The sequence below is a fragment of the Frondihabitans sucicola genome (genome assembly GCF_030296615.1).
Classification (GTDB): Bacteria; Actinomycetota; Actinomycetes; order Actinomycetales; family Microbacteriaceae; genus Frondihabitans; species Frondihabitans sucicola.
Map to the genome: position 1 here is coordinate 1,635,779 of NZ_AP027732.1, position 57,671 is coordinate 1,693,449.

Sequence of the window (57,671 nt, forward strand, 5' to 3'; positions counted from 1 at the left end):
CGCTCCGCAGGCTCGCACCGGCAAGGTCGGCGTCTCGGGCCGCACCTTCAGCATCGTCTCGGCGATCGTCCTGGTCGTGTTCGCGATCGTCTGGCTCATCCCGAGCCTGTTCGCCCTCAAGACGTCTCTCACCGACAACGGGGTCGCCGCGCTCGGAGCGACGAACATCCTCAAGAGCTGGAACCCGACGCTGCACTCCTTCGCGTCCTACTTCCAGGCCGGCGACATCTGGAACTGGTACCTCGCCAGCGCGATCACCTCGGTGGTCACCGCCGTGCTCACGGTGCTGTTCGGGTCGATGGCCGCGTTCGCCCTGTCGCGGCTGCGCTTCCGCGGGCAGAACATCGTCCTCCTGCTGATCCTGCTCGGCATCATGATCCCCACCCAGGTGCTGATCGTGCCGATCTTCCAGGAGCTCGGCGCCGTCAACCTCCTGAACACCTACTGGTCGGTGATCTTCCCGCAGGTGCCCGCCGTGATCGCGGTCTTCATCTTCAAGCAGTTCTTCGACGGCATCCCCAAGGAGCTCGAAGAAGCCGCCAGGATCGACGGAGCCGGCCTCTGGAAGGTGTACTGGTCGGTCGTCATGCCCCTGTCGCGCCCCGTCATCGCGGCCGTCACGATCCTGACCTTCGTCGGGGTCTGGAACAACCTGCTGCTGCCGCTGTTCGTCCTCTCGAACCCGAACCTCATGACGGTGCCGGTCGGCCTCGCCACCGTTCAGGGTTCGTTCGGTCTGCGGTACGCCGACATCCAGGCGGGCGCGCTCCTGGCCGCGCTGCCGCTGATCATCCTCTACCTGGCGTTCCAGCGTCAGATCGTCGAGGGCGTCACCGGCTCGGGCCTCAAAGGCTAGGGCGCAGGATCCCGCGGGCGCGCGCTCGGGCTCCGGCCCGGGTGCGTGCCCGCGTTTCTGCTCCTGCCCTCTCCCGTCCCCTCCTCCCGTCCTCCGTCCCCTCCCGCCCTCCTGCCCCCTCCCGTCCCTCCCGCCCCCTTCCCCTCCCGTCCCTCCCGCCCCCTCCCGAAATCGAAGGGGATTTTCGGCGGACCCCCTCCCGATCCGCATGAACGCATCGCGTTCGGGAGAATCCCCTTCGATTTTCGGAGGCCGGCGGGCGGGCGGGCGGCCGGGTGGGTCGGCAGGAGCGAAGGGACAGGCAAGCAGGCGAACGATGCCTCAGACGAGCGGCTTCTTCATCTGGACCGCCGTCGTCTCGTAGCCGAGCGACTCGTAGAGTCGGCGCGCGACCGTGTTGAAGCCGAAGACGTTGAGTCCGAGGAAGCCGCGCCCAGGCGCGCCGACTCCTCTTCGGCCAGAAGCATGGCGGCGCGTCCGTAGCCGTTGCCTCGCTCCGCTTCGGCGATCTCGACGTCGAAGACCCACCACGCGTTCGAGGGCTCGTCCACGACGCCGATCCACAGCTCGCCGACATCGCGACCGTCGTCGGTGTGCACCGTGTAGACGTGCTGGCCGGCCGCCGGTCTGCCCTCCGTGAAGTACGTGGTGAACGACTTCTCGGCGTTGGCCTCGGCCTGCTCGAGCGTTTCACCGGCATCGTGACGGGACCGGATGTACTCGGTGCGGCTCCGCGAGAGCCACTCGATGAGACGGGAGCCCTCCATGGGGCTGAGCGAGACGGACATGTCCTCAGCGTGCTGGGCCGCTGTGCCGGGCGCAAGTCTCGTCGACGGCCCGGAAGCGGCTACCTGCAACCCGCAACGCGCAACGCGCAACCCGCAACCCGCGGTCAGCGGCTCGCGGTCGGCGTCAGAGTCGCCGAAGCCGAAGCCGAAGCCGAAGCCGAAGCCGAAGCCGAAGCCGAAGCCGAAGGCGAGGCCGAGCCCGACGGCGACGGCGACGGCCGGTTCCGGTCGAGCTGGTGCCCGGCCACGAGGGCCGCGACGACGCCCGCGGTCACGAAGACGGCGACGATCAGCACGATGGCGGCGAGCGCCAGGCCGCGACGGAGCGTCACGCGGGCAGGATCGCGCGCGAGCAGCGAGTCACGTACGGCATTCCCACCGTGGCGCGACCGGCCGTGTCGGGGTGGGTGCGCAGGAGGTCGCGGACCTCGCCGAGCATCGCCTCCCGATCGGACGGCGACAGCGTGATGACGTAGCTGCGCGACGCCACCATCGCCTCGACGGTCTCGGGAGTCATCTCGAAGGTCCAGCGGAAGTCGCGTCGCTCGATCGGGCCGAAGGGGTCGCCGACCTGGGGCGACTCCGACGCCATGTCGCTCTCCGTGGCGGCGCTCGCGGCGGACATGATGCTCTCGAGCGCGTCCAGCCAGGGTGCGGCGCCCTCGCGGATGTTCCAGAGCAGCCCGAGGACGCCGCCCGGTTTCAGGACCCGGGCGACTTCGGGCACGGCGCGCTCCGGGTCGACCCAGTGCCACGCCTGTGCGGCCAGGACGGCGTCGGCGGTGGCGCCGTCGATCGGCAGGCGCTCCGCCGACCCGGGCAGGACCTGCACCCCGGGCACGTTCCGGATGAGCTGCTCGCGCATGCCTGCCGACGGCTCGATCGCGGTCACGTCGGGAACCCGTTCGACGAGCAGGCGGGTGAGCTTGCCGGTTCCGGCCCCGAGGTCGACGACGTTCTGGGCGCCGGCCGGGAGGAGCCAGTCGACGGCCTCGGCCGGGTACCCCGGGCGGCCGCGTTCGTAGACGTCGGCCGCTGATCCGAACGACGTGGCCTGGGCTTCGTGGTGCTGACCGGGTTCGAAGGCGTCGGTGGAACTCATGCTGCCAGCCTGCCACGGATGCCGCCTCATTCGGCTCCTGCCAGGAGCTCCGGCAGGGTGGCGACGGCGGCCTGCGCCAACTCGGCGACGGTCGTGGGGCGCGGACCGGGCAGCACCGTGACGAGCCTCGTGTCGAAGCTCGCCTCGGCGCTGCCGGGCGTGAGGGAGCGCAGGATCGCGTCGAGGTCGAGCCCGGCCCGGCTCAGGGCCGCGAGCTCCCGGCCGTTCAGCCCGACCGGAAGCGGCCCGTTGCCGAGGTCGGTGCCGTAGAGCACCGAGCCGCCGGCCGCGTGGAAGCGCGTGAGGTTGTCGACGGCGGTGTCGAAGGCCACGCCGCCGCTCCCGTAGCCGTGGATGTCGAGGGTCGAGATCCACGTCATCCTGCGCGCGATGTCCTGCACGAGGTCGTCGTCGAGCCGCTCCGAGAACGGCGTGTGGGCCAGCGCGTCGACACCCGCCCGAGCCGCTCGTCTCGTCTGCCCGAGCCCTTGCGCGTGCGCGACGACCGGGAGGCCGAGGCGGTGCGCCTCGTCGACCACGGCGACGAGGAGGTCGTCGTCCCAGACCGGCCCCGCGTCGGAGTTGAGGGTGATCTTGGCCACCGTGGCGCCGTGATCCTGCAGGCCTTCGAGGGTCGTGCGGGCCGCGTCGCGATCGGCGATCTCGAGAGCCGCGGCTGCCGGCGCCCAGCCCGAGCGGCTCGGGTAGCCCCGGGGTGCGCAGAGCAGGCCACCGGACGTCGAGACCTCCGGCCAGCCCGAGTCCGCCGCCGTGCCTCGGGTGGGCCAGGAGGTGGAGAGCGCAGGATCCCAGCCGAGGTCGACCACGCGTCCGATCCCGCCGACGACGAGAGCTCCCGGGTCGACGAGGCCGAGGTGCACGTGGCTGTCGGTGAACGGCGCGAACACGGTGGCGGCGAGCTGACCGTCGGTCTCGGTGCCGTCGGCCGGGCCGCCGTACGACAGCCGACCCGCCTCGATGCGCAGGATGCTCGGGCCGCGCCAGCCGCCGAACCAGGCGTCGTCGCAGGTGAGGAGCATCCCGCCATCCTGCCAGCCGGTACCCTCGGCGCATGCAGATTCGTACCGCGACCGATGCCGATTGGGCCGGCATCTGGCCGTTCTACCGCGGAATCGCAGAGGCCGGCGAAACGTATGCGCTGCCGCCACGACGAACCGCGGACGAGGCTTGCGGAGACTGGTTCACGCCCGGTCACGCCGTCGTGGTCGCGGTCGACGACGGGGGCGCGATCCTGGGTTCCGCCCACTTCGGGCCGAACCGCCCGGGTCGCGGCTCTCACGTGTCGACGGCGAGCTTCATGGTCGCCCCGGAGGCTTCGGGGCAGGGTGTGGGCCGTGCGCTGGGGGAGTACGTCGTCGCCGCCGCCGCAGACGCCGGGTTCCACAGCATGCAGTTCAACGCGGTCGTCGAGACGAACGTTCGGGCCGTGGCGCTCTGGCAGTCGCTGGGGTTCGAGATCATCGGCACCGTTCCCGAGGCGTTCGAGCACCCGGCGCAGGGCCTCGTCGGACTCCACGTCATGTACCGCCGCCTCTGATCGACCGTGCGCCGGTGCGAGAGGAGGGCTCGCGAGAGCCCCGCCGGACGGTCCGCGTGGTGTCGGCCCGCCCGACGCCGCCGGGGCGCTAGCCTGAGCGGACAATGCGCGCAACTGTGCGAGACGTCGCCGCCCGAGCCGGGGTGAGCCCGAAGACCGTCTCGAACGTGATCAACGGCGTCGTCTTCGTGCGCCCGGAGACCCGGGAGCGGGTCGAGGCCGCGGTCGCCGAGCTGCAGTACGTGCCCAATCTGTCGGCTCGCGGCCTCCGGAACGGCCGCACCGGCGCCATCGCCCTCGCCTTCCCGGACGTCGCGATGGAGTACAGCGCCGAGATGCTCGACCAGTTCGTCGAGGTTGCCCACGAGAAGGGCTGGAACATCCAGCTCGAGCAGACGGGCAAAAGGCCGGAGCGCGAGCGGGAGCTGCTCTCCCGCGGGCGCGAGCACCTCGTCGACGGCCTGGTACTCAACCCGGTGCGCCTGGAGTCGAGCGCCATCGTCGGCGCCGACGAGCTCCCGCCCGTGGTCGTCATCGGCGAGGTCGAGCAGGATCTCGTCGACCACGTCTCACTCGACAGCGTCGCGGCCGCTCGCGACATGACCCAGCACCTCATCGCGCTCGGGCACCGCCGAATCGCGGTGGTCGGCGCGCACGCGCCGGAGTTCGACACCGCGACCGCTCGCGCCAGGACCATCGGCTATCGGCAGGCGCTCGCCGAGGCCGGGATCCCGCACGACCCGCGCCTCGAGCTCGTCGTCGACGACTGGGTCGCCGGCGCCGGGGGCCGTGTCGTGCTCGAGGCGCTCGACTCGGGCCTCGAGATGGATGCGATCTTCGCTTTCACCGACTCGATGGCCGAAGGGGTGCTGAGCGCCCTGTCGTCGCGCGGGATCCTGGTGCCGAACGATCTCTCCGTGACCGGGTTCGACGACGTCGCCTCGGGCCGCTACGCGTCGCCCCCTCTCACCACCGTGTCGTTCGACAAGCGGGAGTTCGCCGAGGTCACGCTGACGCTGCTCTCGGAGCGCATCGCCGACCGCGGTCTGCCGCCCCGCGGCGTCCACATCGCGCACGAGATCGTCTCGCGTTCGAGCACGCGCGCCCGCTGAACCCGGGGCGCCGGCCCGGCACCACGGGTCGACCACCGGCGGGAGTGACGACACCTCAGGACCACGACCGCGCTCCCGTGGTGCGATTCATCGTGCACGGGCGCCGACCTAGCGTTGAGACATCGGCCCGATCGGGTCGCGGCTCCCGCCAGCGGGGGTCTTCACGAAAGGAACCGCACCATGGAGTTCACCCACGTCCTCCCCGCCATCGCCGGCCTCGTCGTCCTCGCGGGCCTCGTCGTCCTCTGGATCGCGGCCGTCGTCAGCATCCTGCGCAGCTCGCTCGCCTCGCCGGTCGTCAAGGGCCTCTGGATCCTCGCCGTTCTGGCCTTCACCTTCGTCGGCCCGGTCGTCTGGTTCATCGTGTCGGCTCACGAGCGCCGTCACCCCCGCGCGTCTCTGACGACCCCCGTCTCCTGACCGGTCAGGCTTGAAATCGGATCCCATTACAACGATATAATGGAGACATCCGACTTCGATCACTGGAGATCCATGTCCCGCGCAACCATCACCCTCGACCGCGACTTCACCATCGGGGAGGTGCCCAGGCGATTGTTCGGCTCGTTCGTCGAGCACATGGGTCGCTGCGTCTACACCGGCATCTACGAGCCCGGTCATCCCGAGTCCGATGAGCGGGGGTTCCGGCAAGACGTGCTGAAGCTCGTCAAAGAGCTGGGCGCGACCGTCATCCGCTACCCCGGCGGCAACTTCGTCTCCGGCTACAACTGGGAAGACGGCGTCGGCCCCGTGTCGGAGCGGCCGCGGCGACTGGACGGCGCCTGGCACACGGTCGAGACGAACGCCTTCGGCCTCCACGAGTTCGTGGAGTGGTCGAAGGAGGCCGGGACCGAGATCATGGAGGCCATCAACCTCGGCACGCGCGGCGTCAACGAGGCCCGCGAGCTCGTCGAGTACGCCAACCACCCCGGCGGGACCGCTCTCTCCGACCGCCGCATCGCCAACGGCGCGAAGGACCCCTTCGACATCAAGCTCTGGTGCCTCGGCAACGAGCTCGACGGGCCCTGGCAGATCGGCCACAAGACCGCCGACGAGTACGGTCGCCTCGCGCAGGAGGCCGGCAAGGCCATGCGCTTCGTCGACCCGACCATCGAGCTCGTCGCGGTGGGGTCGTCGAACTCCGGCATGCCGACCTTCGGCTCGTGGGAGCACACCGTCCTCTCGCACGCCTACGACGAGGTCGACTACATGTCGATGCACGCCTACTACCAGGAGCACGACGGCGACGCCGAGTCGTTCCTCGCCAGCGCGGTCGACATGGACTACTTCATCGAGTCGGTCACGGCGACCGCCGACGCCGTGCGGGCGAAGCGGAAGGCCAAGAAGTACATCAACCTCTCGTTCGACGAGTGGAACGTCTGGTACCAGCGCGGCCTGACCACCGACGACCAGCCGTCGGCCGTCAGCCAGTCGTGGCGCGAGCACCCGCGCCTCATCGAGGACGCCTACAACGTCACCGACGCCGTCGTGGTGGGCACGCTCCTCAACTCGCTGCTCCGCCACGGCGACCGCGTGTCGATCGCGAACCAGGCGCAGCTCGTCAACGTCATCGCGCCGATCCGGTCCGAAGAGAACGGTCCGGCCTGGAAGCAGACCATCTTCTGGCCGTTCGCCCGCATGGCCGCCCTCGCGAAGGGGCAGATCCTGCGCGCAGCCGTCACGTCCGACCGGATCGAGACGGCCCAGTTCGGCGACGCCGACCTCGTCGACGTCAGCGCCACCTACGACGAGGCGTCCGGTCGGGTCGCCCTGTTCCTGGCCAACCGCGGGCTCGAGGAGCCCGCTGAGGTCGATGTCGCTCTCCGCGGGTTCGCGGGCGCGCGCGTCGTCCGGGCCGAACTGCTCGAGGTCCCCGAGGGCGGCTCCCGCTACACGGCCAACACGCTCGACGCGCAGGACGCCGTGGGCCTGGTTCCCCTCGAGGGCGTCACGGTCGACGGATCGTCCGCGAAGCTGTCGCTGCCCGCGCTCTCGTGGGCGGTCGTCGAGCTCGAGGTCACGCGCGGCTGAGCCCGAGGGGGCTCGCCCGCACGGTCACGACGCGGCGGCGAGCACCTTCTGGATCCGCTGCAGCGAGACCGACTCGGCGGGGCGGAGATCCTGCGCGAACAGCGAGAGGCGGAACTCCTCGAGCATCCAGCGGGCCCGGGTGAGCGAAGGATCAGCCCCGGCAGCAGGCGGGAAAGCGCCACCCGCATCGACGTACCTTGCCGTGGCCTGCTGCACCTCGACCATCCACGCGCGATCGCGAGCGGGATTCTCGAGCAGTTTCGTGATCCGGCGCTGGATCCCGACGAGGTAGACCGGAACCCGCTGCAGGCGCGCCAGCCCGGTGGCCGAGACGAAGCCGGGAAACAGCAGGCGATCGCGCTGCTCGCGGGCGTCGGTCAGAGCCGGCAGCAGCGCCAGGTTGGTGGCCTGCTTGAGGGCCTTGTCGGCGTCTCGCGCGGCGGTCAGGGTGCGAGCGACGAGCGAGACGGTCTGGAACATCGAGTCCATCACGGCGGCCGACACGCGATCGCGCACGGTCTCGAACTCCTTCTTGGTGAACAGCAGGCCGTCGGGCTTCACGCGGAAGAGCACGTCGTCGACGACGGCGACGAGGCAGTCGGCGAACAGCGCCGCCGTGTTCTGGTACGGGCTGGTCGCCAGGATCAGCTTCTCCTGGCTGGTCAGATGCTGCTGCACGTAGGCGATCGGCGAGGGCGTCTGCAGCATGAGCAGGCGCCGGACTCCGCGCGGAGTCGCGAGCGCCTGGTCGGCGGCGGTGGCCATGAGCTGGATCGACACCGAGGTGCCCTCGTCGACGAGCGCGGGGTAGGCGCGGATCGTCGTCTCGCCGTGACGCGTGTCGACCGTCTGCGGGAGATCGTCGAAGTCCCATTTCGTGATGCCCTCGCGCTGGATCGTCGGCCCGGCGACGGTCGCCGGCGCTTCCGTCGCGCGCGCCACGCTGCGGCGGGTATCGAGAGCGAGCGACTTCTGCAGTGCGCCGAGGTCTTTGTCGATGCCGACGACGACGCTCTTCTCGTCGACGACGGCGAAGGTCATGCGGAGGTGCGCCGGGATCCGCGACAGGTCGAAGTCGGCGGACGACACCGGCGTGTAGGTGAGGCGCTTGATGACCTCGGCCACGGTCGCCGTGAAGGGGACGGTGAAATCGTGCGGCTCGTCCGGGAGCTCTGCCGTGATCTTCGCGGCCCAGTCGGCTGCGGGCACGACGTTCTTGCGGATCTGCTTCGGCAGCGACTTGATGAGCGCGGTGACGAGTTCGTCGCGGAAGGCGGGCACCTGCCAGTCGAAGCCCCCGGGCTGCAAGCGGGCGAGCAGTGGAAGCGGCACGAGCACGGTGACCCCGTCGTCGTGCGACCCTGGTTCGAACCGGTAGCGCAGGGCGAGGTGCTGGTCGCCCTGCCGCCAGGCCGTCGGATACTTCTCGTCGTCGACCTCGGGCTCTTCCTCGCCGAGGAGGTCTTCGGCCTTCATCGTGAGAAGGTCGGGCGTGGCGGCGCGCGTCTTGCGCCACCAGCCCTCGAAGGAGCGCATGCTGCTCACCTCGGCGGGGACCCGGCGGTGGTAGAACTCGAACACCGCGTCGCCGTCGACCAGGATGTCGCGGCGGCGCGTGCGCTCCTCCAGCTCGGTCAGCTCGTCGATCAGCGCGTTGTTGAGCTGCTGGAACGTCTGGTGCGACTCCCAGTCGCCCTCGACGAGCGCGTGCCGAATGAAGAGCTCGCGCGCATAGACCGGGTCGATCCGGCTGAACTGGACGCGCTGCCGCGGGATGATCGGGACGCCGTAGAGCGTGACCCGCTCGAAGGCGACGACCGCCCCCTGCTTCTTCTCCCAGTGCGGCTCGGAGTGGCTGCGCTTGACGAGGTCACCGGCGATCGGGGCGGCCCACGCAGGATCGATCGCGCCGTTGACGCGGGCGAACAGGCGGCTGGTCTCGACGAGCTCGGCGCTCATGATCGCGTTCGGCTGCTTCTTCGCCAGGGCGGAGCCCGGGAAGATGACGAACCGGGACTGGCGTGCGCCGACGTAGTCCTTCTTCTGCAGGTCTTTCAGCCCGATCTGACTGAGCAGGCCCGCAAGGAGCGACTTGTGGACGCCGTCGGGGTTGGCGCTCGGCTCGCCGATGTGAAGGCCCAGAGGCTTCACGGCGCGGACGAGCTGCCGGTAGACGTCTTGCCACTCGCGGATGCGCAGGTAGTTCAGGAACTCGGCCTTGCAGAGGCGACGGAACGCGCTCGAGCCGAGCTCTCTCTTCTCTCGAGGTAGTTCCAGAGGTTGAGGAACGTCAGGAAGTCGCCGGACGGGTCGGTGAAGCGCGCGTGCTGCTGGTCGGCCTGCGGGCGGCGCTCGAGCGGCCGCTCCCGAGGGTCTTGGATGCTCAGGCCTGCGACGATGGCCATGACCTCGCGGGTGGTGGCGTGCTGTTTGGACTCGAGCACCATTCGCGCGAGGCGGGGGTCGATCGGAAGCCGGGTGATCTGCCTGCCGACTCGGGTGATCCTGCCCTCGCCGTCGACCGCGGTGAGTTCTCTCAGCAGGTCGAGGCCGTCTTTGATGCCGCGGGAGTCGGGCGGTTGCAGAAACGGGAACTTCGCGATGTCGCCCAGGCCGAGCGAGATCATCTGCAGGATCACGGCGGCGAGGTTCGTGCGCAGGATCTCGGGTTCGGTGAACTCCGGGCGCTTCTCGAAGTCTTGTTCGGAATAGAGCCGGATCGCGATGCCGTCGCTGGTGCGGCCGGAGCGACCCGAGCGCTGGTTGGCGCTCGCCTGCGAGATGGCCTCGATCGGCAGGCGCTGGACCTTCGCGCGCGTGGAGTAGCGGCTGATGCGCGCCGTGCCCGCGTCGATCACGTACCGGATGCCCGGGACCGTGAGGCTGGTCTCGGCGACGTTCGTGGCGAGGACGATCCTGCGCCTGGTCCCGGCCGTGCGGGATGTCTCGAAGACGCGGTGCTGGTCGGCGGCGCTCAGGCGGCCGTAGAGGGGAGCACCTCGGTGAAGGGGAGGTTGCGGCCCCGGATCGACTCTTCGGCGTCGCGGATCTCGTTCTCGCCGGAGAGGAAGACGAGGACGTCGCCGTTGCTCTCGCGGGCGAGTTCGTCGAGGCCGTCGTTGATGCCCTGGAGGTAGTCGCGATCGTCGGCGCGTTCTGGGCGGGGGCCGGGTCGTCGTCGTCGGGGTCGTCCGATCCTGCGCTGTCGTCATCGGCCACGAGGGGGCGGTAGCGGATCTCGACCGGGTACGTGCGGCCAGACACCTCGATGATCGGGGCCCCGTCGAAGTGCTTGGAGAACGACTCCGGGTCGATCGTGGCGCTCGTGATGATGAGCTTGAGGTCGGGGCGGCGGGGAGCAGCTGCTTGAAGTAACCGATGAGGAAGTCGATGGTGAGGCTGCGCTCGTGGGCCTCGTCGATGATGATCGTGTCGTACTTGAGCAGATCGCGGTCGAAGTGGATCTCGTTGAGCAGGATCCCGTCGGTCATCAATTTGATGCGGGTGTCGGCCCCGACGTGGTCGGTGAAGCGGACCTGGTAGCCGACGAGGCCGCCGACCTCTTCGTGCAGCTCGTCGGCGATGCGCTCGGCGACGGTGCGGGCGGCGATGCGGCGCGGCTGGGTGTGGCCGATCATCGTGGCGCCGAGCTCGAGGCAGATCTTCGGCAGCTGGGTCGTCTTGCCCGACCCGGTCGCGCCCGCGACGATGACCACCTGGTTGTCACGGATCGCGGTCGCGATGTCGTCGCGCCGCTGGCTGACCGGCAGCTCCGGCGGGAAGGTGATCGTGGGATTCATGAGCGTTCCAGTCTAAGACGCGCTCATTGTGCACAGGGCGGCTTCCGGCTCGCGTTCTCCACGGGCGCACGCCGAGTCCGGCGCCGGGACGCCGAGAGGCGGCACTCTGGTCGCAGGAGGATGACGGATCGCCGCTTCACCCGGCCGACCGGGGCGAGGGGCGGGCAGGATCAGGCGTGCGCCGGAGCGAAGCGCGTCACGAGTTCACGCTTGAGCACCTTGCCGCTCGGGCCGAGGGGAAGAGCGTCGACGATGTGCACCACGCGGGGGTACTTGTAGGCGGCGATCTCGTCGCTGACGAACGCGATCAGTTCTTCGGGGGTCGCGGTGGAGTCGGGGCGTAGCACGACCGCCGCCTCGATCTCCTGTCCGTGCGTCTCGTGCGGCACGCCGAACACGGCCGCCATGGTGACGTCCGGGTGAGCGGCGAGCACCTCCTCGACCTGGCGCGGATACACGTTGTAGCCGTTGCGGATGATCATGTCCTTGGTGCGGTCGACGATCGTGAGGTAGCCGTCGTCGGACTTCGTCGCGAGGTCCCCGGTGCGGAACCAGCCGTCCACGATCGCGCGAGCGGTGTCCTCCGGCCGGTTGAGATAGCCGTTCATGATGTTGTGCCCACGGATGACGAGCTCGCCGATCGATCCGTTGGGCATCAGGACGATCGCGTCCTCGACGCTCGAGTCGGCGATCTCGACGTCGACACCCCAGATCGGCGTGCCGATGGTGCCCGGTCGAGGCGTCCGGCCGACGTGGTTGAACGTCGCGACCGGTGACGTCTCGGTGAGGCCGTAGCCCTCGTGGATCTCGGCGCCGTAGACATCGCGGAATCGGTCGATGATCGCCACCGGCAGAGCGGCGCCGCCCGAGATCGCGTACTTGAGGGTCGGCCTGCTGGCGCTGCGGGTGGCCGCGTCGAGGAGCGCCATGTACATCGTGGGCACACCCATGAAGATGTCGCAGCCCTGCTCCACCATCACCTGCAGCGCCGCGTCGCCGCTGAACTTCGGGACCATGACGACCGTGGCGCCGGCGCGGAACGCGACGTTCATCGTGCAGGTCTGGCCGAACGTGTGGAACAGCGGGAGGGCGCCGAGCACCTTGTCGCCGGCCTTCATCTCGAACGTGCTCAGCAGGAGGACGTTCACCTGCTCGAGGAGAGCGAAGTGAGAGCCCTCCGCGCCCTTCGGCTGACCGGTCGTGCCGCTCGTGTAGAGGATCGTGGCCGTGTCGAAGGGGTCGCGGGGCACGTAGGTGTCGAGCGGCTCGGCCGCTTCGGCGAGCGCCTCGAGCCGGTCGTACCCGGTCACCAGGTCGGACGGCGCGAGAACCGTGACGACGTCGACTCCGGCGAGACCGGCTCCCGGTGCGCCCTCGGCCAGGAGGGGCGCCGCGCAGACCAGCATGGTCGAACCGCTGTCGCGGAGGACGTACTCGATCTCGTGCTGCTTCAGGAGCGCGTGGATCGGAACAGCGACGGCTCCGAGCGCGAGCACCGCGTAGTACACCCGGGGAAGTCGGCCACGTTCGGTACCAGCATCGCGACGCGGCTGCCCTCCGTCACCCCCTTGGCTCGAAGGGCTCCGGCGTATTCGCGGGTCTGCCGCCAGAGCTCCGAGTAGGTCGTCGAGACCGGACCGACCGTGACGGCGATCTCGTCGGGGAAGCGGTCGGCGGACTCCTTGAGGATCGAGGCGACCGAGGCGGTGGCGGTGTGACTCATCGGACTCTTCTTTCGTCTTCGTTGACGGCAGTGGTGCGAGTGGTGCGACTGGTCATCGCATCATACGATTGCATCCTTTGAGTCGCGAGGCTCCGGGTCAGGTTTCACCCGCAGGATCGCACGCGCCGCCAGCGGGTACGCCGCGGACGCCGTCGAAGAGCGCCGCCTACGGTGTCGAGTCGACCCAGCGGTCGCGGGCCCTCGCGCCCGCGGCGGTGAGGCGATCGACCTGCGGGGCGAGCCACGGCCAGGCGATCCCCACCCCGACGCAGAGGGCGACGACGTCGAACAGGCGGCCCTGCCAGGCGGTGGCGTTCGCGAACGTCTGGAGCGCGTCAACCGGCAGGAGTCCCCACGCGAGCGAGATCAGTTCTGTTGCGACGGCCAGGACGGCCAAGACGGTGATGCCGCGTCGGGCGCTCGTGGAGGCGCCGCGCGAGGACACGGCGAAGACGGCTGCCGTCACCAGCGCCAGCAACTGGGCGAGGAGACGCAGCCGAGGACGATGCCGAACGCTCGGACGCCGGCGGACGAGAAGTCGACGGAGCCACGCGGGAAGAACCACGCAGCGACGACGCCGACGACGGCCAGGGCACCCGACACGAACAGGGCCCACCTGGCCAGCCGGCTCGGTCCGAGCAGCCCCGCGCCGGCGCCGGGAAGGCCGAAGGCGATGACCGCGAAGCCCACGAACAGCGCGACCGCCACGATCAGCCCGGCGGCCTCGCCGTACCACCACCCGAACGGACGGAGAAGGATCAGGTGAGCGACGACCACACCGGCACCGCCGACGAGCGCAACTCGTGAATCGAGCCGAGGAGACTCCGCAGTCTGGACCATGACGACATCCTGCCACTGGTCCGAGATATCAGCCAGGAGGGTGCTACGGCGCCGTGATGAAGCCCTCTTTCTTCATCCAGTCGAACGCGACGTCGGCCGGCTCCTCGCCCTTGACGTCGACCCGCAGGTTGAGCGCACGCAGCTGCGTGTCGGTGAGCTTCGGGGAGATCTTGTCGAAGACGCCCTTCAGCTGCGGGTATTTCGCAAGGGTCGCGGTCTGGAAGACGGGGGCGACGTTGTACGCCGGGAAGAACGCCTTGTCGTCTTTCAGCACGGTGAGGCCCAGCGCGTTGATCCTGCCGTCCGTCGTGTAGACCTCGCCGAAGTTGCAGGTTCCTCGGTCGGTGGCCGTGTAGACGGTGCCGGTGTCGAGCACGTTGACGTTCTTCGACGGGACGCCGTTCGGGTCGCCGAGCTTGAGGCCGTAGTGCGCGAGCATGGGCTTGAAGCCGTCGCTGCGCGAGTTGAACTCGGCCTCCACGCAGAAGGTGCGCTCGGAGACGGGCAGCGACTTGATCTGCGAGAGCGACGTGATGTTGCCGAGCTTCTTGCCCTGCTCCTCGCGCACCGCCAGAGCGTAGGTGTTGTTGAGCGGAGCCGGCTGCAGCCAGGTGAGGCCGTTCTTCAGATCGGCGTCGTGGACGGCGGCGTACTGCTTCGCCTTGTCCGGGATGCCCTTCTTGCCGCCGAGGTAGGTCAGCCAGGCGGTGCCGGTGTATTCGTAGGTGAAGTCGGCACCGTCGTCGAGCATCAGCTGTCGGACGGCCACGCTGCCGGGCACGTTCGTCATGTCGGTGACCTTGAAGCCGGCGGCCTGTGCTGCGAGCACGGCGATCTTGCCGAGGATCAGCTGCTCCGTGAAGTTCTTGGTCGTGACAGTCAGCTCGGCGTCGTCGGGCAGGCCCTTGATCGGCTTGATCGAGCCGGGGCCCGCGGCGGGCACGAAGGCGGTCGCCGGCTGCAGGCCGCAGCCGGTCAGGAGCAGGGCAGCGGCCGCGCCGGCGGCGACGAGCGTCGTGCGGACGACGCGACGCTTGCGGGTGGGGAAGTTCAGGTGCGGGCTCATCGGAGTCCCTTCGGTCGCAGGGTGTGTTCGACGACGCGCCCGAGCCAGTCGATCAGGAGAGCCAGCAGGGCGATCAGCAGGGCTCCGGAGACGAGCACCTTCGGGAGGAACAGGTTCACGCCCGTGGTGATCAGGAGTCCGAGGCCGCCGGCCCCGATGAAGGTCGCCAGCGCGGCCGAGCCGACGAGCAGGACCAGCGCGGTGCGGATCCCCGAGAGCATCACCGGCACGGCGAGCGGAAGCTCGACCTTGAGCAGGACGGCCATCGAGCTCATGCCCATGCCCCGCCCGGCCTCGACGAGACGCGCGTCCACGCTCTGCACGCCGATCATGGTGTTCCGCAGCACGGGCAGGACGGCGTAGGCGACGAGGGCGACCACGGCCGCCCAGAAGGAGAATCCCAGCCAGAAGGCGAGCAGGACCACGAGACCGATGGCGGGAGCAGCCTGTCCGATGTTGCTGATGGCCAGAATGACTCCGCTCGCGCGCTTGAACGGCTTGCGGGTGAGCAGGACCCCGAGGGGGATGGCGATCAGGAGGACGATCACGGCCGAGACGAAGGTCAGGGCGAGGTGCTGCTGCGTGTAGGTCAGGAGGTCGGCGGGGTTCAGCGTCGAGCGCTCGGTGGGCGTCAGGTTCGCGGTGTTCAGCCAGACCACGAAGCCGGCGAAGACGACGGCGATGGCGAGGGGCTGGATGAGGAGCCCGCGCCAGGTCGTCGTCGGTGCCTTCTTGTCGACCTTCGCAGCGAGCTGCTCCTGAACGACGGCCGTCACAGGGAATTCCCGCTGGCGGCCGACTCGAGCTCGGGGTCGTTCTGCGCCTGAACGACCTCGAGGGTCGCCGTGTTGGTGCCCACCGGTCGATCCTGCGCCTCGAGCGCTTGGCGCCGGGAGCGCGTGATGGCCTCCATGACCACCTCCACCGTGATGACGCCGACGAAGCTGTCGCGTGCTCCGGTGACGAGCGCCGCTCCGGCGCTCGAGACGAGCATCGTGTCGAGCGCGTCGTTGAGCGTGGCCCCCTGGCCGACGACGGGAAGAGCCGGGTCGACGGCGGTCGAGACGGTCTCGAGGCGCGTGAGCTGGCGGCGGGACGGCCAGCTGATCGGGCGATTCCGCTCGTCGACGATCACGGCGTGTTCGTGGCCGGCTTCGTCCACCCGCGCGAGCACCGCTGATCCTGCTTCCCCGGCTTGGCCACGACGGCCTCCTGGAGGTCGACGTCGCGAACGCGGGTCAGGGTGAGCTGCTTGAGCCCGGCCCCGGCGCCGATGAAGTTCTCGACGAACTCGTTGGCGGGTTCGGCGAGGATCCGCTCCGGGGTGTCGTACTGCACGATGTGCGCGCCTTCGGTGAAGACGACGATCCAGTCGCCGAGTTTCACGGCCTCGTCGAAGTCGTGGGTGACGATCACGATGGTCTTGTGCAGTTCGTGCTGGATGTTGATGAGCTCGTCTTGAAGGCGCTGCCGCGTGATCGGGTCGACGGCACCGAACGGCTCGTCCATGAGGAGGACGGGCGGGTCGGCGGCGAGGGCCCTGGCGACGCCGACGCGCTGCTGCTGGCCGCCGGAGAGCTCTTTCGGGTAGCGGTCGCGGTAGGTCGCGGGGTCGAGCGACACCAGCTCGAGGAGCTCGTCGACGCGAGCCGTGATGCGGCTCTTCGACCAGCCGAGCATCTTGGGGACGATCGCGATGTTCTGAGCGACGGTCATGTGCGGGAACAGGCCCCCGGCCTGCACGACGTAGCCGATGCGCTTGCGGAGGTCGTCGCCGTCGATCGTGGTCACGTCGTCGTCGCCGAGCTGGATCGTTCCCTCGCTCGGCTCGATGAGGCGGTTGATCATCTTCAGCGTCGTCGTCTTGCCGCAGCCCGAGGGGCCGACGAGCATGACGATCTTGCCGGCCGGGATCTCGAGGGTGATCCCGTCGACGGCCGGCACCTTCTGGCCGGGGTAGCGCTTGGTGACCTTGTCGAGGACGATGCCCCGGCTGGTCGTGGTCGTGGGGGCTGCTTCGTTATGCGACACGGATACCTCGCGAGATGGTCAGGCGGCCGAGGCCGAGGAGAAGGAGATCGAGGATGAAGGCGAGGACGACGACGCCCACCACTCCGACGACGACGGATTGCAGGGAGTTGGCTCCGCCGAGACGGCTGAGGCCGGCGAACACGAACCCACCGAGGCCGGGGCCGAGGCCGTACGCCGTGACGGCGGCGACGCCCATGACCATCTGCGCCGAGATGCGGATGCCGGTCAGGATGATGGGCCACGCGAGCGGCAACTCGACGGTGGCGAACGTGCGGAAGCGGCTCATGCCGACCCCGCGAGCCGACTCGACGACGGTCGGATCGACTTCGGCGAGCCCGACGACGGCGTTGCGCAGGATCGGGAGCGTCGCGAAGAAGGTCACGACGACGACGGACGGGACCACACCGAAGCCGAGCGGCGCGATGAGCAACCCGATCAGCGCGAAGGAGGGGATGGTGAGGCCGACGGCCGAGACGCCGTTGGCCAGGCCGCTGAGCGGTTTGCTGCGATAGACGAGAGCGGCGATCACCAGGGCCAGGACCACGGCCAGGACGAGGCACTGGATCACCAACGAGAAGTGCTGCCAGGACGAGAACCAGATCTGGTCCCATCGGTCGATCACGAATTTCCACAGCATCAGTCGTCGGTTCCGTTCACATCGGTTTCGTCACGAGGTCCTTGGTGTGCCCCTGAAAAGGGCAATAAGTCGCCAACCCTAGCGACTTTATGAAGAAACCGAGAATTCTTGTACCCCGCCGGCGGCGCCGAGACGCTCTCGGCGGCTCGTGTCCTCGCCGAGTATTTTCGTCGCGACCGACGCTCACGGATGGTCGTCGTAGCGGGGGCAATCCGCGATCTTAAAGACTCACGCGTGTCAAGCCGCGGCGTAGGTTCGAGGAGTGCCGAATCAGCTCGAAGACGCCATCAGCCCGTACCTCCGCAGCCACGCGAGCAACCCCGTCGACTGGCGGCAGTGGGGCGCCGAGCCGTTCGCGGAGGCCGCCAGGCGAGGCGTGCCCGTGATGGTGTCGATCGGCTATTCGACGTGCCACTGGTGCCACGTCATGGCGCGCGAGAGCTTCAGTGATCCTGCTGTCGCCGCGCAGCTGAACGCTGGCTTCGTGGCGGTCAAGGTCGACCGCGAGGAGCACCCCGACGTCGACGCCAGCTATCTCGCCGCAGCGTCGGCCTTCACCGGCGACCTCGGCTGGCCGCTGACCGTGTTCGTCACGCCCGAGGGGCGGGCGTTCTACGCCGGCACCTATTTCCCTCCGGTCGCCGTGCAGGGCCGACCCTCGTTCCGGCAGGTGCTCGACGCCGTCACCGACGCGTGGACGAACCGGCGCGGCGAGGTCGAGCAGAACGCGCGAGAGATCGCCGCGGCGCTTTCGAGCCTGACGCCCGGAAACGCAGGCTCCCTCCCTCGGCGGAGTCGCTGACGAACGTCGTCGCGCAGCTCGCGTCGTTCGAGGACGACGAGTTCGGCGGCTTCGGCCGCGCCCCGAAGTTCCCGATCGCGCCCGTGCAGCTGTTGCTCGTCGACCTGGCGGCCGGGGGCGACGGCGCAGCGCGCGACCTCGTGCGCCGAACCCTCGGGGCGATGGCGGCCTCGCCGCTCCGCGATGGGGTCGAGGGCGGCTTCTTCCGGTACGCGGTGCGCCGCGACTGGCACGAACCCCACTACGAGCGGATGCTCTACGACAACGCCCTCCTGTTGCGCGCTTACTCGCGGCTGTCGGCCATGACCGAAGGCCAGGAGAGTGCCGCGGCAGCGGACGTCGCGGCCGGGATCGCCGACTTCCTCCTCGCGACCCTGCAGCGCCCCGACGGAGGCTTCGGCTCCGCCCAGGACAGCGAGAGCGACCTCGGCGAGGGCGGCTACTACGCTCTCGGCGCCGAGGACAGGCGGCGAGCGACACCACCGAAAGTCGACGAGAAGGTGCTCACGGGCTGGAACGGCCTGGCGATCGGCGCGCTCGCCGAAGCGGGCGCCCGGCACGGGCGGCCTGACTGGACGGCGGCCGCGCTGCGAGCCGCCGACCATGTGCTCGCGCGACACACGACGCCCGACGGCGCCCTGCTGAGGGCGTCCACGGAGCGTGGTGTGTCGACCGCGGTGGCGACGCTCGAGGACTACGGGATGTTCGCCGACGGGATCCTGCGCCTCGCCCTCGCGACGGGCGAGGCGCGCTACGCCGAAGAGGCTCGCCGCATCGTCGACGCCTGCGTCACCGACGACGAGCGCGTCTTCGCTGCGCCGGGCGGCGGCGACCCGGTGCTCGCGTCGCAGGGGCTCGGACTCGCGAGCGACCCGTCCGAGGGCGCCTACCCGTCCGGGCTCAGCGCCGTCGCCACGGCTGCGTTCACGCTGTCGCAGGTCGTCGCTGCGCCGCGCTATCGGCTGGCGGCCGAGCGTGCCGTCGCTCAGGTCGCCGAGCGGGCGATCGAGAGCCCGACCGCGTTCGGGGCGATGCTGTCGCTGGCGGCCTCGCTGCGGGATCCTGCGACCCAACTGGTGGTCGTCTCGGGCGGTGCAGGATCCTCCGAGCTCGCGTCGTTCGCCCACGCCTGGTTCCGCCCCGGGCTCGTCACCGTCGTCGTGACCCGTCAGCAGGCGGAGGAGTGGTCGGCCGAAGGGTTCGACCTCTTCGACGACCGGGTGGCGCAGGGCGGCGCCGAGACCGCCTACCTCTGCCGGGATTTCGTCTGCCGCCTGCCCGTGACGAGCCTCGAAGCGCTCGTCGATGCCGTGTGAGCACGGGGATGCGTACGAGGGCCGCAGTCGACGACCCCCAGGTGGGGGATGTGACATTTTTCGAGGCGACTGGTTAGGGTAGAGGTGTTCGAGCCTCCGGGGGATGACTGCGCGGGGGCGCAGCTAAAAGGAAAATAAAGGGGATCACCATGTCGCGCGTTCTTTCAACCGAGCAAGCCAAGACGGCCATTCGTCAGATCCAGTCCATCATCAACGGTGGCCTCACCGATCAGATCTCGCAGCTGGACGCGCAGGGGCGTGTCCTGTCCGACGCCAACGTCTGGGACGGCCCGCTGGCCGCCACCTTCCGTGGCTCGACCTGGCCCGAGACGAAGGCGGCCCTCGACAAGGCCAAGACCGAGCTCGACGAGCTTCGCACGCAGCTCGACAAGATCTCGAGCGACATCTTCACCGCCGGCGGCGGCGCGTAAGCACACGGCCGGTTCGCCCGGGGAGTCAGATCTCACATCCTGGCTCCTCGGGCGATCGGGCGTTGCACCACACGAATTCATCGTCGGGGGGAACAGGGAGTCGTGACAGATCTACACGGGGCGCAACCGCTCACATTCGACAACGGAACAGCAGACGCACTCATCAGCGAGCTGACGTCGTCCGCGAACGCGGTGGAGGGCCAGCGCGGGACGAGATCGTCCTCTGTGACGACCGCGAGTGACGACTTCACGGGGCACTTCGCCCTACTCTTCACGCAGAACGCGAGCACCGCGCGCGCTGATGCGAGCGAAATCGTCGTTCGGCTCCGGGAGGTCGCCGGGTGGGTGCGCACCCTCAAGACCGCCGCGGCGGAGGAGAACGCACGTCGCAAAAGGGCGCGCGACTGGAAAGAAGAGCACGACCACCGCAACCTCCTCGAGCAGGTCGGCGACTTCTTCACCGGGGGCGACCAGCCCCCGAGCGAGCCGCAGAAAAGTCCCCCGTCTTCCACCCCGCGACGATCGCCGCCGGTACACGCCAGACGCCGTCGTCCGGCTCCGGCGGCAGCGGCGGCACGTCGTCCGCCAAGCCCGAGAACCTCCGTAGCTTCGCGACCGGATCTGCCTCGCTCGACTCCGATCTCTCCGGTCGTCCCGGGGCCCTTCGCGGCAAGCTCTCCGACTTCGCGTCGCGCTGCCAGTGGGGCACCATCGAAGCGTCCGGCCTCGTCACCGGTTTCGATCGTTGGCTCGCAGCCAACGCGCAAGACGTCCAGTGGGCGAAGACCATCGCCAACGCCTTCGCCGCCGCTGGTGGCGAGGGCTCCGTCTCGACGATCTCCGACTCGGCCCTCGCCGCTGCCCTCCAGGCTGCCGGAGTCAACGCCGAGCGCACCGACCTCACGATCGACCCTCCGCGGGCCTACGGCGCGCAGCCGACCAGCGGCTACTCGATGGATCCGGTCAACACCTCGACCGGCAACTTCCTCGAGCCCGAGACCGATCTCGCCTTCGCCGGAGCCTCGGCTTCGCTCCGACTCGACCGCATGTACAACTCCCTCGACCAGCGCGTCGGCGTGTTCGGCCTGGGCTGGGCGTCGACGCTCGAGACACGACTCGAGATCGACGACGAGGGTGCCTCTCTTCCGGGCAGACGGTCGGTTGATCCGGTTCCCGCGTCTCGGTGGGGGCTGGGAAAGAGCCATCGGCGAGAACTTCTGGTTGGCGACCGCAGCGGATCCTGCGTCTCCCGGCCCCGGCGAGGCCGATGCCCTGCTCGTCGTGCGCGACAACGAAGGATCCTGGTGGTCCTTCTCACCGTCGGGTGCCTGGGTCGCGTCCGGAGCAGGGGTCGGCACCACCGTCACGGTCGAGCGCGACAGTGACGATCTGATCAGCAGGATCACTCACGCTCGCGGGCGATTCGTCGACATCGACTACGCGAGCGGTCGCGTGGCTGTCCTCCGCGGCTCCGACGGTCGTCGCGTCGAATTCTCGTACGACGAGTCCGGTCGCCTGACCGGTGCCACCTCCGAGGTCGGTACGCGGACCTACGGCTGGAACGCGGCAGGTCTGATCGAGACCGTGACCAGCGCCGCCGGCGTGGTCGAAGCCGCCAACGTCTACGACGACCTCCGCCGCGTGACGAAGCAGGTCAGCCCGCACGGCCGGACCGTGCGATTCGCCTACCTCCCGGGCCGAGTGACGGTCGTCTCCGACGAAGACGGCTCGCGTTCGAACACCTGGATCACTGACGCCAAGGGGCGGCTGGTCGGGGTCGTCGACGCCGACGACCAGCGCCAGTCGATGAGCTACGACCCCCACGGCAACCTCGTCTCCGCGACCGAGCGCGACGGCGCCACCACCGTTCACGCCTACGACGCCCGCGGCCGTCGCGTCCGCACGGTCACACCCTCCGGCGGCGACCTCACCTACGGCTACGACGACCTCGACCGTGTGGTCACGGTGGTCGCCGAGTCGGGCTCGGTGGTGACGTACGAGTACACCGGCGACGACCGCGACCCGTCGCTGGTCGTCGATCCCGAGGGTGGCCGCAGCGAGCTCCGCTGGCGAGACGGACTCCTCGAGGAGGTCGTCGATCCGACCGGTGTGGTCGTGCGACTCGCCTACGACGAGTACGGCGAGCTCACGTCGACGACCAACGCCGCCTCTGATACGGCTCGAATCGAGCGCGACCAGGCGGGCCGTCCGGTCGCTGCCATCAGTCCCTCGGGTGCACGCACGAGCTACCGCTACGACGCCGCGGGCCTTCTCGTCTCCCGGCAGGACGCCGATGGCGCCGTCTGGCGATTCGAGAACGGCGCTTCGGGCCGTGTCACAGCGGTGACCGATCCGCTCGGTGCTCGCACGACGTTCGAGTACGCATCGAACGGCGAGCTGACGAAGACGATCGACCCTCTCGGCCGCGTCGAGACGCGAACCTTCGACGACGAGGGAAACGTGTCGGCTGTGACGCTCCCGGGCGGCGCCGAGTGGAGATTCGCGCACGACGCTCTCTCGCGCCTGCGCGTCGTCACCGACCCGACGGGCGCCGAGTGGCGCCGCGAGTACGACGTGACCGGCGAGGTCACGGCGCTGATCGATCCGACGGGGGTCCGGCAAGAGTCATCGGCCGACATCGTCTCCGGCGTCGCTACCCTGCGTGACGCGTTCGACACGACGACCGTCCGCTACGACGAGTTCGGGCGCCCGACGTCTGTGGCCTCACCCGATGGCAGCTCCGAGCTGACGACCTACGATCTCTGCGGTCGCCCTGTCGAACTCCTCGACGGCGAGGGTGGTCTCACCCGGCTCGAGCGCGACGCGGCAGGACGAGTCGTCGCGATCACGACCCCGACCGGTTCTCGAACGACCTTCGAGTACGACGCCTGCGGTCGACCCAGTGCGGCTGTCGATCCGGTCGGCGCACGGACTGTCCTCGTCTACGACCAGGACTCCCGGGTGATCTGTCGCACCGACGCCTCCGGCGACGTCCAACACATCGGCTACGACGTAATGGGGCGGATCCTCACGCGAACGATCCCCGGCGAAGGAACAGCACGGTTCCACTACGACTCGGTCGGGCGACTCACGGCCAGCCAAGACTCCCGTTACGGACGCCGTCGCTTCCGCTACGACGCGGCAGGACAGCTCGTCGAGGCGGTCAACGGTCTCGGCGGCAGCACGCGCTACGAGTATGACCTGCGCGGTCGCCTGGTGTCGATCACCGATGCGCTGGGTGGGGTCACTCGTCGCTCGTACGACGAAGCCGACCGCGTGACGTCGGTGACGGATCCGCTCGAGCGCACGACCAGAGCCGCGTACGACGATGCCGGCCGGATCCTGCTCCAGCGCGATCCCGAGGGGCACTCGACCGAGTGGACCTATGACGCGGCCGGTCAGCAGTCGACGGTCAGCGTCGACAGGCGGCTCCAGTCGGTCATCGCCCGCGACGCGCGCTCCCGCATCCTGGCCGTCACCGACCACACCCGCGGCGAGGGCCGTGCGGTCGAGCACGAGCTGCGATTCGACCGTCGCGGGCTCCTGGTTCGCCGCAGCCGTGGCGGCCAGGCGGTCGCCTGGGAGTACGACGCCGACGGCGCCCGGATCGCCCGCATCGATCCCGAAGGAACCCGCACCGACTACCGGCGCGACGCGGCCGGGCGTGCCGTTGCAGTCGAGCAGTCTGGTCTCGGCACCGCTTCGTTCGTCTACGACGCTGCCGGGCGTCTCACTCAGGCCTCCACCGGCGACCTCGTCCACTCCTGGTCGTACGTCGACGGCGCGCTCGTCGCCCACACGACCACCACGCCCGAGGGTGCCGACTCGACACGCATCGACCGCGACGACGAGGGCAGGATCACTGCCGTCACGAGTCCCGGGGCCGGGTCGCCTACCGCCACGACGACGCCGGGCAGCTCGTCCACCTCGAAGCGACCGACGGCTCGGTCTCTTCTTGGAGCTACGACGTTGCGGGCCGCCTCGTCGCCGAGACGTCGCTCGGCCGCGAGAAGCAGCACCGCTACGACGCGGCCGGACAACTTCTGAGCACGGTCGACGCGTCGTCCGGCGATCGGGTGGAGTACGTCCACGACGCCCTGGGGCGCCGGATCCGGCGCACCGAGCCCGACGGGTCGACGACCGACTACGCCTGGAGTGACCTCGGCTACCTGCGCGGGGTCGTCTCGCGCGACGCCTCGTTCGGGCTGGTCGGGGACGTCGACGTGTGGGTCGACGTTCTCGGCGAACTCGCCGATGCCGGCGGTGCTGCGATCTGGTGGGACACCGCCGACCCGGTCCCGTCACTCGTGAGCCTCGCCGGCACGTCCCTCCTCGACCTGCCGGGCGGTATCGCCGCCATCGATGGCGACTGGACGAGTTCCGGCTGGCGGAGCGCCAGAGCCACCGACGCGACCGACCCCTGGGCTGCTCTCGAGGCGGCGTCGTCAATCCTGCCGGGTCTGTCGCTGCCGCAGGGTGTCTCTCTCGGTGCCGGCGGCGCGCTCGGAGTGGCGGGGCTCGAGTGGCTGGGCGCACGTGTCTACGATCCTTCGGCTCGGGGGTTTCTGTCGACCGATCCGATCGAGGCCATCGTCGGTGCGGCTTGGTCGGGCAACCCCTACTCGTACGCGGGCAACGACCCGCTGCACGCGGTCGACCCACTGGGCCTGCGTCCGGCGACCGACGCCGATCTCAAGGCGTATCGCGATGCCCACCAGGGAGCCTTCGCGGCCGTCGGACACTGGTGGGATGACAACTGGCAGTACGTCGTCGCGGGTGTGGCCATCGCCGGCGGTATCGCGCTCATGTGCACGGGCGTCGGCGGGCCGGCTGGCATTGCGCTGATGGTGGCGTCCGGTGCCCTTCTCAGCGGAGGCGTCTCGGTCGCCTCGCAAAAGGCGACCACCGGCAAGGTCGACTGGAAGAAGGCCGGCGTCGACGCTGCCATAGGTGGCGCCGCCGGAGGGGTCGGTGGCGCTGCCGCCGCTGGCCTTTCCAAACTGGCACCGATCGTGACTCGCGCCGCTGCACCAGCTGTCCAGCGCGTCGTTGCGCCGATCCTGAGTTCGGCAGGACGAGCGGCCATCTCGTCAGGTGTCTCGGGAGCAACTTCCAACACGCTGTCTTACGGACTCCAGGATCCCAACCGCACGACCGGTGGCTACGTTCAAGCCGCAGCCTCGGGCTTCGGTGTCGGCACGTTCTTCAGTGGCGCATCGAGCAAACTAGGGTCGACCGTCGTGTCGAAGCTCGACATCACGCCTAGAATACCGGCCGGTTGGGGGCAGCATTTGCAGGCGCCCAACGTGACACGATGGAACACGGTTATCGGAGGAACCGTGAATCACGGCGTTGGTGGAATGCAAGCTGTGGTGAACGAGGCAATCAAACCGGACGGGGATATGAGTCGCGAAAACCTATCTTCGACATTCGTCAGCGGATTCATCGGTGGGGCCGAAGGGCCGAGCACCGGCCTCCGCGCGGCGCATTAACCACGAGAGATGCATTCTGACGGGAGAGATTTGTGGCGCTGGGTGAAGTTGACTCGAGTAACACGACGGCGAAGGCGAAGGCGCGACGCAAGAATCGAGTCATAGCTGTCGTCGTATTGATCCTGGTGGTCGTCGTTCCGATCGGGCTATTCGTCGTCGGGCCGACAGCGCTCGGCGCTTATGACGACGCTCATTCCACCTCGGTGACCTGCGTCGTCACCGATGCGAAGGCGGGTGTTGCTTCAACCCGATCGACCAAAGGCATCGGGACCTCTCAACCACAAGTCGTGATTCAGACGAGAGAGTGCGGCAAGCTCCTCCTTCAGCACGGCGTCACAGCCGAAAACCGCAGCCACCTGGCCGCGAGCTTCATCCGCGGCGATCGCTACAAGTTCACCGTCGGAGCAGGTTCATTTCATCTGAGGTGGCTCACCGGTCTCCTGCACGTCTCGCCGGTCGTCGACCGTTATCACAAGGCGACTTGAAAAGGTCATGGCCGATGGAAGCCGGCCCAACCGCACCTGGGTAGGGCAGCGTCAACAGTATGTGAGCCTCGTCGTCGCAACGAGATGAGGCGCAACGAGGCGAATCGAAGACCGTTCGGGCAGTGGGCCTTATCCGTCTTTCGGATGTGACATACTGGCTGCGGGGAATGGGGGCGGACGGCCGACAGGCGGTTCTTCTGGGGAGACATCGTCTTGGGCAGAGGGCCGCCGGTCGGCCATCGCACGTCGCTCCTCCGGCTGGTCTCGTGAGCTGCAAGGCGGGCGACGCTGAAGGCTGCGGTGACAAGGACGCCCGGCTTCATTGCGCCCTTGCGGCCGCCCGGAAAGGCGCCCACTCGGCTCGGAGCGTCGACCCTCTCCAGGGGTTCACGATGGCCGCGGCGAGATCGACGGGGGCACGACGGGAGCGACCGAACATGACCAGAAGTCGAAGAACATAGTTCGTTCGTGCCCCTCCAAGTGGGGCACCACGACCTTGCCCGGCGTCCGGGAGAGCGTCTTCCGACCGGTAACATTGCTCGGGTCGATCTTGAGGGGGATGGTCATGGGGGCCAACGTCAGAACAATCGCTGCGTCGATTGCCGTGGTGGCAGCTGTCGCTCTGGTGGCGACCGGGTGCACGTCCGCGCAGCCGCAGGTGGCGCACCCGTCGCGGATCCTGCAGACCGTCGACACGACGCTCGCGGCCGACGGCGCGATCACCGGCGTGGCCGACACGACGATCTCCGTCGCGGCTTCCGACGCCTCGTCGTCGAAGACGACCCACCACGACCCGGCGAAGGTCGCTCGTGACCTCCCCATCCGCGTCACGACGCAGTACAGCACGGCGAAGAAGACCGGTACCGACCTCTCCGACCTCAAGGGCTACACAGGGCGACTGGAGATCGACCTCACGGCGGAGAACCTCACCGTGCACCCGCAGAAGCTGACCTACGACGTCGCCGGGTCGTCGCGCACGACCCCCGCGCTCGTCGGCTCCCCCTTCAGCATCGCGGCGTCGACCGTTCTGAAGGGCACGTCGCCCAGCGCGATCGTCACCGAGTCGTCCGATTCGACGCAGGACACCGACGGGGTCGTCAGCTCCGACGGCAAGGGCAACGCCGTCGTCCAGTGGGCCACCCTCCTCGCCCCGCCCACCTCGGGCGCGAGCCAGACGCTGCACCTCGTCGCCGACGTCAAGAACTTCGATGTCCCGTCGTTCGACCTCGCGGCGCAGCCGGGCATCTCGACCGATCTCTCGTCGACCGGGGTCCTGGCGTCGGCCTTCGACTCGGGCAAAGACTCCGAGCTCGCCCTCCAGCGCCGCACCATCGACCTCATCACGAACGTGAACGGGGTCCTCGCCCGGGCCGGCGGCACCATCACCGAGGTCCGCACCAACCTCGAGAGCACCTCGAAGACCTTGGGTGCCAGCACGGCGCAGCGTCTGCGCGACAGCAGCACGTCGCTGGCGGGCACGATGCAGAGCCTGAGCGGCGAGCTCGGGTCCCTCAAAGGCGACCTCGACACCACCGCCAAGGCGACGCAGTCCACCGTCATCGGGCAGCTCCAGACGACCGTCTCGAGCCTCGACTCGCTCCTCGGAGACACCTCGGCGACAGCGCCGACGGCGACGCTCGACGGCCAGGGCTGCGAAGCGGTCGCCGCCGACCAGGGGCAGGCGTCGAGCGTGTACGGCAGCCTCCTGCGGGTCTCCTCGCAGCTCGACGGCTACGCCGATGCCAGCGAGGCCTGCAAGCAGCAGGTGAGTCAGCAGCTCGAGACGGCCGTCGGTCCGAGCGATCCGACCGCGGCGACATGCACGCCGGACGCACCGTCCCTGACCTGCGCCCTGTTCGACTCGTCCACGGCGGTGACGGGTGCGCTCATCGGGTTGGTCGGCGAAGGCGACGCGCTGGTGAGCCAGCTGCAGCCCGAACTCGCGCAGAACGCCATCGACAGCTACGGCGTCCTCTCCGGCGATCTCGACTCGATCACCACTCAACTCGCCGCACTCCGTGCCAGCAACGGATCGACCGACGACTTCGACACGGCGCTCGATAATCTCCGAGGCGCCGTCGCCAGTGCTTCGGACGCGATCCCCGCCATCCGCGATCAGATCTCGGCGGTGCACTCGCGTGCCCAGGCGGCGCGGGGCCTCATCGGCAACCAGGGCGATGCCTTCGGCTCCCTCCAAGCGCAGAACTCGGCCCTCGCCAACGAGCTCTGCACACTGTCCGGGCCGCTCGGCAGGCTCACTCAGGAGCAGGTCGATCACCTGCGCTCCTACCTGACCGTGACGCCGTGCCTCGGCTCGGACGAGTCGCAGCTCACAGCACCGCTCGGGTTCTCGACCCCCATGGATTCCCGACTCGCCGACCAGGCCACTCAGTGGGACGGTGTCGTGTCGACGACCGACCTCGGCAACTCGTCCACCGGCCTCGGTGCGGCCCTCTCGACCCTCGCGACCCGCGTCTCGGCCATCGACGGAGAGATCGACGACGTCGCGTCCGTGGTGGAGTCGGGCACCGGCAGCGTCGGAAGCGCCGTCGATCAGCTGCAGGCCAAGACGTCGGCCGCGAGAGACGCCGGCGGCAGACTGTCGTCCTCTCTCACGCAGGTGAAACACGAACAGGACACCCTGGCGGCCAACGTCAAGAAGGCGTTCGCCGACGCGAGCAGCACGACCTCCAGGCAGACGGCCGCTCTCATCGCCGGCCAGGTCCGCGACGTCTCGGCCCAGGCGAAGACCAGCCGAACCGCCGTCGTGAAGGCGTTCGACACCTCGATCTCGGGTCTGCGCTCGACAGCCGACGGCGTGACCGACGACTCCAAGGCGACCATCGACGGCCAGCGCGGCAAGCTGAAGAAAGAGACCACGGGGCTGGCCTCATCGGTCGACGAGCAGACGGCCTCGAGCCTCAGCCGCATCGCGGCGAGCACCGACGCGTCCACCCGCGACGTGAAGGGGCTTCGACGTTGCTCACCGGCGACCTCAACCGCGTCATGCTCGACCTCGGCGACCGCAAGGTGAACGGCTCCGGAATCCTCGGCGCCATGACCACGAGCGCCGCCAAGGCCGATTCGGCCGACTACCAGCTGGCCCTGGCCTCCCAGAACGCCGCCGGGTACGCAAACGTCCGCGCCGACGACGTGGCCGGGATCCTGCTTCGTCAGGCGCAGTTCCGAGCCTCGCTCGACGCCGCGACCTCGCTGCCCGCGTTCCGATTCGACGTTCCCACGGGGGCGTCATCGACGACCCTCTACACGTTCCGGGTCGGGGGCGCCAAATGAGTCACTCCACCGACAGCACCCCCTCGGCCGAGAACGACGAGACCGGGCCGGATCTTGCATCTCGCCACGGCCACCCGCGCCGTCGGCGCGTCCTGCTCACCGCGGGTGCCGTGGTCGTCGTCGCCGCCCTCGTCGTCGCCGGCGTGGTCGTCGCCCGCTCGAGCGGCGGGAACGCGGCCGAGGCCGTCCCCGCCACCGTGCCCGTCTCGATCTCGGCTCCGCACGTCCCTGGCGACACGAAGCTCGGCGTCGTGCTGACCCTCGGCACCGGCGAGGGCTCCGAGTGGAGCGGCGCCGCGCAGGGAGCGCTCGTCGCCCAGCGACGACTCGCCCTGGGTGGCACGGACGTCGCCCTCATCACGCAGAACGACGGCGGCACGAGCGCCGGCGCGAAGAAGGCCGTCGATGCCCTCGTCGCTCGAGGCGTCGCCGGCATCGTCGTCGCCTCGTCGGGCGCTCACGTGCAGGCGGCCGTCGATGCGGCGGCCACGGCCGGCGTCCCCGTCGTCCTCCCCTACGAGCAGTCGCCGAGCGACGATGCCTGGTCGCTCGCGCCCGTCTCGTCCGACATCGGCGCCGGCCTGGCGCGCGCCCTCGACGGAGCAAAGGCTCCGCTGCTGGTCGACCTCGGCGGGACCGCACCGACGGGCATCAGCTTCACCCGGATCGTGAAAGACGACGGCACGCAGGACGACGACGGCCTGGCCGCCGAGGTCGCCGGCCTCACGGGCGTCACCTCTGGTTCGTCGGAGACCGCCGCGCCCGCGGCCACCCGCGCCGACGCGATCCTGGTCAGCGGTCCCGCTGCTCGCGAGGCCTCGTTCCTGGCGTCTCTGCAGTCCACCGACGTCTCGGTCCCCGTCGTCCTCACCCCTGACGCGACGAGTCCCGCCTTCGGCACGGCTCTCGTCGCGGCAGGCGGCAGCACGTCGGGCTCGTTCACGACCGCCGGGGTCGAGGCCGACGACGCCGTCGCTCTGCAGCCCGACGCCTCCGGCCGGGCCATGTCCGCCTTCCTCACGGGCGTGCGCGTCCTCTCGGGGTCGTCGAGCGCGAAGAACCTCACCGGCGACCAGGCCTTCTCGGCCGTCGCCGCCTCTGCCGACTCCCGCAGTCACGACGCCGTCGTCGCACTGGCCCGGGCCGTGTCATCGGCCCGCAGCGCAGACCCGGCGGCAGTGGCCACGGCTCTGGGCGGCCTCCGGCTCGGCGTCGCCGACGGCATCGCGGGCCCTGCCCTCGATCTGGCGAAGCACCAGGCGCTCACCGGTCCGACAACGGTGCTCTACGCCTCGGGCCAGCCACTCGGACTTCGCGGAGACGCGACGACCGACGATCAGCCCCTGATCTGGTTCGCCGAGGGAGCCGAGAAGTCATCGAAGTGATGGCGACGAAGTAGCAGGAGGGCCACACCGATGCGCGTCTTGATCGAGTTGGACGAACGGCGCGAGACCGTCGAGATCGACGGGTTCGCCCCGACGGCTGCCCTCGGCGCGCTCGTTCATGCCGCCACGGGCATCCATCTCGAACCGGCGGTCGACCTCTTCGTCGACGAGCGGGCGGCCACGGCCGAGACGCCCCTGCGCGACGTCGTCCTGCTCGAAGGGACGCGCATCGCACGCGCTCCTCAGACGCGTGCGCACCGAGTGCAGGGGTGGAGCGTCACTCTCGCGGGCGGCACCTCCGCTTCCGCGCTGGCACCGCTGCCGTCGACACGGCGCCTCGTGGTCGGCAGGGCCCCGCAGGCCGATCTCGTGCTGCAGAGCGAGAGCGCCTCCTGGGAGCACTGCTCGTTCGAGCGGGAAGGCGACGGCGTGCGGATCCGCGATGCCGGATCCACGAATGGCACCGTGGTCGACGGCGTGCGGCTCGACGCGGACGGCCTTCTCGTGACCGACACCACAAGCGTCGTCGTCGGGGGAGCGGTCCTGCTCCTCCGGCCGCGGCTCGCCGAGAGCACGGTCCCGGCCCCGGGAACCCTGCCGAACCTGACGCCGGCCGCGACGGCGCCGTTCAACCGGCCGCCGCGCCCGGGCCGGTCCAGCGAGGCGGGCACGGTCGTGCCGCCCGAGCGGAAAGACGTCCCGCCCGCGTCGAAGTTCAGCTTCATCACGGTGCTCGCGCCGCTCGCCATCGCCGGCGCCATGGTGCTCCTGCTCGGTGACGCGCGCTTCGCCCTCTTCGCCCTCCTCAGCCCTGTCACGGCCATCGGCATGTGGTTCGAGCAGCGCCAGCGTCGGGCGCGGAACCTCCGGGAGGAAGAGAAGCGGTTCTCCGAGGCCGTCCAGACGTTCCGGACGGAGATCGCGCAGGAGGCGAGGGCCGAAACGGACCGCCGCCGAGACCTCGTGCCCGATCCTGCGACCGTCCTCCGTCGCGCGTCGCTGCCGACGACACTGCTCTGGCAACGCCGGTCCGACGACGACGATTTTCTCGCCCTGCATGCCGGGACGGGTGACTCTCCGTGGCGGCCCGAGGTCGACGAGCGCGCTTCCAGTCGACACGACGACGAGGTCAAGGCGGCCCTGGCCGACAGTCGCCTGTCGGCCGCACCCGTCGTGGCCGATCTGTCGGACGCCGGCGTGGTCGGTATCGTCGGCGACCGGGCCGGTGCCTTGGCTCTGGCGCGCAGCCTGCTCGCTCAGGCCGCCGTCCACTGCGGGCCGGCCGATCTCACCGTGGGCGTCTTCTGCGACCAGGGGCGCGGCGATGACTGGTCCTGGGCTTCCTGGCTGCCGCACACGCGCGTCGCCGGCAGCAGCACCGGCGAGAGGTGGATGTCTGCTCAGCGCGACGGCAGCGCGGCGGTCCTCCGGGGCATGCGCGAGTCGCTCGACGATCTGCCGACGCCGCACCTGCTCGTCCTGATCGACTCCGAAGTCCTGACCGAGGGGCGCGACGCACCCGCTCGCAGCCTTCTCGGTCAGGGCCGCTCGACACCGGAGACGTCACGGCGCGTCGGCGAACGCCCGCGCCGGGTCAGCGGCATCGTGATCGCGACGTCGGAGCAACAGCTCCCCGCCGCCTGCACGACCATCGTGTCGGTGGGGGTCGACGCCGCCGCGACGGTCTCCCGTCCGGAGGATCGCGTCACGGTCGAGGACGTCGTCCTGGCCGGCATCGACTCGGCCGCGGCCGAGCGCTGCGCCCTGGATCTCGCTCACCTCGACGACCCGGAGCTCACGGTGCCCGGAGCCTCGCTCCCGTCGCTCGTGCGCCTGCCCGATCTCTTGCGCGAGGGGGCGACATCACCCCCGAGACGGTCCTCGAGGCGTGGGCGGCGCCCACCGGGATCTCGACGCCCATCGGCTCGTCCGAGGCGGGCGTGCTCGACATCGACCTGGTCCGCGACGGACCTCACGGCCTCGTCGGAGGGACCACCGGGTCGGGCAAGAGCGAGTTCCTGCGGTCGTTCGTGGCAGGGCTCGCCGCGCGGACCGACCCGACTCGCCTGAACTTCGTCCTCATCGACTTCAAGGGCGGTGCGGCCTTCGCAGCCTGCGAGAGGCTGCCGCACACGATCGGCACGATCAGCAACCTCGACGAGCAGCTCGCCGACCGCGCGCTCCGGGCACTCGAAGCCGAGCTGCAGCGGCGGCAGCGCGTCTTCGCGAGCGCGGGCGCCGACATCGACAATCTCGACGCCTACCTCGCGACCCGGCCGTCCGAGCCGATGCCTCGCCTCCTGCTCGTCGTCGACGAGTTCGCGATGCTGGCGAAAGACTTCCCGGACGTCCTCACGTCCCTGGTGAGCATCGCCGCCGTGGGCCGGACCCTCGGCGTCCACATGATTCTCGCGACACAACGGCCCGCGGGCGTCGTGAGCGACGACATCCTGGCCAACACCAACATGCGCGTGGCCCTGCGGGTGCAGAGCCGGGACGACTCCACGAACGTCATCGGGGTTCCGTCCGCCGCGGGCATCGGCCGACAGCAGACCGGGCGGGCGTTCGTGAAGCTCGGCCAGGACGACATCACGCCGGTCCAGACAGCGCTCTCGACGGGGCGCGCGCAGGATTCCTCGCACTCCGTCGCCGTCGCGGTCCGGCCGACGAGTGTGTTCGGCGTTCCCGAGGCTCCGATCGTGGCGGCGCCGAGCGCGCTGGATGCGAGCGACCTCGACGTGCTGATCGAGGCCATCGGAGCAGCCAACTCCGCCGCCGGGTACGCGAAGCCGCGACCGGTGTGGCCGGAAGCACTCGGCGCGCGCGTGGCCCTCGCGGGGCTGTCGGACGACTCCGAACGGGTCGCCACGGTCGGCGGTGTGTCGGGTGACGTCGTCACGGTGGCGCTGGCCGACGAACCCGACCTGCAGCGCCAGAGTCCTGCCGGCTGGGACCTCCGGGAGGGCAACCTCCTGGCCATGGGAATCGTCGGCAGCGGCACGAGCACGACCCTGGCCTCCCTCGCGCTGGCTCTCGCGCACGATTCCGCCCCCGACGACCTCGACCTCCTCGTGCTCGATCTCGGCTCGGGCGATCTGGCCCCTCTCGAGCGGCTGCCGCACACCACGGCCTATGTCGGCACCGGGGTCGGGGCCCGTGAGCAGCAGGCGCGCTTCCTCCGCCACCTCCGGGGTGAGCTCGAACGACGACGGGTCGCCCCCGGTGCCTGGCCGCGGGCCGTCGTGCTCATCGACGGGCTGGCCGCGCTCCGCGACGAGTTCGAGGATTACGAGGGGCAGCAGCTCCTGGACGGCCTCTACCGGGCGTACGCCGACGGGCCCGCGCTGGGGATGCACTTCGCGGTCTCCACGACGCGTGCGAAGGCCGTGCCGTCGGCGATGGACGAGGTGACGACGCAGAAGTGGCTGTTCCGCCTCGCGGATCCCTACGACTACGCCTCGCTCGGAGTCCGAGCGAAAGACATCCCGGCCGCCGTGCCCGGGCGCTGTGTCGACTCGCGCACCAAGCTGCAGCTCCACGTGGCCACGCCCTCCTCGAGTCTGCTGCGCGCCGTCGAGCAGATCCAGGCCGACCGCCCGGCCGGCACCCCCAAGACGGCGGCCGTCGGGCGGCTGCCCGAGGAGGTCCGCGTGAGTGAGCTCGGTGCGGCCTCGTCCTTCGAGATCGACCCTTGGCGCATCGCGGTGGGCATCGCCGAAGACGATCTCTCGCCGGCGTCGCTCGAGGTCTACGACGGGGAGCACGTGCTCGTCGCCGGCCCCGCCCGATCCGGCAAGTCCACGCTCCTGCTGGCATTCGCCGAGGCGGCCCGGACGGCGACGGGCACTCGACCCGCCGTCTGGGCGATCTGCGACCGGCGCTCGCCCCTCGCGACGGCACACCTCGACCGCGTCGCAGTCGGAGCGGACGAGGTGCCCGCCCTCCTCGCGGGTCTCCGGATCGAGCGGGGCCCCGTGATCCTGCTCGTCGACGACGCGGAGCGGTTCGACGACGCAGACCAGGCGATCTCGTCACTGCTGACGTCGGAGCGCCCGGGGCTCTGCGTCATCGCGGCGGGGCGCGCGGCCGACCTGCGATCGCAGTACGGGCACTGGACGAAGACGGTGCGGAAGGCCCGCTGCGGCGTGCTGTTGCAGCCGGACGTCGACTACGACGGAGAACTCCTCGGGGTGACGCTGCCGAGGCGCGCACCGGTCGCCATGACGCGAGGGCGCGGGTACTCGGCGTCGGGTGGCCGCGTGCGACTCGTGCAGTCGGCGCTTCCCGGAGCCTGAGCGGCGGTTCACCGCTCAGTCGCGCGTCGTGATGCCGAACTGCTCGCTCTCGAGGTTGGCGAAGTTGCCGACGACGGCTCGCACCGTGCAGGTGGGCGCCACCGAGAGGGCCGTCACGACGAGGCCGTCGGACGACACGGCCAGAGCACCGGAGCAGCCGTCGGAGAAGCGCACGCCCTTCTCGCCGCCGGCGACGTCGACGAGCATCTGCGACGGCGACCCGGTGCTGGGGCTGCGGTAGAGGGGATCCAGGTCGTCCGGCCCGCTCGGCCACACCGGTACCAGGGTCACCGGAAGGGTGGTCTGGCTCACGGCGCGCGCCGGAGTCTCGACCTGCACGCCCTGAAGGCGTTGGACGGGATAGGCGGTGCCGCTCACGCCATCGTCGCCGACGGCCTTGCCGGTGGCGGCGGCCTCGCGCTGGAGCCAGGCGTCGAGGGCGGACTGGGTGCCGGACGCCAGCGAGGAAGACTTCACCGGCACCCGGCCCGTGACCGTGATCTGACCACCGGCGGGAACGGTGGCGCCGGAGAGGTTCCAGCCGCACTGCACGTCGAGGCCGGTGACGGACGGCTGGTTCGGCTGTGCCGTTACCGAGTCGTCGGACCAGGCGACGGCCGGACAACCGGAGCCGGATCCGATCCCGGGGACGACCTCGAGCAGAGACCCCGAGAGGGCGGATGCCTGCGCCGAATAGGTGAGGGTGAGCGTGACCTCGCCCACGTCGCGGTCGTAGCGGGCCTGGCGGGTCACCGAGAGACCGGTCGGGAGCGGGCGATCCTGCTGGAACGCCGTCGCGCTGGCCGCGCTCGCCTGCGGGGTCGGGGAGTGGCGAAGGGCCGATGGCAGCCAGAGCACGGCGCCCACGACGACGACGGCCACCAGCACGATGCCGAGGGCTCCGAAGGCGAGCGCCCGGTTCGTCAGCCAGTCGGGTCGCGGGAAACGGCCGTGGGCCGGCTGCTCCGGTGCCGCTGTCTCGGGCGTGTCTCGCGGGCGGACGAGCGGCCGGATGACCGTCGCGGATCCTGCCTGACCCAGTTCTGGTTCGGGTTCGCGCCCGGCCTCGCCGACGACGGAACCGCCCGCGGTGCCGGCGGACGGCGCTGCAGCGTCGCTCACCGTGTCGGCCGTCGCAGAGCTCGAAGCGGCCGACGAGCCGCGAACGACCGTCGCGGGGCGTTCGACCTCGGCGAAGTCGACCGGCGCGTCGCCCGGCGCGAGGGGAGGGAGAGCAGGAAGCGACTCGCTCAGGCGGCGCAGAAGCGCGGCCGCTTCGGCGGCCGACGGGCGTGCAGCAGGATCTTTCGCGAGCAGAGTCTCGAGCGCCGACCAGAGCTTCGCGGGCACGTCGAGCACCGGCGGCAGAGACGTCACGTGCCGGTACGCGACCGTGAAGTCGGTGCCCGGGCCGGCGAACGGGGTGCGTCCGGAGAGCAGTTCGTACAGCAGGACACCGGCCCCGTAGACGTCTGCCGGAGCACCGGAGCGGCCGTTGCTGATGGACTCCGGCGCCATGTACTGCGGTGTGCCAAGGAGCCCGGTCGTCTTGCGGTCGCGCTCGGCCAGCACCGAGGCGATCCCGAAGTCGGTCACGCGCACCGCGCCGGTGCGCCCCGGCCGCCAGACGCCGTCGAGGAGGACGTTGTCGGGTTTGACGTCGCGGTGCACGACGCCACGCGCGTGCGCGGCCGCGAGAGCGTCGAGCGTCTCAGCGGTGAGGAGCAGGGCGTCGCGCGCGGCCAGCGTCCCGTTCGCGGCGAGGAGGTCGCGGCCGGATCCGCCCGTGACGAGGTCCATGACGATGGCGAGCTGGGAGCCCTCGACGATGAGGTCGCGCACGCGGACGATGCTCGGGTGCTGGAGCGCCACGAGCACGGAGCGCTCGCGGACGAAGCGCTCGACGATGGCCGGATCTTCGGCGTGCTCGGGCCGCAGCAGCTTCGCGGCCAGATCTTCGCCCGTCGCGGCCACCTCGACGCGCCACACCTCGCCGACCGCACCCGACCCGATCCGTTCGACGAGCCGGTAGGAAGCGCCGAGTGCTTCCCCACTCGATCGCGACTGTGCCACGTTCTCCCCGTCCTTGCACCCCAGCCTGCGACGGCAGGCCCCACCTCACCATCGTACGGGGGCGATCACTTCCAGCTGGGGACCCAGTAATGGAGGTTGATGAATGACCAGTTCTCCTGCGTTGCCGTCCACATCGGGTAGAAGAAGACCGAGAGCACGACCGAGAAGATGACGATGATGCCGACGACGCGGATGCCGCTCAGGCGTCTCGTCTCGTCGTCGGTGCGTCTCCCGAGCACGTGACCGAGGGCGGCCGCGAGACCGATCAGCAGGTAGGGCTCGAAGGCGATCGTGTAGAACTGGAACACCGTGCGATCGAGGTACATCAGCCACGGCAGGTAGCCCGCGGCGACCCCGATCAGGATGGCGCCCGACTGCCATTCGCGGAACCGGGCCAGCCGGTACAGCAGATACACGCAGGCGATGACTGCCGCGTACCAGATCAGCGGGTTCGCGATACCGGTGATCGCCTGCCCGCACCGGTCGGTGGTGCAGCCCTCCTGCCCCGCCGACAGGCCGAGGTAGTACATGCTCGTCGGACGCTGCATGACCAGCCACAGCAGCGGGTTGGCCTGATACGGGTGAGGCGTCGACAGCCCGACGTTGAAGGCGTAGATCCCCGCCTGGTAGTGCCAGAAGTTCTGCACGACGTCCGGTACCCACGAGAGGGCTCCCGTCCAGTGGAGGCCGGGCGCCGAGGTGACCCACTCGCGGTAGTAGCCGCCCTTCGTGACGAACCAGCCCGTCCAGGTCGCGACGTAGGTCGCCAGGGCGATCGGCACCATGAGCAGGAACGTCACCGGACCCTGTTTGAAGATCGTTCCGGTGCCCCAGAACTCCACGCCCACGCGCCGGCGCGCAGCCATGTCGACCAGGACCGTGTAGACGGCGAAGATCGCCAGGAAATAGAGGCCGTTCCACTTCACTCCCGTGGCGGCGCCGAGCAGGAGCCCCGCCACGATCAGCCAGGGGCGATTCCAGACGGCCGGCCCCCAGGCGAGGTCGCGCCCGCGATTGTCCATCTTCACGACCCAGGCGTCGAGTCTCTTCTGCGTCCAGGTGCGGTCGAGCAGGATCGCGCCGAACGCCAGCAGGGCGAAGAACATCACGAAGTTGTCGAGGAGAGACACCCGCGACATCACGATGGCTTGACCGTCGACGGCCATGAAGAACCCGGCGAGCACGCCGAGGAAAGTCGACTTGAGCAGACTCCTGGCAATCAGGGTGACCAGCAGGACCGCGAGGATCCCGGCGATCGCGGTGCTGAGCCGCCAGCCGGCCGGATTGCTCGGGCCGAGCGCCCACATGCCGAGCGAGATGAGCCACTTGCCCAGCGGTGGGTGGGCGATGAACTCCGGGGCGCTCGTGAAGAGGTTCGTCTGGCCGGCCGCGAACTTGCCGTCGACGTCGTTCGGCCAGGTGCCCTCGTAGCCGAGGTTGTGCAGCGTCCACGCGTCTTTGACGTAGTAGGTCTCGTCGAAGACCAGCGAGTCGGGGTGCCCGAGATGCCAGAGGCGCAGGATCGCGGCCACCAGCGTGACGAACGCCGGGCCGCCCCACGTCCACACCCGCTGCCTCGCCGGAGTCGACAGCAGCCGGCCCCACCAGGCGTCCACGCGGGTGAGCTTCGCCTCTGCGGAGGGCGCCGCGTGCTGGGGCTGCTGCCCCGCCGGCCGCTCGATGCTCGGTACGTCTTCGACCAACTGGTCGAAGTCGTCACCGGGCCGCAGGGTCATTCGGCCATCGTAGAGGGCGAAGGCAGGGACAATGGGCAGCGTGATCGTTCTCGCTGCCACGCCCATCGGCAACCTCGGCGACGCCTCCGCGCGCCTGATCGAAGCCCTGACGAACACCGAGGTGATCGCCGCCGAAGACACCAGAACCGCGATCCACCTGATGCGCGCCCTCGGCATCGAGAACCGCCCTCGGCTCATCGCCCTGCACGAGCACAACGAACGCGACAAAGCGGCTGAGGTCGTCGAGCTCGGCCGCTCCGCCGACGTCCTGGTGCTCACCGACGCCGGCATGCCGGCGATCAGCGACCCCGGGTTCCCGCTCGTCGAAGCGGCGGCGGCGGCCGGTGTCACCGTCACAGCCCTGCCCGGGCCCTCGGCGGTGCTCATGGCTCTCGCCGTCTCGGGGCTGCCGACCGACCGCTTCACCTTCGAGGGCTTTCTGCCGCGGAAGCAGGGCGACCGACAAAAGATCCTGCGCTCCTCGACGCGGAGCGTCGCACCATGGTCTTCTTCGAGTCGCCCCACCGGCTGGCCGAGTCGCTCACCGACGTCGCCCATGCGCTCGGGCAGGATCGCCGCGTGGTCGTCTGCCGCGAACTCACCAAGCTCCACGAGGAGGTCCGCCGAGGCACCGCCGCCTCGCTCGCCGAGTGGGCTGTCGAGGGTGCGCGCGGCGAGATCTGCCTCGTGATCGAGGGCGCTCCCGAGCGCGAGGTCGACCTCGCGCAGGGCGTGGCCCTGGTGCTCGCCGCTGTCGAGGCCGGCGACCGCCTGAAGGACGCCGCCGCCGAGGTGTCGTCGGCCACCGGACTGTCGAAGCGCGACCTGTACCAGGGCGCGCTCGCTGCGCGGTAGCGCGGCTCTGCTTCGTGTCGGCGGGTTCCTGCGGCAGTCGGCGCGTGCGCGCGCACCCGCCCACTGCCGCAGGAACCCGCCAACCCACCCCGCGAACTACGCACGAGGAGCTGCGGCGTTCGCAAGACGGCGCAGCAGCGGGTCCCCCGCCCAGGCGTCGTCCCAGGTCCAGCGGATGAGGCGATGTCCGTCGTTCCGGAGGGCGTCTTCGCGCTTCTTCTCTGCCCAGAGGGCATCGGCGTCGGGGGTGCCGTCCGCGCGACCGTACTTGAGGCGTCCGTCGAACTCCCCGATGAGGTCGCTGGACGGCCAGTAGAAGTCGACGATGGCCGTTCGCCCGCCGGGGAGGGCGAAACGCCGCTGCAGCTCGGGTCTCGCAAATCCGCCGTCGATGATCGTCGCGCGGCTGAACGATTCGCCGGCATTGTCCGCGCGACCATCGCCGAGGTCCAGAGCTCTGGCCGCTCTGGCGCGAGCGCGAAGGGAGCTTCGAGCGGCGAGGTGACGCTGCAGCCTCCCCTTCTCGGTTCGAGAGTCGTGAAGAGCGTGGTCGATCATCGGCAGCGAACGACCCAGCGGTTCGGTTGCCGACACGTCGACGAGCGTGCGCTCCAGGTCGGTGACGTTGAGTCCGGCGACCTGCGTCGTCTCGCACGAGTCGCTCGACCTGTGCGCCACGATGTCTCGTTCGGATCGTCTGCCCGAGGCTCCGACCGTGAGCACATCGAGCCGACGAGGCAGCGGCCCCACGAGCGGCAAGCCCAGGAGGATCGCCGCCGTGACGTGACTGAAGACGAGCGGCGTCGGACGATTCAGGGCTGCAGCCCGCGCGAATTCGACGAAACGTTGTCGAGCGCTGATCTCTCGCCAGCGGTCCGCCGGAACGTAGACGCCGTGTCGGACTCGATGAAGAGTTCCGCGCTCGACGAGCCGCGACTGCTGCCGCCGGTCGACGCCGGAAGCGTCCAGATCGGAGCTGGTGCGTGCGAGAAGGGGAATGAAATCCGAAGAAGAGCCCATGGCAGGATCGTCCCGCTCACGCGCGATCGTCCGCGCCGTCTCGACGCGACCTGTGGATGTTCGACTCGGGGTGCCGGCCCGTGGAGAACACTCGGTCCTGCGGGTAGGCGGCGGCGGGCCACCGCCGACCCGCCCGCGCCGACGGGAGCCCGCCCGCGCCGTCACGCGCGTCACACGGGGTCCCGCTCGCTTTAGGATGGACGACATGCCCGCCGGCGATTCCTTTTACATCACCACGCCCATCTTCTACGTCAACGATGTGCCTCACATCGGCCACGCCTACACCGAGGTCGCTGCCGACGTGCTCGCGCGCTGGCATCGGCAGCGCGGCGACGACACGTGGCTGCTCACCGGCACCGACGAGCACGGCCAGAAGATCCTCCGCACCGCGACCAGCCACGACGTGTCGCCGAAGGAGTGGGCCGACAAGCTCGTCGAAGAGTCCTGGAAGCCGTTGCTCGAGACCGTCAACATCAGCAACGACGATTTCATCCGCACCACCGACGCCAGGCACGAGACGGGCGTCCAGCGGTTCCTGCAGAAGCTGTACGACGACGGCTTCATCTACCAGGGCGAGTTCGAGGGCTATTACTGCGTCGGCTGTGAGGAGTACAAGCAGCAGTCCGACCTGGTCGAGGGCACCGGGCCGTACGAGGGCGAGTTCGTCTGCGCCATCCACTCGAAGCCGGTCGAGCTCCTGAAAGAGAGCAACTACTTCTTCCGCATGAGCGACTTCGAGAAGCCGCTGCTCGACCTCTACGAGTCGCAGGTCGACTTCATCCAGCCCGAGAGCGTGCGCAACGAGATCGTGTCGTTCGTGAAGCAGGGGCTGCGCGACCTGTCCATCTCGCGGGCGTCGTTCGACTGGGGCATCAAGGTGCCGTGGGACGACGCGCACGTCGTCTACGTCTGGTTCGACGCGCTCCTCAACTACGCGACCGCAGTCGGCTACGGCGAGCCCGACGAGCTCGACGAGTTCGAGCGGCGCTGGCCGGCCGTTCACATCGTCGGCAAGGACATCGCGCGGTTCCACGCCGTCATCTGGCCGGCCATGCTCATGGCTGCCGGGCTGCCTGTGCCGAAGCACGTGTTCGGCCACGGCTGGTTGCTCGTCGGCGGCGAGAAGATGTCGAAGTCGAAGCTCACCGGCATCGCGCCGCAGCAGATCACCGACACCTTCGGCGTGGACGCCTTCCGGTACTACTTCATGCGCGCCATCACCTTCGGCCAAGACGGCAACTTCTCGTGGGAAGACATCTCGGCGAGATACCAGGCCGAGCTCGCCAACGGGTTCGGCAACCTGGCGTCGCGAATCATCGCCATGATCACGCGCTACTTCGACGGGGTCGTGCCCGTGGCGGGCGACCTGAACGACGACGACCTGGCCATCCGCGAGACCGAGCTGCGCGTCACCGCCGAGGCCGACGCGGCCATCGAGCGATTCGCCATCCACGAGTCGGTCTCGAGCATCTGGCAGCTGGTCGACGCCCTCAACGGCTACATCACCGAGCAGCAGCCGTGGGTCCTCGCGAAAGACGAGGCGCAGCGCGCTCGCCTGGGGACCGTGCTGAGCACCGCCCTCCGCGGTCTCGGCACGCTGACGGTCCTGCTCAGCCCGTTCATCCCCGACGCCGCGCACAAGCTGTGGGAGTCGATCGGCCAGGGCGAGCTGACCAGCCAGAACATCGACCGCGCGGCGGAGTGGTCGTCGGCGCCGAATGTCGTTCCCCTGCCGTCGACGCTGTTCCCCCGCATCGAGCAGCCTGAGCCCGCGACAGCGTGACCGACACGACCGGCGACGGTGCCGGGGCCGCTGACGCCGCTGACGCGGGCCCCGCACACCTGCGCACACGCAGCGCCGAGTCCGGCGGGCAGAAGCGCGACCTGAGCTACCCGCCGCTGCCGCAGGCGCTGACGGTCCCGGTGTTCGACAACCACACGCACCTCGAGATCCAGGACGGCGAGGGGCTCGACTACCGCGAGCACCTCGACCGTGCGTCCAGTGTCGGCATCCGCGGCGTCGTGCAGGTCGGCAACGACCTCGAGACGTCCCGCTGGTCGGCCGAGATCGCCGCGCGTGAGCCGCGTGTCCTGGCGGCCGTGGCCCTCCATCCCAACGAGGCTCCGCGCTACGCCGCCGAGGGACGGCTGGCCGAGGCACTCACCGAGATCGACGAGCTGGCCGGGCGCCCCCGCGTCCGTGCCGTCGGCGAGACGGGTCTCGACTGGAGCCGCCTCTCGCAGCACCCCGAGACGGCCGACGAGGTCCGCGCCGTCCAGATCGAGTCGTTCGAGGCGCACATCGAGATCGCGAAGAAACACGGCCTCGCCCTGCAGATCCACGACCGCGACGCGCACGACGACGTCGTGGCGACCCTGAAGCGCGTCGGCGCGCCCGAGCGCACCGTCTTCCACTGCTTCTCCGGAGGTCCTGAGCTCGGTGCGATCTGCGCCGAGAACGGCTGGTACCTGTCTTTCGCGGGCACCGTCACGTTCAAGAACGCTCAGCGGCTGCGCGACGCGCTCGTGGCTGCGCCGAGGCACCTGATCCTGGTCGAGACCGACGCGCCGTTCCTCACGCCGACGCCGTTCCGCGGCCGGCCGAACGCGCCCTACCTCATTCCGCACACCCTGCGGTCGATGGCCGAGACGATGGGAACCGACCCGTCGATGCTGGCCGCGCAGATCACCTCGAACACCGAACTCGTCTACGGCACCTGGGAATCCGAACCCATCACGGTCGACGCCTGATGGCCTCGTCGAGCCTTCTCGGGCCCGCCGAGATCCGTGATCTCGCCGATCTCCTCGGCATCCAGCCGACCAAGAAGCTGGGTCAGAACTTCGTCCACGACGGCAACACGGTGCGCAGGATCGTCGCCACCGCGAAGGTCGCGCCGGGCACGTCGGTGGTCGAGATCGGCCCCGGCCTCGGCTCCCTGACCCTCGGCCTCCTCGAGACCGGAGCCACGGTCACGGCCGTCGAGATCGACAAGCGACTCGCGGAGCAACTGCCGGAGACCGTCCGGCTCCTGCAGCCCGACGCCGATCTCACCGTCGTCGTCGCCGATGCGATGAAGGTCACCGAGCTGCCGGTCGACCCGACCCATCTCGTGGCGAATCTGCCCTACAACATCTCCGTGCCGGTCCTGCTGCACTTCCTCGAGCACTTCCCGTCGCTGACCCGCGGCCTTGTCATGGTGCAGGCCGAGGTCGGCCTCCGGCTGGCTGCCGCACCCGGGTCGAAGGTCTACGGCTCGCCCAGCATCAAGGCTGCCTGGTACGGCATCTGGTCGACCGCCGGTCAGGTCTCCCGGCAGGTGTTCTGGCCGGTGCCCAACGTCGACAGCATCCTGGTCGCCTACGATCGCCGCGAGCCCAAGGGCACCGTGGCCGAGCGCGACGCCACCTTCGAGCTCGTCGACGCCGCCTTCCAGCAGCGCCGCAAGATGCTGCGCCAGTCGCTCTCCGTCGTCTTCGGCACGTCGGCGCTCGCCTCCGACACGATCGAGCGCGCCGGGCTGCCGCCCACCGCGCGCGGCGAAGAGCTGACGGTCGACGACTTCCTGGCGATCGCCCGGGTCCGGTTGGCCGACCGGGAGGCCTAGCCGTGGCCCGCGCGGGAGGCTCCGGTGGTCTGAGCGACGCGAAGCTCGCAGCCCGGACGGGCCGCAGCGCACGCGACTGGTTCGAGCTCCTCGACGCCGAGGCCGCGACCCGGTTGTCGCACGATCAGATCGTCGCCCTCCTCGTCGACGTCTACGAGGCGCCCGAGTGGGGCGCTCAGGCCGTCGCCGTCCGCTACCAGCAGGATCACGGCATCCGGCTCCCCGGAGAACAGGACGACGGCACGTTCACCGTGTCGGCCAGCCGGAGCATCCGTGGCGCGCAACAGGACGTCCTCGACCTCGCTATCGGACGAGCCACATCCCTGGCGAAGCAGGATCCCGAGGAGGTCCACCGACTCCCGGAGCGCACGTCCGCGACGTGGCGCCTTCCGAGCGGCGATCTCCTCGTCGCTCGAGTGACGACCTCCGACGGCACCCGGTGCTCGGTGTCTCTCGTCCAGTCGGGCATCCGGTTGCCCGAGCTCGTCGCCGGCCTCAGGCGGACTCTCGAGAAGGCCGTCGTCCAGATCGCTGCCGACGTCTGACTCCCGTTCGGCACCGTCCGCGGGAGCGGAGAGTCACGGAGTGACGGCCCGCACCGCGCGGATCGACAGGTTCTGGGCTCCGGCCGCGGCCGAACCCGACACGTAGCTCAGCAGCCCCAGCGAGCCTGGCGCCTGCAGCACGGCCGTCGTGCTCGTCCCGGTCACCATCCAGGCCGACGGCTCGGCGGAGCTCGACAGCCACGCCTTCGCCCGCAGGGTGGTCGGGTTGGTGCCCACCACCTGCAGTCGGGTGCTGATGCTGGTGCCCGGGCCCACGGATCCTGCGATCTTCACGGCGGAGCCGATCGTCGTGCCCGCGCCGACCAGCGAGACGAGCGCTGTGCCGGTGTTCGTGAGCTGGACGGTCGCGCGGTAGTCGCTCGAGCCGATCTTGCGGCCGAGGAGCGACACCTGGGTACCCCTCCCGATGCCGCCTGGGTGAGGGCGAACGTCAGCGAGAGGTCGACTCCGGTCTGGGAGACCGAGGCGAGGGTCGCGCCGGACTGTGCGGTCGGGCCGGTGAGCGTGATCCTGCCCGCCCCTCCGTTCACGGCGAGGTTGGCGGAGCTGCCAGCGCTCGTCCAGGAGCCTCCGACGTCGGCCGTGCCCCAGCCGCTCGTCGTGGTGCGGCCGAAGGAGTCGGACGCGATCGTCGTACTCGTCCCCGTTCCGGCCGTGACGGTCACGGAGTGCGATGTCTGGCCCTTCGCACCGTCGTCGTCCGTCACCGTCAGCGACACCGGGTAGGCGCCGGCCGTCGTGTACGTGTGCGTCGGCGAGGATCCCGTCGCCGTCGACCCGTCGCCGAAGGTCCAGGCGTACGACGAGACGGTGCCGTCCGAGTCGCTCGAGGCGGTGCCGTCGAACGACGCGGTCAGGCCCGACGTCGACTGCGTGAATGATGCGGTCGGGGCGGTGTTCGTCGGCGGAGGCGTGACGACCGTGCCTCCCGTGGCCGCGGAGTAGTGCGCCGACACCTGAGACGCCGACAGGGCCGCCGGGTAGATCGAGACGTCGTCGATCGAACCGCTGAACCAGGCCGAGCCGCTCCAGGACGTGTCTCCACCGACGCGCCAGTACCCGATCGGGATGTTCTGCGCGCTGGTCGTTCCGCGGTTCGCCACGAGTTTGCCATCGACGTAGAGCCTCATTCCGGCCGAGCTCAGGGTGCCGACCGCCTGGTGCCAAGCGCCGTTGTTGAGCGCCGTCGGGCTCGACAGGATCTGGTTGCCGCCCGAGGAGACACCGAAGTTCACCTTCCCGTCGGTCGAGAGATAGAGGTGCCGGTCGAACTGGAGCGACGTGCCGGTCGACTCGTTCCCGAAACCGACGATCTTGCCCCCGGTGGTCGAGGTGGTCTTGAACCAGGCCTCTTCGGAGAACGTCTGCGGCCCCGCGACCGGCGCCTGCGTCGAGGCGAAGCCGTTCGTCGTGCCGTTGAAGGTCGAAGCCCGGTCGCCGTCGGAGATGGCGCCGGCTGAGCCGCGAGAGACGCCCGACGCGGCGACGAGGTCGTTGTCACCGGTGAAGTCGCGGACGGCGGTTCCGCTGGATTCGTCCAGCCGCCAGAAGTCGCTCGGGGAGTCGTTCAGAACCTCCGCGAGGTACCCCGACGGCGCCTGCGATGCCACGGTGACGCTGACTCCGTTTCCGAGCACGGTGTTCCCGAACGGATCGGTGGCTCGGAGGCGATAGCTGTGCGTCGAGCCGGCGGCGAGTCCGGTGTCGGTGAAGCTCATCTCGGGCCGTGACCAGGTCGTCGAGTACGCGTCGACCGTGGAGAGCGGCGTCGAGGAGCCGTCGCGGTAGAGCGCGTACGAGAGGGTGCCGTTGTCGCGGTCCGCGTTGGCGAGCCAGCTCACTTTGACGACGCCCGGCTTCACGGAGACGAGATTGGGCACGAACTGCGCGCCCGTCACGGTCGGGCCGTCTTTGTTCGGGGCGATGGACGAGACGGCGAAGCGGACGAGACCCTGCTGGGCGATGCCGTTGACGGTCGGGAACTCCCCGCCGTAGACGACGTACTTGTCGTTCGCGGCGACGCTCCAGGCCGCCTGCGTCTTGCCGGTGTACGTGCCCACCGCGAGGACCGGGTTCCAGTTGAGCAGCGACGGCCCCGGTGTCCCGGCGAAGTTCGTGTAGGTCGGACCCCACGGATTGGCGGTGAGGGTCAGGGTGGCCGCCTTGCTGAACGCGGTGGCCCGATGGAAGGTGAGATTCGGATTGGTCTGCTGGAAGCCCTGGAGGTCTCCGCAGTAGTGCTCGTGGCTGGCGACGTAGAGAGCCGTCGACGTGACGGCGGTCGAGTAGGTGTCTCCGTGGCAGTCGGCGATCCAGACGAGGTTTCCGTTCCAGTCGGCGCGGAAGGTCCCCTCGAGGGTTCCTCCGGTGCCGAAGACGTACCCGGAGCCGTAGATGCCGGTCGAGTCGGGGGTCAGGCTCGTGATGCCCGCCATCGAACCGCCGTTGCGGACCTTGCTGGCATTCATCGACCATGGCAGGAGCGCCCCGGATGTCGCGTCGACCGCGCCGAGACCGTACCCGGGGTTGCCCGAGCCGTCGAGCGTGGTGAAGGCCCCGCCGACGACCACCTTCGTATTGTCGGGCGAGACGGCGAGGGAGGAGACGTTGCCGCCGACGGCCTTGGGGTTCCAGGGCAGGATCGCGCCCGTTGTCGCATTGACAGCGGCGAGCTGACCGCGGGAGACGCCCGTTCCGCCGACGGTCGCCGAGACCGACGAGAACGCGCCGCCGAGGTAGAGGGTGTTGCCGACCAGAGCGAGGGCGTTGACGGTCGAGTTCGTGGTCGCGGTGAACGTCGTGTCCAGGGCGCCCGTCGTCGCGTTGATCTTCGCGATGCGATTGCGCGTGACGCCGTCCACCTTCGAGAACGATCCGGCGACGTAGAGCGACGAGCCGTCGGCGGAGGCCACGACGTCTTTGACCTGGGTGTCGGTCGAGGGGGCGAAGGCGCTGTTGAGGGTGCCCGTCGTGATGTTGTACGAGAGCAGGTTCGGGCGCGAGACGGTGTTGACGCCCGCGGCCGAGCCGGCGGGACGAGCGGTCGTGAACTCGCCACCGGCGAAGACGGTGTTGTTCGAGATCGTCTGCGTCCAGACGACGCCGTCGATCTGAGGCGCCGGCAGCACGTCGCTCGTGACGGTGGTCGGCGACTTCGGATCGGTGGGATCCACGGGGGCCGAGTCGGCGTGCGCCGGGGCGGCGAGGGCCAACGTTCCGACCACGAGAACGGCCGTCGTTGCGAGTGCTGCGGTGAGTCTGCGGGATGCCCCGCGGATGCCTCGACCCATGAGGGTGCCCCTGTCCTGTCAGGCGAGTCGTGGACGCTGCTGTGCCACGGTGAAGCGGGCGGGTTTCGGGCCCCGGACGCGGCAGAGGCGCGTTCGTCGTGACGGGCTTCCGGTGAACGGGCGCCCGTCGTGAACGGTGGTGCAGGGTGAGCGGTGCTGTTGCCAGGATCGTAGAGGGTGATTCGTCTCGTCCGCACCCCTTGTGCGAAAGACGTTTTCACGTGCTCGGGCTCGGGTACCCGCCGATCGGGTTCGTCGCTGAAGCCCACTGGTCCGCTACCTGCGCGGCGGTGAGTGCCGCCGGGTAGACCGAGACGTCATCGATCGTGCCGGTGAAGTAGTGCGCGCCGAGCCAGGGAGTGTCGCCTCCGACCCTCCAGTAGCCCCACGACGTCGACAGGGTGAACGACCCGGTGCGCTGGGCGACGAGCGCTCCGTCGACGTAGAGGCTCATGGCGGTCGGTGTGACCGTGGCGACGCCGAAGTGCCACGTGTCGTCCGCGACGCTGGTCTTGGTCGAGACCACCGGTGATCCTGCGGATTGGATCCCGAACTGCAGCAGGCCGTTCGCGGTGACCGTCAGATCACGGTCGACCGTGTCGGACAGCATCGTGCCCGCGCTACCGAAGTCGACCACGGTGCCGCCGCGACCGGGTGCCGCCTTGAACCAGGCGGCGACGGTGGTGGTCGTCTTCGACGGCCAGGACGGCGTCGCGGTCGCGGCGGTGGTCATACCCGTCGCGGAGAAGGCGGTCGCGGTGGTGCCGTCGACGCTCGACCCGGCGAGACCCGCCGTCGGACGACCGGCCAGCACCTGAGGAGTGGTGCCCGCGAGGTCTGCGACGCCGGTGCCCGAGGCCTGGCCGAACCGCCAGAAGTTCGAGGCGTTCTGAGCCAGGACGGTGGCCGCGTACCCGGTCGGGCTCGCCGAGGCGACGGTCACGGAGACGTTGTCGCCTCGGACGGTGTTGCCGAACGGATCCGTGGCTCGGACCCGGTAGGCGTAGGAGCGACCCGGAACGAGCCCGGTGTCGGTGAACCCGATCCGTGGCCGGAACCAGACGGACGAGTCCTGGGTCGTCGTGTAGACGGGGGTCGGGTTGCCGTCCCGGTAGACCTCGTAGCGCAGGGTGGCGTTGTCGGGGTCGGCGTTTGCGACCCAGGAGACGTTCGCCGTGCCCGCGACGACCGAGGTCACGGAGGGGACGAATCCGGCGCCGCTCGAGACGGGGCCGACCAGGTGCGGTGCGACCGTCGGGATCGCGAAGCGGACGAGGCCCTGCTGCGCCTTTCCGTCGACGGCTGTGAACTCGCCGCCGAAGACGACGTACTGCGACGTGCCGGCGACCGTCCACGCCGCCTGGCCCTTGCCCGTGTAGGTACCCGGAGTGAAGTCGGGGAACCAGTTGAGCAGCGACGGGGCGGGCTTCCCGCCGAAGTCGGCGTAGCCCGACGGGGACGTCCGGTTCGTCGCGACCTTTTGGGTGGCCGCGGTCGAGAAGGCCAGTGCCCGATGGTGGGTCGTCGGCGAGGTCTCGCGGAATCCGTTCACGTTCCCGCAGAAGTGAGCGTGCCCGGCGATGTAGACGACGTTGCCGACGACGGCGCTGCCGTACGTGTCGCCGTGGCAGTCCTCGACCCAGGTGAGATCGCCGGCCTTCCAGTCGGCGCGGAAGGCCCCTCGAGGTTTCCTCCCCGACCGAAGGTGTAGCCGGTTCCGTACAGGCCGGTCGAGGTGGCCGTGAGACTCGTGATGGCGGAGCTGGTGCCGCCGTTGCGGACCACGGAGTTGACGTGCCAGGGCAGGTTCTTCCCGGTTCTCGCGTCGACGGCGCCGAGTCCGTAGCCGGGGTTGGTCGATTTGTTCAGCGCCGTGAACGCGCCGCCGACGACGATCTTCGTGGCGTCGGGGGAGGCGACGAGGGCGTTGACGACGCCTCCGGTCGCGCTGGGTGCCCAGGCGAGAAGCGCACCGGTCGTGGCGGAGACGGCGGCGAGCTGTTGGCGGTTCTTGCCCGTGGACGAGGTGAACGCCCCGCCCAGGTAGATCGTCGAGCCGACCCGTGCGAGCGTCTTGACCGTGTTGTTCGCGGACGCCTTGAAGCCGGCGACGACGGCTCCCGTTCCGGCGTCGATCTCGGCGATGCGGCCCTTGGCGGTGGTGCCGACCTTCGTGAACGATCCGCCGATGTAGAGGTGCTTTCCGTCGGACGAGGCCACGATCGTCTGGACCGCCCCGTTCAGGACGGGAGCGAACTTCGTGTTCAGGGCACCGGTGCGGATGTCGAACGCGAGCATCGACGTTCGCTTGACGGTCTGCGTTCGCGGAGCAGCTCCGAACGGCCTCGCGGTGGAGAATTGACCGCCGACGAAGACGGTGTTGCCGACGACGACTTCGGACCAGACGACTCCGTCGATCTGGGGTGTCGGCAGCACGTCGGCCGTGACCGTCGTGGGGGTCGCCGCACTCGCGGGGTTGCTGGGGGCGGAGTCGGCGTGAGCGGAACCCGCGATCAGGACACTGCCCGCGACGAACGTCAGGGCGGTCAGGATTGCGGGCAGTCTCCTGTTTCGGGACAGGGGGAAGCCAAGGGGTGCCTCTATTGCAGACGTGACGCAGGGGGCGTCAAGTGATCAGCGGGCTCGGGTAAGCCGTGCTGGGTGCTCGGGTAAGCGTGGCGGCACTCTCGGGTAAGCGAACCACCTGGGTCTGAGGCTACTTCGTTTTCTCCCGCACCATCGACCCTCGAACGGGGGTGAATGTCCCGCGGGCAGGGGTCAGAAATCGGAGAGGTTGGCGCGGAGCCCGCCGCCGCCGAATTCGGAGCGCAGGATTCCCCGGACCTTGAGCTCCGGGACGAGACCGTCGAGCAGGCGGTGCACGGTCGCCGGGTGGAGGTCGCCGTTGAAGATGAAGCCGTCGTTCGAGGCCTCGTCGCCCAGCTTCTCGATGAAGTCGGCGACCTGCGTGACCGTCCCGACGAATCCGGTGCCGTCGGCGATCCTGCCCTTGCGGTACTTCGCCACGAAGAGCTCGCGGAGCGGTGTCTGCGGATCGGCGTTGCCCACGAGTCCTCCGATGCTCCCCTTCGAGACGTGCTGGCCGAAGACGGCAGGATCGAGAGGCCGGTCGAGGTCGAGCCCGGTCAGGTCGGTCTCGGTGACGATCGACTGCCGCTCGATGACTTCGTGCAGATCGGCGTCGGTGGGGTGAGCCGAAGCCCGGACGACCCGGTCGACTTCGTCCTGGCTCGCGACGATCTCCGGTGTCAGGACGAAGAGGATCTTGATGGCCGCAGGATCCCGGCCCTCCGCCTGCGCCGCCGCATGGATCTTCGCGCGGTACGCGATCACGGTCTCCACGTCGAGCTTCGCCAGGGCCAGCTGCACGTCGGAGTTGTGGCCGGCGAACGCCAAGCCGCGACCCGAGCCGCCGGGGGAGACGATGACCGGGTCGTCGCCGTTCTCGAAGGGCGGCGCGTTGAGCGGGCCGTCGAGTTCGAAGTACTCGCCGCGGTGCTGGAAGGCGTCGAGCTTCGAGCCGTCGGCGTAGCGCCAGGATTCGGTGTCTTCCACGATCGCCCCGTCGGCCCAGCTGTGCCAGAGCTGCCGGACGACCTGCATCCACTCCTCGGCGCGGTCGTAGGAGGCGTCGTGCGCGAGCTCGGGGATGCCGAAGTGGCGGCTCCCCTTGACATCGGTGACGACGTTGAGCCCGACCCGGTGGCTGCTGAGGTGCTGCAGCGTCGCGAACTGCCGCGCGGCGAGGTACGGGGGTACACGCCGGCGTTGATGGTCGGTGCCACCCCGATGTGACTGGTCGCGGCGAAGAGGTACGGGGTCAGGAGGAGCGGGTCGAGCTTCGGTGCGCCGAGAGCTCCGCGCACGCGGAGGTCGAGCTGCTCTCGGGGGCCGGGCGACAGGCTGTCCTCGATGATGAGGAGATCGAGCCCCGCGCGCTCGAGCTCTCTGACGGACGACTGGTAGAGGTCGGGTCGGTCCCAGCGCAGGTTCCAGTGCCAATCCGGCCGCAGCCACCCCTGCGGACCGAAGCCTCGCCCGAAGAACCAACCGAAATGCTGCGTCCGTGCCATCCCCCAGCATGCCGCGTCTGCGTCGCCCCCGCGCCCCCGGCGTAGTCCGGCGACACACGGTCGCGGCACGGAGGGTCGGTGCCTAGTCTTGACGGGTGACTGATGAGCCCCGCGTCTATGTGATCCACGAGAACCCCGAGTGGTTCCCGCCGCTGCGTGCCGCCTTCGAGGCCGAGGGTGTCCCGGTCGAAGAGCTGCTGCTCGTCGACGGGGCGATCGACCTCACCGCCGAACCGGCTCCCGGGATCTACTGGTCGCGCATGTCGGCCAGCGCGCACACCCGCGGCAACGAGTTCTCCAAGGAGTACACACGCGCCACGCTCTCCTGGGTCGAGGCCGCGGGGCGCCGGGTCGTCAACGGCCGCGGCGTCATCGACCTCGAGGTGAGCAAGATCCAGCAGCACCTGGGCCTGCAGGCGCTCGGCTTCGACGTGCCGCGGACCTCGGCCGTCTTCGGCACCCGCGACCTCGCCGCGACCGCTTCGACCTTCCCGGTCCCTTTCATCTCCAAGCACAACCAGGGCGGCAAGGGCCTCGGCGTTCGCCGCTGGGACTCCCAGGAGGAGTTCGCCGCCTGGGTCGACTCGCCCGAGTTCGAGTCGTCGCCCGACGGCATCACCCTCGTCCAAGAGCTGCTGCAGGCCGCCGAGCCCTTCAACACGCGGGCCGAGTTCGTCGGCGATGAGTTCGTCTACGCGGTCCGAGTCGACACCTCGGGAGACACCTTCGAGTTCTGCCCGGCCGACGCCTGCGCGGTGCCCGGAGCCGCCCCGCTGTTCCAGCTGCGGGACCGGACCGCCGATGGCGCCCCGATCGCCCAGCACCCCGTGATCCTGCGCCTGCCCGAGTTCCTGCGCGCCAACGGGATCGAGATCGCCGGCGTCGAGTTCATCGAGACCTCGGACGGCCGACAGGTCGTCTACGACGTCAACACGAACACGAACTACAACCCCGACGTCGAGGCCGCATCCGACACGTCGGGGCCGCGCGAGATCGCGAGGTTCCTCGGCGGCCTTCTGGCCGAGGCCTACCCGGAGACGGCGCGGGATAAGCTCCTGGCGTGAGATTCGGCTTCTGGACCCCCATTTTCGGCGGCTGGCTTCGTAACGTCGACGACGAGCGCATGCCGGTCACCTTCGACTACGTGAAGAAGGTGGTGCAGACGGCCGAGCGGGTCGGGTTCGACCTGACCCTGATCCCCGAGTTGAACCTCAACGACATCAAGGGCGTTGCCGCCCCGTCGCTCGAGGCGTGGGCGCTGACCGCGGCGATCGCTGCCGTGACCGAGAAGCTCGAGCTGATGGCCGCTGTCCGACCGGGCTACCACCTGCCGGCCGTCACGGCGAAGCAGGCCGCCACGATCGACGAGATCTCCGGCGGCCGGTTCACGCTCAACGTGGTGTCGGCCTGGTGGGAGGAGGAGTCGAAGCAGTACGGCGGCCTCTTCTCGGAGCACGACGACCGGTACGCGCGCTCCACCGAGTTCGTCGAGATCCTGAAGGGGCTCTGGAACACGACGCCGTTCGATTTCCACGGCGACTACTACGACCTGTCGCGCACCCACCTCGAGCCCAAGCCGCACGTGCAGCCGCGCGTCTACGCGGGTGGTGAGAGCCCGGCGGGCAAGGCCGCGATCGTCGGGTTCGCCGACGCCTACCTCACGCACGGCGGGACCGTCGACGAGCTGCGCAGCAAGATCGACGACATGCGCGCACGGCGTCAGGCGGCAGGATCCGCGCCGTTCGAGGCGTTCGGCATGGCCGCCTACGCCATCGTCCGCGACACCGACGACGAGGCCGCGGCCGAGCTCGCACGCATCACCGACGTGAGCCAGGGGGCGGCGTACGAGTCGTACCAGGACTTCATCGCGCAATCGCACCTCGAACACCAGCCCGACCTCCGCGACTACTCGGTCTCGAACCGCGGTCTCCGCCCCGGCTTCGTCGGCACGCCCCGCCAGGTGGCCGATCGGATCCTGGAATTCGAAGCGGTCGGCGTCGACACGCTGCTGCTGCAGTTCTCGCCGCAGGTCGAAGAGATGGAGCGTTTCGCACGTGACGTCATCCCGCTCGTTCGGGCCGGATCCGGCGCGGCACGAGAGGCGCTGCCAGCCGTATAGGTTTGAGTCATGACGTCCGTGGCCCCCTCGACCGTGGTCCACACGCGCGCGCCTGGCAAGATCAACGTCTTCCTCGCCGTCGGTGATCTTCAAGACGACGGGTACCACGAACTCGCGACCGCGTACCAGGCGGTTTCCTGTACGAAGACGTCCGGGCGAGGCCCGCCGACGGCTTCAGCGTCCGCTTCACGTCGACGGCGTCCGGCATCGACCTCGCCGGAGTCCCCGTCGACGACACGAATCTCGCGATCCGGGCCGCCAAGCTCCTCGCGACGACCACCGGCTACTCGGGCGGCGTCGATTTGACGATCGACAAGAACGTCCCCGTCGCGGGCGGCATGGGCGGTGGGTCGGCAGATGCCGCCGCCACCCTGCTCGCCTGCGATGCCCTGTGGAACACCGGTCTGTCGCGCGATGAGCTCCTTCGGCTCGGGGCTCAGCTCGGCGCCGACGTCCCGTTCGCGCTGATGGGCGGCACCGCCGTCGGCACCGGCCGCGGCGACGAGCTCAGCCCCGCGCTCGCGCAGGGCCAGTTCCAGTGGGTGCTGGCGCTCGCCGACTTCGGGCTGTCCACGCCGGCCGTCTACCGCGAGCTCGACGAGCACCGCGTGCGTCACCTCGCCGACATCAATCCGGTGCGGCAGCCGCGCGTCGACTCGGGTGTTCTGCAGGCACTTCGCGCCGGCGATCCGGCTCGCCTCGCCGACGTCATGTACAACGACCTCCAGGCTCCCGCGCTCCACCTCGAGCCCGGTCTGTCGGCGGTGCTCGAGCTCGGCGAGCAGAACGGCGCCCTCGCCGGTGTCATCTCCGGTTCGGGGCCGACCGTCGCGTTCCTCGCGCCCGACCTCGACGATGCCCTCGAACTCCAGATCGCGCTGAGCGCCGCCAAGCTCGCCGTGGTGCGAGCCACCGGGCCCGTGCACGGCGCACGCCTGCTCTCCGACTAGGGCGTGCCGCTCACGTCACCGCGGGCCACCTGGGAGACGCGCCCCAGGCGCCCTAGAGTCGGTAGCGCAAAACGTTCACCCAGGTGAGGTGCCACTCGTCCTGCAGGTGGTATCCCTCGCCCGAGAGCGCCTTGGTGACGCTCGGACGGAGGTCTTGCTTGATGCTCGTGACCAGCCAGACGTATGTGTGGCCGTCGGCGCGCTCGATCGTCTGCGAGAGCGGATAGCGCGTCTCCCAGAGACCGTCGGTCTGAGCCGCCGGCGTCTTGAGGGTCACGTCGGTCATGCCGGAGAACGCGGCCGGATACGCGTAGGCGATGTTGCGCGCGGAGCCGGTCGGATGACGGCGGATGTGGCCGTAGACGATGGCGTCGGTCGCGTTGACGCCTTCGAGCGCCCGCTCTTTCGCGACGAGCGCCGCGACCTGCGACCACGACGAGGAGTCTTTCGCCTCGGGAAGGCGCTGCGACACGTAGCTCGGCAGCGTCATCCCGACGGCCACGACCAGCCCGGCAGCGACCAGCGTGCGCGCGCGGACCCGGCGACGGGGGCGCAGCGAGGTGAGGCCGACCGCCATCATGAGGGCCATGGCCGGTGCGGCGAAGGCCACGTAGCGCGGCGAGTAGAGCGGGCTGTGGACCAGCGAGACGGCGATCAAGCCGAGCGTCGGGACCAACATCCACGGCAGGGCGACCTGCAGCACGCCGAACGACGCGCTCCGCGACCGGCTGCGAACCACGGCGACGACGCCCAGGATCGCGAGGATCCAGGCGAACGCCGCGAACCACCAGTCGTTCATGAACCACTGCCACGTGTAGACGTCGATGAACGTCTGCCAGTTGGGCTTGCTGATCCAGCTGATCTGCTTCGACTCGGTGCTCGCGAGGCGCGCCAGGGGTATCAGCAGAGCGCCGGCGATCCCCGCCGAGACGATCCATCCGGCCGCGGCCGGTCGCCACGGTGTGGAGCGGCCCTGGAGGCGACCACGCCGGATCCAGAGCGCCAGCGTCACGCCGTGACCGACGATGAGGAGGGCCGAGTAGAGGAAGACGGCCGTCGACGCGAGGGCCAGGACGCCGTAGAGGGTCCACCAGAGCGTGTGGGCCCTCCTGGTGGTGCCCGTGCGCTTGACGGCGAGGACGAAGACGAGGGTTGCGGCGGTGGCCAGCGCTGTGGCGGTGGCGTAGGAACGCCCTTCGCCGCCCATCCACGTGACGCGGGGGAGCAGCACGAACAGGAGCCCGGCGACGATCCCGGTGCGCTTGGTGGTGAGCTCTTTGGCGAGCACGGTCAGCAGCGCCGCCGCGACCGCGATCGCTACAGCGCTGGGGAACCGGAGGCTGAAGGGCGAGTAGCCCACGAGCGCGAACCAGCCGTGCATGAGCGCGTAGTAGGTGGCGTGGACGGCGTCGACGGTGTGGATCTCCGACCACAGCTCGGTCCAGGTTCGCTGCGCCGACACGATGGTGGCCGACTCGTCGTACCAGACGGATGGAACCCAGGAGAACGCGACCGCGACGACGAGCCCGACGGCCCCGACCAGGACGGCGTCACCCCACGGCTGCGCCCGCAGGTTCTGGAGCCGAGTCGGCGGCCTGGAGGTCTCGGTCGCCCGACGTACAGTAGGAAGAGTCGCGGTCGTCGAGTCGAGGAGATCTGTCATGTCGTCGCTTCCTCCTCGTGGTGGTGCTGCTTCTACGGACGGTCGGGATGGGTTCGGTGCCGGCGGCCCGGTCGGTGGGCCGAACCCTGCTCGCAGAGACACGACGGCCCCCGGCGTGGCACGCTATGCGCGCACGTCACGATTGGCTGAGATCGGTCTCGATGGTCAGGCGCGGATCTCGAACGCCCGCGTACTCGTCGTCGGGGCCGGCGGCCTCGGCTGCCCCGGCATCCAGTATCTCGCCCAGAGCGGTGTGGGCGTCCTGGGAATCGTCGATGACGACGCTGTGGACGTCTCCAACCTTCAACGCCAGGTCCTCTACCGGCCCGATCAGGTCGGGACGCCCAAGGCCCGCGCCGCCGCCGACTGGGTGCGCTCCGTCAACAGCGACGTGACCGTTCGCGTGCACCCGTTCCGGCTCGACGCCGCGAGCGCCTCGATCCTCGACGACTACGACGTCGTGTTCGACGGCAGCGACTCGTTCGACACGTGCTATCTCGTCGCCGACGAGGCCGCGCGCCGCGGACTCCCCGTCGTCTGGGGGAGCGTGTCGCGGTTCGACGGGCAGGTCAGTGTCTTCTGGGACGCTGCGCCCGACGACCGCGACGTCGACTACCGCGATCTCCACCCGCAGCCTCCCGCAGACGGGTGGGACGAAT

At 69.6% G+C, this 57,671-nt stretch carries 40 protein-coding genes and 6 pseudogenes (2 of these 46 running past the window's edge); 26 read left to right on the plus strand and 20 right to left on the minus strand.

Going from position 1 to position 57,671, the window contains the following annotated elements:
• On the plus strand, positions 1-856 hold the 3' portion of the coding sequence (locus QUE79_RS08525; protein ID WP_286346289.1) for a carbohydrate ABC transporter permease. 50 nt of this gene lie to the left of the window's left edge; only the last 856 of its 906 coding nucleotides appear in the window; its start codon lies beyond the left edge, outside the window; it ends in the stop codon at positions 854-856.
• A gap of 338 nt (positions 857-1,194) precedes the next feature.
• Here QUE79_RS08525 and QUE79_RS08530 read toward each other — a convergent pair whose 3' ends face one another.
• The 4 genes from QUE79_RS08530 to QUE79_RS08545 form a co-directional block, all read right to left on the minus strand.
• On the minus strand, positions 1,195-1,644 hold the full coding sequence (locus tag QUE79_RS08530; protein ID WP_286346290.1) for a GNAT family N-acetyltransferase: 450 nt from the start codon (positions 1,642-1,644) through the stop codon (positions 1,195-1,197).
• Positions 1,645-1,748: 104 nt separating this feature from the next.
• Positions 1,749-1,976, minus strand: a complete 228-nt coding sequence (locus tag QUE79_RS08535) for a hypothetical protein (RefSeq protein WP_286346291.1) — start codon at positions 1,974-1,976, stop codon at positions 1,749-1,751.
• On the minus strand, positions 1,973-2,746 hold the full coding sequence (locus QUE79_RS08540) for a class I SAM-dependent methyltransferase (protein ID WP_286346292.1): 774 nt from the start codon (positions 2,744-2,746) through the stop codon (positions 1,973-1,975). Before QUE79_RS08540 ends, QUE79_RS08535 begins: the two co-directional genes overlap by 4 nt.
• A 26-nt stretch (positions 2,747-2,772) precedes the next feature.
• The gene (locus QUE79_RS08545) at positions 2,773-3,786 is read right to left on the minus strand and encodes an amidohydrolase family protein (RefSeq protein ID WP_286346293.1); all 1,014 of its coding nucleotides are present in this window, start codon (positions 3,784-3,786) and stop codon (positions 2,773-2,775) included.
• A gap of 32 nt (positions 3,787-3,818) precedes the next feature.
• Between QUE79_RS08545 and QUE79_RS08550 the strand changes: the two genes are divergently transcribed.
• The 4 genes from QUE79_RS08550 to arfA all read left to right on the plus strand — a co-directional run bounded on the left by QUE79_RS08550 (position 3,819) and on the right by arfA (position 7,444).
• Complete coding sequence (locus tag QUE79_RS08550; protein WP_286346294.1) at positions 3,819-4,304, plus strand: GNAT family N-acetyltransferase; 486 nt, start codon at positions 3,819-3,821, stop codon at positions 4,302-4,304.
• A gap of 104 nt (positions 4,305-4,408) precedes the next feature.
• A complete protein-coding gene (locus tag QUE79_RS08555) occupies positions 4,409-5,416 on the plus strand; it encodes a LacI family DNA-binding transcriptional regulator (RefSeq protein WP_286346295.1) in 1,008 nt (335 codons plus the stop codon).
• 180 nt (positions 5,417-5,596) lie between these two features.
• Positions 5,597-5,836, plus strand: coding sequence for a PLDc N-terminal domain-containing protein (locus QUE79_RS08560; protein WP_286346296.1), 240 nt, complete (start codon positions 5,597-5,599; stop codon positions 5,834-5,836).
• Positions 5,837-5,908: 72 nt separating this feature from the next.
• The gene (arfA, locus tag QUE79_RS08565; RefSeq protein WP_286346297.1) at positions 5,909-7,444 is read left to right on the plus strand and encodes an arabinosylfuranosidase ArfA; all 1,536 of its coding nucleotides are present in this window, start codon (positions 5,909-5,911) and stop codon (positions 7,442-7,444) included.
• Between the two features lie 24 nt (positions 7,445-7,468).
• Here the strand turns inward: arfA and hrpA are convergent.
• From hrpA to QUE79_RS08605, 8 genes and pseudogenes are all read right to left on the minus strand, one after another.
• Positions 7,469-11,244: pseudogene (hrpA, locus tag QUE79_RS08570) on the minus strand (ATP-dependent RNA helicase HrpA).
• 170 nt (positions 11,245-11,414) lie between these two features.
• Positions 11,415-12,967: pseudogene (locus QUE79_RS08575) on the minus strand (long-chain-fatty-acid--CoA ligase).
• Between the two features lie 166 nt (positions 12,968-13,133).
• Positions 13,134-13,433, minus strand: coding sequence for a hypothetical protein (locus QUE79_RS08580; protein WP_286346298.1), 300 nt, complete (start codon positions 13,431-13,433; stop codon positions 13,134-13,136).
• Positions 13,430-13,807 carry a hypothetical protein gene (locus QUE79_RS08585; protein ID WP_286346299.1) on the minus strand — a complete coding sequence of 126 codons (378 nt, stop codon included), beginning with the start codon at positions 13,805-13,807 and terminating at the stop codon, positions 13,430-13,432. The genes QUE79_RS08580 and QUE79_RS08585 overlap by 4 nt, the downstream gene beginning before the upstream one ends.
• 43 nt (positions 13,808-13,850) lie before the next feature.
• The gene (locus QUE79_RS08590) at positions 13,851-14,873 is read right to left on the minus strand and encodes a glycine betaine ABC transporter substrate-binding protein (protein WP_286346300.1); all 1,023 of its coding nucleotides are present in this window, start codon (positions 14,871-14,873) and stop codon (positions 13,851-13,853) included.
• Entirely contained in the window at positions 14,870-15,649 is a 780-nt protein-coding gene (locus QUE79_RS08595; RefSeq protein WP_434011039.1) for an ABC transporter permease, read from the minus strand. The genes QUE79_RS08590 and QUE79_RS08595 overlap by 4 nt, the downstream gene beginning before the upstream one ends.
• Positions 15,646-16,904: pseudogene (locus tag QUE79_RS08600) on the minus strand (ATP-binding cassette domain-containing protein). Before QUE79_RS08600 ends, QUE79_RS08595 begins: the two are co-directional and overlap by 4 nt.
• Complete coding sequence (locus QUE79_RS08605; RefSeq protein WP_434011040.1) at positions 16,894-17,541, minus strand: ABC transporter permease; 648 nt, start codon at positions 17,539-17,541, stop codon at positions 16,894-16,896. Before QUE79_RS08605 ends, QUE79_RS08600 begins: the two are co-directional and overlap by 11 nt.
• 262 nt (positions 17,542-17,803) lie before the next feature.
• Here QUE79_RS08605 and QUE79_RS25390 point away from each other — a divergent pair, with 262 nt between their 5' ends.
• The 12 genes from QUE79_RS25390 to QUE79_RS08660 all read left to right on the plus strand — a co-directional run bounded on the left by QUE79_RS25390 (position 17,804) and on the right by QUE79_RS08660 (position 35,041).
• Positions 17,804-18,343: a DUF255 domain-containing protein gene (locus tag QUE79_RS25390; RefSeq protein WP_350271667.1), complete on the plus strand. Its 540-nt coding sequence runs from the start codon at positions 17,804-17,806 to the stop codon at positions 18,341-18,343.
• Positions 18,344-18,426: 83 nt separating this feature from the next.
• Positions 18,427-19,659, plus strand: a complete 1,233-nt coding sequence (locus tag QUE79_RS08610) for a YyaL domain-containing protein (RefSeq protein WP_350271668.1) — start codon at positions 18,427-18,429, stop codon at positions 19,657-19,659.
• A 149-nt stretch (positions 19,660-19,808) separates the two neighbouring features.
• Positions 19,809-20,090, plus strand: a complete 282-nt coding sequence (locus QUE79_RS08615; RefSeq protein ID WP_286346301.1) for a pyrophosphorylase — start codon at positions 19,809-19,811, stop codon at positions 20,088-20,090.
• Between the two features lie 341 nt (positions 20,091-20,431).
• A complete protein-coding gene (locus tag QUE79_RS08620; RefSeq protein ID WP_286346302.1) occupies positions 20,432-21,475 on the plus strand; it encodes a DUF6531 domain-containing protein in 1,044 nt (347 codons plus the stop codon).
• A gap of 217 nt (positions 21,476-21,692) precedes the next feature.
• Complete coding sequence (locus QUE79_RS26300) at positions 21,693-24,137, plus strand: hypothetical protein (RefSeq protein WP_491018488.1); 2,445 nt, start codon at positions 21,693-21,695, stop codon at positions 24,135-24,137.
• Positions 24,138-24,166: 29 nt separating this feature from the next.
• Entirely contained in the window at positions 24,167-25,582 is a 1,416-nt protein-coding gene (locus QUE79_RS08630; protein WP_286346303.1) for an RHS repeat-associated core domain-containing protein, read from the plus strand.
• Between the two features lie 32 nt (positions 25,583-25,614).
• Positions 25,615-26,067 (plus strand): hypothetical protein, encoded by a 453-nt coding sequence (locus QUE79_RS08635; RefSeq protein WP_286346304.1) that lies wholly within the window; start codon positions 25,615-25,617, stop codon positions 26,065-26,067.
• A gap of 607 nt (positions 26,068-26,674) precedes the next feature.
• The gene (locus QUE79_RS08640) at positions 26,675-29,101 is read left to right on the plus strand and encodes a hypothetical protein (RefSeq protein WP_286346305.1); all 2,427 of its coding nucleotides are present in this window, start codon (positions 26,675-26,677) and stop codon (positions 29,099-29,101) included.
• Positions 29,047-29,361 (plus strand): hypothetical protein, encoded by a 315-nt coding sequence (locus QUE79_RS08645; protein ID WP_286346306.1) that lies wholly within the window; start codon positions 29,047-29,049, stop codon positions 29,359-29,361. The genes QUE79_RS08640 and QUE79_RS08645 overlap by 55 nt, the downstream gene beginning before the upstream one ends.
• Positions 29,358-30,746: a hypothetical protein gene (locus QUE79_RS08650; RefSeq protein ID WP_286346307.1), complete on the plus strand. Its 1,389-nt coding sequence runs from the start codon at positions 29,358-29,360 to the stop codon at positions 30,744-30,746. The genes QUE79_RS08645 and QUE79_RS08650 overlap by 4 nt, the downstream gene beginning before the upstream one ends.
• 30 nt (positions 30,747-30,776) lie before the next feature.
• The gene (locus QUE79_RS08655) at positions 30,777-32,816 is read left to right on the plus strand and encodes an FHA domain-containing protein (protein ID WP_286346308.1); all 2,040 of its coding nucleotides are present in this window, start codon (positions 30,777-30,779) and stop codon (positions 32,814-32,816) included.
• Complete coding sequence (locus QUE79_RS08660) at positions 32,702-35,041, plus strand: FtsK/SpoIIIE domain-containing protein (RefSeq protein WP_286346676.1); 2,340 nt, start codon at positions 32,702-32,704, stop codon at positions 35,039-35,041. Before QUE79_RS08655 ends, QUE79_RS08660 begins: the two co-directional genes overlap by 115 nt.
• 15 nt (positions 35,042-35,056) lie before the next feature.
• On the opposite strand, the gene QUE79_RS08665 is transcribed toward QUE79_RS08660, so the two are convergent.
• A complete protein-coding gene (locus tag QUE79_RS08665; RefSeq protein ID WP_286346309.1) occupies positions 35,057-37,114 on the minus strand; it encodes a serine/threonine-protein kinase in 2,058 nt (685 codons plus the stop codon).
• A 65-nt stretch (positions 37,115-37,179) separates the two neighbouring features.
• A complete protein-coding gene (locus tag QUE79_RS08670) occupies positions 37,180-38,850 on the minus strand; it encodes a dolichyl-phosphate-mannose--protein mannosyltransferase (protein ID WP_286346310.1) in 1,671 nt (556 codons plus the stop codon).
• Positions 38,851-38,890: 40 nt separating this feature from the next.
• Between QUE79_RS08670 and rsmI the strand changes: the two are divergent.
• Positions 38,891-39,705 (plus strand): annotated as a pseudogene (rsmI, locus tag QUE79_RS26130) (16S rRNA (cytidine(1402)-2'-O)-methyltransferase).
• A 96-nt stretch (positions 39,706-39,801) separates the two neighbouring features.
• Here rsmI and QUE79_RS08680 read toward each other — a convergent pair.
• Entirely contained in the window at positions 39,802-40,725 is a 924-nt protein-coding gene (locus QUE79_RS08680; protein WP_286346311.1) for a type IV toxin-antitoxin system AbiEi family antitoxin domain-containing protein, read from the minus strand.
• A gap of 205 nt (positions 40,726-40,930) precedes the next feature.
• Here QUE79_RS08680 and metG point away from each other — a divergent pair, with 205 nt between their 5' ends.
• From metG to QUE79_RS08700, 4 genes are read left to right on the plus strand one after another with little or no spacing between them, the layout of a single operon-like run.
• Positions 40,931-42,508, plus strand: a complete 1,578-nt coding sequence (gene metG / locus QUE79_RS08685) for a methionine--tRNA ligase (RefSeq protein WP_286346312.1) — start codon at positions 40,931-40,933, stop codon at positions 42,506-42,508.
• Positions 42,509-42,567: 59 nt separating this feature from the next.
• A complete protein-coding gene (locus tag QUE79_RS08690; protein ID WP_286346677.1) occupies positions 42,568-43,476 on the plus strand; it encodes a TatD family hydrolase in 909 nt (302 codons plus the stop codon).
• A complete protein-coding gene (gene rsmA / locus QUE79_RS08695) occupies positions 43,476-44,330 on the plus strand; it encodes a 16S rRNA (adenine(1518)-N(6)/adenine(1519)-N(6))-dimethyltransferase RsmA (protein WP_286346313.1) in 855 nt (284 codons plus the stop codon). The genes QUE79_RS08690 and rsmA overlap by 1 nt, the downstream gene beginning before the upstream one ends.
• A gap of 2 nt (positions 44,331-44,332) precedes the next feature.
• Complete coding sequence (locus QUE79_RS08700; protein WP_286346314.1) at positions 44,333-44,875, plus strand: hypothetical protein; 543 nt, start codon at positions 44,333-44,335, stop codon at positions 44,873-44,875.
• A gap of 290 nt (positions 44,876-45,165) precedes the next feature.
• Here QUE79_RS08700 and QUE79_RS08705 read toward each other — a convergent pair whose 3' ends face one another.
• The 4 genes from QUE79_RS08705 to QUE79_RS08720 all read right to left on the minus strand — a co-directional run bounded on the left by QUE79_RS08705 (position 45,166) and on the right by QUE79_RS08720 (position 52,290).
• Positions 45,166-48,186 (minus strand): LamG-like jellyroll fold domain-containing protein, encoded by a 3,021-nt coding sequence (locus tag QUE79_RS08705; RefSeq protein WP_286346315.1) that lies wholly within the window; start codon positions 48,184-48,186, stop codon positions 45,166-45,168.
• A gap of 217 nt (positions 48,187-48,403) precedes the next feature.
• Positions 48,404-49,738 (minus strand): LamG-like jellyroll fold domain-containing protein, encoded by a 1,335-nt coding sequence (locus QUE79_RS08710; RefSeq protein ID WP_286346316.1) that lies wholly within the window; start codon positions 49,736-49,738, stop codon positions 48,404-48,406.
• Positions 49,735-50,622, minus strand: a complete 888-nt coding sequence (locus QUE79_RS08715) for a hypothetical protein (RefSeq protein ID WP_286346317.1) — start codon at positions 50,620-50,622, stop codon at positions 49,735-49,737. Before QUE79_RS08715 ends, QUE79_RS08710 begins: the two co-directional genes overlap by 4 nt.
• Before the next feature lie 342 nt (positions 50,623-50,964).
• Positions 50,965-52,290 (minus strand): LLM class flavin-dependent oxidoreductase, encoded by a 1,326-nt coding sequence (locus QUE79_RS08720; RefSeq protein ID WP_350271670.1) that lies wholly within the window; start codon positions 52,288-52,290, stop codon positions 50,965-50,967.
• Between the two features lie 85 nt (positions 52,291-52,375).
• On the opposite strand from QUE79_RS08720, the gene QUE79_RS08725 reads away from it, so the two are divergent.
• The 3 genes and pseudogenes from QUE79_RS08725 to QUE79_RS08735 all read left to right on the plus strand — a co-directional run bounded on the left by QUE79_RS08725 (position 52,376) and on the right by QUE79_RS08735 (position 55,349).
• Positions 52,376-53,344, plus strand: a complete 969-nt coding sequence (locus tag QUE79_RS08725; protein ID WP_286346318.1) for an ATP-grasp domain-containing protein — start codon at positions 52,376-52,378, stop codon at positions 53,342-53,344.
• Positions 53,341-54,399: an LLM class flavin-dependent oxidoreductase gene (locus QUE79_RS08730; protein ID WP_286346319.1), complete on the plus strand. Its 1,059-nt coding sequence runs from the start codon at positions 53,341-53,343 to the stop codon at positions 54,397-54,399. The genes QUE79_RS08725 and QUE79_RS08730 overlap by 4 nt, the downstream gene beginning before the upstream one ends.
• Before the next feature lie 9 nt (positions 54,400-54,408).
• A pseudogene (locus tag QUE79_RS08735) lies at positions 54,409-55,349 on the plus strand (4-(cytidine 5'-diphospho)-2-C-methyl-D-erythritol kinase).
• Between the two features lie 52 nt (positions 55,350-55,401).
• Here the strand turns inward: QUE79_RS08735 and QUE79_RS08740 are convergent.
• On the minus strand, positions 55,402-57,012 hold the full coding sequence (locus tag QUE79_RS08740) for a glycosyltransferase family 39 protein (RefSeq protein WP_286346320.1): 1,611 nt from the start codon (positions 57,010-57,012) through the stop codon (positions 55,402-55,404).
• Between QUE79_RS08740 and QUE79_RS25415 the strand changes: the two are divergent.
• Positions 57,011-57,671, plus strand: a pseudogene (locus QUE79_RS25415) (ThiF family adenylyltransferase) (its annotated part continues 476 nt past the right edge of the window); the annotation flags it as partial. The gene QUE79_RS08740 and the pseudogene QUE79_RS25415 overlap by 2 nt on opposite strands.

Excerpts from the sequence above, each read along its gene's own strand:
- metG (WP_286346312.1), top strand. The coding sequence starts at position 40,931 with ATGCCCGCCGGCGATTCCTTTTACATCACCACGCCCATCTTCTACGTC.
- QUE79_RS08550 (WP_286346294.1), top strand. The coding sequence starts at position 3,819 with ATGCAGATTCGTACCGCGACCGATGCCGATTGGGCCGGCATCTGGCCG.
- QUE79_RS08590 (WP_286346300.1), bottom strand. The coding sequence starts at position 14,873 with ATGAGCCCGCACCTGAACTTCCCCACCCGCAAGCGTCGCGTCGTCCGC.
- QUE79_RS08545 (WP_286346293.1), bottom strand. The coding sequence starts at position 3,786 with ATGCTCCTCACCTGCGACGACGCCTGGTTCGGCGGCTGGCGCGGCCCG.
- QUE79_RS08605 (WP_434011040.1), bottom strand. The coding sequence starts at position 17,541 with ATGCTGTGGAAATTCGTGATCGACCGATGGGACCAGATCTGGTTCTCG.
- arfA (WP_286346297.1), top strand. The coding sequence starts at position 5,909 with ATGTCCCGCGCAACCATCACCCTCGACCGCGACTTCACCATCGGGGAG.
- QUE79_RS08615 (WP_286346301.1), top strand. The coding sequence starts at position 19,809 with ATGTCGCGCGTTCTTTCAACCGAGCAAGCCAAGACGGCCATTCGTCAG.
- QUE79_RS08670 (WP_286346310.1), bottom strand. The coding sequence starts at position 38,850 with ATGACCCTGCGGCCCGGTGACGACTTCGACCAGTTGGTCGAAGACGTA.
- QUE79_RS08530 (WP_286346290.1), bottom strand. The coding sequence starts at position 1,644 with ATGTCCGTCTCGCTCAGCCCCATGGAGGGCTCCCGTCTCATCGAGTGG.
- QUE79_RS08655 (WP_286346308.1), top strand. The coding sequence starts at position 30,777 with ATGCGCGTCTTGATCGAGTTGGACGAACGGCGCGAGACCGTCGAGATC.
- QUE79_RS08705 (WP_286346315.1), bottom strand. The coding sequence starts at position 48,186 with ATGGGTCGAGGCATCCGCGGGGCATCCCGCAGACTCACCGCAGCACTC.
- QUE79_RS08650 (WP_286346307.1), top strand. The coding sequence starts at position 29,358 with ATGAGTCACTCCACCGACAGCACCCCCTCGGCCGAGAACGACGAGACC.
- QUE79_RS08560 (WP_286346296.1), top strand. The coding sequence starts at position 5,597 with ATGGAGTTCACCCACGTCCTCCCCGCCATCGCCGGCCTCGTCGTCCTC.
- rsmA (WP_286346313.1), top strand. The coding sequence starts at position 43,476 with ATGGCCTCGTCGAGCCTTCTCGGGCCCGCCGAGATCCGTGATCTCGCC.
- QUE79_RS08680 (WP_286346311.1), bottom strand. The coding sequence starts at position 40,725 with ATGGGCTCTTCTTCGGATTTCATTCCCCTTCTCGCACGCACCAGCTCC.
- QUE79_RS08740 (WP_286346320.1), bottom strand. The coding sequence starts at position 57,012 with ATGACAGATCTCCTCGACTCGACGACCGCGACTCTTCCTACTGTACGT.
- QUE79_RS08585 (WP_286346299.1), bottom strand. The coding sequence starts at position 13,807 with ATGGTCCAGACTGCGGAGTCTCCTCGGCTCGATTCACGAGTTGCGCTC.
- QUE79_RS08555 (WP_286346295.1), top strand. The coding sequence starts at position 4,409 with ATGCGCGCAACTGTGCGAGACGTCGCCGCCCGAGCCGGGGTGAGCCCG.
- QUE79_RS08720 (WP_350271670.1), bottom strand. The coding sequence starts at position 52,290 with ATGCTGGGGGATGGCACGGACGCAGCATTTCGGTTGGTTCTTCGGGCG.
- QUE79_RS08540 (WP_286346292.1), bottom strand. The coding sequence starts at position 2,746 with ATGAGTTCCACCGACGCCTTCGAACCCGGTCAGCACCACGAAGCCCAG.